This is a genomic window from Ralstonia flatus (assembly GCF_958439105.1).
Classification (GTDB): Bacteria; Pseudomonadota; Gammaproteobacteria; order Burkholderiales; family Burkholderiaceae; genus Ralstonia; species Ralstonia flatus.
The window spans coordinates 168,670-223,680 of sequence record NZ_CAUDLI010000003.1; the positions used below are offsets into that span (position 1 = coordinate 168,670).

The 55,011-nt window shown below is 64.1% G+C and carries 56 protein-coding genes and 1 tRNA gene (1 of these 57 only partly in view); 20 read left to right on the top strand and 37 right to left on the bottom strand.

The annotated features are described in order from the left end of the window. Positions 1 to 55: 55 nt before the first annotated feature. Entirely contained in the window at positions 56 to 1,453 is a 1,398-nt protein-coding gene (gene gltX, locus R2676_RS07785) for a glutamate--tRNA ligase (protein ID WP_102066983.1), read from the bottom strand. Positions 1,454 to 1,658: 205 nt separating this feature from the next. On the opposite strand from gltX, the gene R2676_RS07790 reads away from it, so the two are divergent. Continuing rightward, positions 1,659 to 2,615 carry a patatin-like phospholipase family protein gene (locus R2676_RS07790; RefSeq protein ID WP_206275390.1) on the top strand — a complete coding sequence of 319 codons (957 nt, stop codon included), beginning with the start codon at positions 1,659 to 1,661 and terminating at the stop codon, positions 2,613 to 2,615. Positions 2,616 to 2,690: 75 nt separating this feature from the next. Here the strand turns inward: R2676_RS07790 and R2676_RS07795 are convergent, their stop codons facing one another. From R2676_RS07795 to R2676_RS07815, 5 genes are all read right to left on the bottom strand, one after another. Continuing rightward, positions 2,691 to 3,338: a C40 family peptidase gene (locus R2676_RS07795; protein ID WP_027677664.1), complete on the bottom strand. Its 648-nt coding sequence runs from the start codon at positions 3,336 to 3,338 to the stop codon at positions 2,691 to 2,693. A 241-nt stretch (positions 3,339 to 3,579) separates the two neighbouring features. Then, positions 3,580 to 5,235, bottom strand: a complete 1,656-nt coding sequence (locus R2676_RS07800) for an ABC transporter ATP-binding protein (protein WP_206275391.1) — start codon at positions 5,233 to 5,235, stop codon at positions 3,580 to 3,582. After that, positions 5,232 to 6,356 carry an ABC transporter permease gene (locus R2676_RS07805; protein ID WP_206275392.1) on the bottom strand — a complete coding sequence of 375 codons (1,125 nt, stop codon included), beginning with the start codon at positions 6,354 to 6,356 and terminating at the stop codon, positions 5,232 to 5,234. The genes R2676_RS07800 and R2676_RS07805 overlap by 4 nt, the downstream gene beginning before the upstream one ends. Before the next feature lie 14 nt (positions 6,357 to 6,370). Then, positions 6,371 to 7,423: a microcin C ABC transporter permease YejB gene (locus R2676_RS07810; RefSeq protein ID WP_316856992.1), complete on the bottom strand. Its 1,053-nt coding sequence runs from the start codon at positions 7,421 to 7,423 to the stop codon at positions 6,371 to 6,373. Between the two features lie 16 nt (positions 7,424 to 7,439). Continuing rightward, positions 7,440 to 9,326 carry an extracellular solute-binding protein gene (locus R2676_RS07815; RefSeq protein ID WP_027677668.1) on the bottom strand — a complete coding sequence of 629 codons (1,887 nt, stop codon included), beginning with the start codon at positions 9,324 to 9,326 and terminating at the stop codon, positions 7,440 to 7,442. Positions 9,327 to 9,634: 308 nt separating this feature from the next. Here R2676_RS07815 and fabI point away from each other — a divergent pair, with 308 nt between their 5' ends. Beyond that, positions 9,635 to 10,429 carry an enoyl-ACP reductase FabI gene (gene fabI / locus R2676_RS07820; protein WP_027677669.1) on the top strand — a complete coding sequence of 265 codons (795 nt, stop codon included), beginning with the start codon at positions 9,635 to 9,637 and terminating at the stop codon, positions 10,427 to 10,429. A gap of 191 nt (positions 10,430 to 10,620) precedes the next feature. Here the strand turns inward: fabI and R2676_RS07825 are convergent. The 6 genes from R2676_RS07825 to cysS form a co-directional block, all read right to left on the bottom strand. Beyond that, positions 10,621 to 10,714: transfer RNA gene (locus R2676_RS07825), tRNA-Ser, on the bottom strand. A 149-nt stretch (positions 10,715 to 10,863) separates the two neighbouring features. Continuing rightward, positions 10,864 to 12,114, bottom strand: a complete 1,251-nt coding sequence (locus tag R2676_RS07830; RefSeq protein ID WP_009238446.1) for an aspartate kinase — start codon at positions 12,112 to 12,114, stop codon at positions 10,864 to 10,866. Between the two features lie 95 nt (positions 12,115 to 12,209). Continuing rightward, positions 12,210 to 13,628, bottom strand: a complete 1,419-nt coding sequence (gene tilS / locus R2676_RS07835; protein ID WP_206275393.1) for a tRNA lysidine(34) synthetase TilS — start codon at positions 13,626 to 13,628, stop codon at positions 12,210 to 12,212. Beyond that, the gene (locus R2676_RS07840) at positions 13,597 to 14,565 is read right to left on the bottom strand and encodes an acetyl-CoA carboxylase carboxyltransferase subunit alpha (protein WP_027677672.1); all 969 of its coding nucleotides are present in this window, start codon (positions 14,563 to 14,565) and stop codon (positions 13,597 to 13,599) included. The genes tilS and R2676_RS07840 overlap by 32 nt, the downstream gene beginning before the upstream one ends. Before the next feature lie 86 nt (positions 14,566 to 14,651). Beyond that, positions 14,652 to 15,533 (bottom strand): DNA-3-methyladenine glycosylase family protein, encoded by an 882-nt coding sequence (locus R2676_RS07845; RefSeq protein WP_206275394.1) that lies wholly within the window; start codon positions 15,531 to 15,533, stop codon positions 14,652 to 14,654. After that, on the bottom strand, positions 15,518 to 16,909 hold the full coding sequence (gene cysS / locus R2676_RS07850; protein ID WP_206275395.1) for a cysteine--tRNA ligase: 1,392 nt from the start codon (positions 16,907 to 16,909) through the stop codon (positions 15,518 to 15,520). The genes R2676_RS07845 and cysS overlap by 16 nt, the downstream gene beginning before the upstream one ends. 253 nt (positions 16,910 to 17,162) lie before the next feature. Here cysS and R2676_RS07855 point away from each other — a divergent pair, with 253 nt between their 5' ends. From R2676_RS07855 to R2676_RS07870, 4 genes are read left to right on the top strand one after another with little or no spacing between them, the layout of a single operon-like run. Beyond that, the gene (locus R2676_RS07855) at positions 17,163 to 17,813 is read left to right on the top strand and encodes a tetratricopeptide repeat protein (RefSeq protein WP_206275396.1); all 651 of its coding nucleotides are present in this window, start codon (positions 17,163 to 17,165) and stop codon (positions 17,811 to 17,813) included. A 51-nt stretch (positions 17,814 to 17,864) separates the two neighbouring features. After that, on the top strand, positions 17,865 to 18,446 hold the full coding sequence (locus tag R2676_RS07860; RefSeq protein WP_206275397.1) for a peptidylprolyl isomerase: 582 nt from the start codon (positions 17,865 to 17,867) through the stop codon (positions 18,444 to 18,446). Between the two features lie 29 nt (positions 18,447 to 18,475). Beyond that, on the top strand, positions 18,476 to 18,982 hold the full coding sequence (locus R2676_RS07865; protein WP_027677677.1) for a peptidylprolyl isomerase: 507 nt from the start codon (positions 18,476 to 18,478) through the stop codon (positions 18,980 to 18,982). Next, the gene (locus R2676_RS07870) at positions 18,979 to 19,797 is read left to right on the top strand and encodes a UDP-2,3-diacylglucosamine diphosphatase (protein ID WP_206275398.1); all 819 of its coding nucleotides are present in this window, start codon (positions 18,979 to 18,981) and stop codon (positions 19,795 to 19,797) included. The genes R2676_RS07865 and R2676_RS07870 overlap by 4 nt, the downstream gene beginning before the upstream one ends. 22 nt (positions 19,798 to 19,819) lie before the next feature. Here the strand turns inward: R2676_RS07870 and cysE are convergent, their stop codons facing one another. Next, a complete protein-coding gene (cysE, locus tag R2676_RS07875) occupies positions 19,820 to 20,566 on the bottom strand; it encodes a serine O-acetyltransferase (RefSeq protein WP_116574831.1) in 747 nt (248 codons plus the stop codon). Positions 20,567 to 20,713: 147 nt separating this feature from the next. Further along, complete coding sequence (locus R2676_RS07880; protein ID WP_410482483.1) at positions 20,714 to 21,598, bottom strand: RNA methyltransferase; 885 nt, start codon at positions 21,596 to 21,598, stop codon at positions 20,714 to 20,716. A gap of 134 nt (positions 21,599 to 21,732) precedes the next feature. On the opposite strand from R2676_RS07880, the gene R2676_RS07885 reads away from it, so the two are divergent. Continuing rightward, on the top strand, positions 21,733 to 22,545 hold the full coding sequence (locus R2676_RS07885) for an inositol monophosphatase family protein (protein WP_012435285.1): 813 nt from the start codon (positions 21,733 to 21,735) through the stop codon (positions 22,543 to 22,545). Positions 22,546 to 22,613: 68 nt separating this feature from the next. On the opposite strand, the gene R2676_RS07890 is transcribed toward R2676_RS07885, so the two are convergent. After that, a complete protein-coding gene (locus tag R2676_RS07890) occupies positions 22,614 to 23,072 on the bottom strand; it encodes a DUF2846 domain-containing protein (RefSeq protein ID WP_102066970.1) in 459 nt (152 codons plus the stop codon). Then, positions 23,069 to 23,452, bottom strand: coding sequence for a hypothetical protein (locus R2676_RS07895; RefSeq protein WP_316856994.1), 384 nt, complete (start codon positions 23,450 to 23,452; stop codon positions 23,069 to 23,071). Before R2676_RS07895 ends, R2676_RS07890 begins: the two co-directional genes overlap by 4 nt. A gap of 312 nt (positions 23,453 to 23,764) precedes the next feature. Here R2676_RS07895 and R2676_RS07900 point away from each other — a divergent pair, with 312 nt between their 5' ends. Continuing rightward, positions 23,765 to 24,469, top strand: coding sequence for a glutamine amidotransferase (locus R2676_RS07900; protein ID WP_206275401.1), 705 nt, complete (start codon positions 23,765 to 23,767; stop codon positions 24,467 to 24,469). Beyond that, on the top strand, positions 24,466 to 25,170 hold the full coding sequence (locus tag R2676_RS07905) for an MOSC domain-containing protein (RefSeq protein WP_206275402.1): 705 nt from the start codon (positions 24,466 to 24,468) through the stop codon (positions 25,168 to 25,170). The genes R2676_RS07900 and R2676_RS07905 overlap by 4 nt, the downstream gene beginning before the upstream one ends. A 12-nt stretch (positions 25,171 to 25,182) precedes the next feature. Here the strand turns inward: R2676_RS07905 and R2676_RS07910 are convergent, their stop codons facing one another. Continuing rightward, positions 25,183 to 27,048 (bottom strand): methyl-accepting chemotaxis protein, encoded by a 1,866-nt coding sequence (locus tag R2676_RS07910; RefSeq protein ID WP_206275403.1) that lies wholly within the window; start codon positions 27,046 to 27,048, stop codon positions 25,183 to 25,185. Between the two features lie 63 nt (positions 27,049 to 27,111). Next, on the bottom strand, positions 27,112 to 27,297 hold the full coding sequence (locus tag R2676_RS07915) for a hypothetical protein (protein WP_206275404.1): 186 nt from the start codon (positions 27,295 to 27,297) through the stop codon (positions 27,112 to 27,114). Between R2676_RS07915 and R2676_RS07920 the strand changes: the two genes are divergently transcribed. From R2676_RS07920 to R2676_RS07930, 3 genes are all read left to right on the top strand, one after another. Beyond that, entirely contained in the window at positions 27,287 to 28,183 is an 897-nt protein-coding gene (locus R2676_RS07920) for a LysR family transcriptional regulator (protein WP_102066964.1), read from the top strand. The genes R2676_RS07915 and R2676_RS07920 overlap by 11 nt on opposite strands. Positions 28,184 to 28,280: 97 nt before the next feature. Beyond that, positions 28,281 to 30,926: a DNA mismatch repair protein MutS gene (gene mutS / locus R2676_RS07925; RefSeq protein ID WP_206275405.1), complete on the top strand. Its 2,646-nt coding sequence runs from the start codon at positions 28,281 to 28,283 to the stop codon at positions 30,924 to 30,926. A gap of 5 nt (positions 30,927 to 30,931) precedes the next feature. After that, positions 30,932 to 32,008 (top strand): metallophosphoesterase, encoded by a 1,077-nt coding sequence (locus tag R2676_RS07930; RefSeq protein ID WP_206275406.1) that lies wholly within the window; start codon positions 30,932 to 30,934, stop codon positions 32,006 to 32,008. Positions 32,009 to 32,054: 46 nt separating this feature from the next. On the opposite strand, the gene R2676_RS07935 is transcribed toward R2676_RS07930, so the two are convergent. Then, entirely contained in the window at positions 32,055 to 32,582 is a 528-nt protein-coding gene (locus tag R2676_RS07935) for an FKBP-type peptidyl-prolyl cis-trans isomerase (protein ID WP_027677688.1), read from the bottom strand. Between the two features lie 11 nt (positions 32,583 to 32,593). Here R2676_RS07935 and R2676_RS07940 point away from each other — a divergent pair, with 11 nt between their 5' ends. Both R2676_RS07940 and R2676_RS07945 read left to right on the top strand, forming a co-directional pair. Continuing rightward, entirely contained in the window at positions 32,594 to 33,823 is a 1,230-nt protein-coding gene (locus tag R2676_RS07940; RefSeq protein WP_206275407.1) for a ribosomal protein uL16 3-hydroxylase, read from the top strand. A 239-nt stretch (positions 33,824 to 34,062) separates the two neighbouring features. Then, positions 34,063 to 34,296 carry a hypothetical protein gene (locus R2676_RS07945; protein WP_206275408.1) on the top strand — a complete coding sequence of 78 codons (234 nt, stop codon included), beginning with the start codon at positions 34,063 to 34,065 and terminating at the stop codon, positions 34,294 to 34,296. 151 nt (positions 34,297 to 34,447) lie between these two features. Here the strand turns inward: R2676_RS07945 and R2676_RS07950 are convergent, their stop codons facing one another. The 8 genes from R2676_RS07950 to R2676_RS07985 form a co-directional block, all read right to left on the bottom strand. After that, complete coding sequence (locus tag R2676_RS07950) at positions 34,448 to 35,233, bottom strand: MBL fold metallo-hydrolase (RefSeq protein ID WP_206275409.1); 786 nt, start codon at positions 35,231 to 35,233, stop codon at positions 34,448 to 34,450. Between the two features lie 34 nt (positions 35,234 to 35,267). Then, positions 35,268 to 36,464, bottom strand: coding sequence for an outer membrane protein assembly factor BamC (gene bamC / locus R2676_RS07955; protein WP_027677691.1), 1,197 nt, complete (start codon positions 36,462 to 36,464; stop codon positions 35,268 to 35,270). 61 nt (positions 36,465 to 36,525) lie between these two features. After that, positions 36,526 to 37,410 (bottom strand): 4-hydroxy-tetrahydrodipicolinate synthase, encoded by an 885-nt coding sequence (gene dapA / locus R2676_RS07960; protein WP_027677692.1) that lies wholly within the window; start codon positions 37,408 to 37,410, stop codon positions 36,526 to 36,528. 118 nt (positions 37,411 to 37,528) lie between these two features. After that, complete coding sequence (locus tag R2676_RS07965) at positions 37,529 to 38,095, bottom strand: class I SAM-dependent methyltransferase (RefSeq protein WP_206275410.1); 567 nt, start codon at positions 38,093 to 38,095, stop codon at positions 37,529 to 37,531. A gap of 10 nt (positions 38,096 to 38,105) precedes the next feature. Beyond that, the gene (locus R2676_RS07970) at positions 38,106 to 39,308 is read right to left on the bottom strand and encodes a tryptophan--tRNA ligase (RefSeq protein ID WP_206275411.1); all 1,203 of its coding nucleotides are present in this window, start codon (positions 39,306 to 39,308) and stop codon (positions 38,106 to 38,108) included. 21 nt (positions 39,309 to 39,329) lie between these two features. After that, a complete protein-coding gene (locus R2676_RS07975; RefSeq protein WP_206275412.1) occupies positions 39,330 to 39,995 on the bottom strand; it encodes a site-2 protease family protein in 666 nt (221 codons plus the stop codon). 66 nt (positions 39,996 to 40,061) lie between these two features. Continuing rightward, a complete protein-coding gene (locus R2676_RS07980; protein ID WP_004626152.1) occupies positions 40,062 to 40,685 on the bottom strand; it encodes an L-threonylcarbamoyladenylate synthase in 624 nt (207 codons plus the stop codon). A 13-nt stretch (positions 40,686 to 40,698) separates the two neighbouring features. Beyond that, positions 40,699 to 41,559 carry a 3',5'-nucleoside bisphosphate phosphatase gene (locus tag R2676_RS07985; protein ID WP_316856995.1) on the bottom strand — a complete coding sequence of 287 codons (861 nt, stop codon included), beginning with the start codon at positions 41,557 to 41,559 and terminating at the stop codon, positions 40,699 to 40,701. A gap of 149 nt (positions 41,560 to 41,708) precedes the next feature. On the opposite strand from R2676_RS07985, the gene R2676_RS07990 reads away from it, so the two are divergent. Genes R2676_RS07990 through R2676_RS08000 form a run of 3 tightly spaced genes read left to right on the top strand, consistent with a single transcriptional unit; the run spans position 41,709 to position 43,728 of the window. Further along, positions 41,709 to 42,788: an NAD(P)/FAD-dependent oxidoreductase gene (locus R2676_RS07990; protein ID WP_206275757.1), complete on the top strand. Its 1,080-nt coding sequence runs from the start codon at positions 41,709 to 41,711 to the stop codon at positions 42,786 to 42,788. Positions 42,789 to 42,796: 8 nt separating this feature from the next. Next, positions 42,797 to 43,342, top strand: coding sequence for a DUF4166 domain-containing protein (locus R2676_RS07995; protein ID WP_206275414.1), 546 nt, complete (start codon positions 42,797 to 42,799; stop codon positions 43,340 to 43,342). Next, a complete protein-coding gene (locus R2676_RS08000; RefSeq protein WP_206275415.1) occupies positions 43,339 to 43,728 on the top strand; it encodes a thiol-disulfide oxidoreductase DCC family protein in 390 nt (129 codons plus the stop codon). Before R2676_RS07995 ends, R2676_RS08000 begins: the two co-directional genes overlap by 4 nt. 8 nt (positions 43,729 to 43,736) lie before the next feature. Here the strand turns inward: R2676_RS08000 and R2676_RS08005 are convergent, their stop codons facing one another. Both R2676_RS08005 and R2676_RS08010 read right to left on the bottom strand, forming a co-directional pair. Next, positions 43,737 to 44,654, bottom strand: a complete 918-nt coding sequence (locus R2676_RS08005) for an alpha/beta fold hydrolase (protein WP_102065049.1) — start codon at positions 44,652 to 44,654, stop codon at positions 43,737 to 43,739. 79 nt (positions 44,655 to 44,733) lie between these two features. Continuing rightward, complete coding sequence (locus tag R2676_RS08010) at positions 44,734 to 45,603, bottom strand: ferritin-like domain-containing protein (protein WP_410482484.1); 870 nt, start codon at positions 45,601 to 45,603, stop codon at positions 44,734 to 44,736. A gap of 88 nt (positions 45,604 to 45,691) precedes the next feature. Between R2676_RS08010 and R2676_RS08015 the strand changes: the two genes are divergently transcribed. The 3 genes from R2676_RS08015 (at position 45,692) to R2676_RS08025 (ending at position 47,748) form a co-directional block, all read left to right on the top strand. Next, on the top strand, positions 45,692 to 46,219 hold the full coding sequence (locus R2676_RS08015) for a gamma carbonic anhydrase family protein (protein ID WP_004626140.1): 528 nt from the start codon (positions 45,692 to 45,694) through the stop codon (positions 46,217 to 46,219). Next, positions 46,216 to 47,229 (top strand): Hsp33 family molecular chaperone HslO, encoded by a 1,014-nt coding sequence (hslO, locus tag R2676_RS08020; RefSeq protein ID WP_206275417.1) that lies wholly within the window; start codon positions 46,216 to 46,218, stop codon positions 47,227 to 47,229. Before R2676_RS08015 ends, hslO begins: the two co-directional genes overlap by 4 nt. A 105-nt stretch (positions 47,230 to 47,334) precedes the next feature. Next, positions 47,335 to 47,748 carry a hypothetical protein gene (locus R2676_RS08025; RefSeq protein ID WP_092971531.1) on the top strand — a complete coding sequence of 138 codons (414 nt, stop codon included), beginning with the start codon at positions 47,335 to 47,337 and terminating at the stop codon, positions 47,746 to 47,748. Positions 47,749 to 47,803: 55 nt separating this feature from the next. Here R2676_RS08025 and ftsB read toward each other — a convergent pair whose 3' ends face one another. The 8 genes from ftsB to R2676_RS08065 form a co-directional block, all read right to left on the bottom strand. Further along, on the bottom strand, positions 47,804 to 48,139 hold the full coding sequence (ftsB, locus tag R2676_RS08030; RefSeq protein WP_027677705.1) for a cell division protein FtsB: 336 nt from the start codon (positions 48,137 to 48,139) through the stop codon (positions 47,804 to 47,806). A 91-nt stretch (positions 48,140 to 48,230) separates the two neighbouring features. Further along, on the bottom strand, positions 48,231 to 49,514 hold the full coding sequence (eno, locus tag R2676_RS08035; RefSeq protein WP_009238483.1) for a phosphopyruvate hydratase: 1,284 nt from the start codon (positions 49,512 to 49,514) through the stop codon (positions 48,231 to 48,233). Between the two features lie 54 nt (positions 49,515 to 49,568). Further along, the gene (locus R2676_RS08040; RefSeq protein WP_027677706.1) at positions 49,569 to 49,859 is read right to left on the bottom strand and encodes a DUF1330 domain-containing protein; all 291 of its coding nucleotides are present in this window, start codon (positions 49,857 to 49,859) and stop codon (positions 49,569 to 49,571) included. Positions 49,860 to 49,950: 91 nt separating this feature from the next. Further along, entirely contained in the window at positions 49,951 to 50,805 is an 855-nt protein-coding gene (gene kdsA / locus R2676_RS08045) for a 3-deoxy-8-phosphooctulonate synthase (RefSeq protein WP_206275418.1), read from the bottom strand. A 23-nt stretch (positions 50,806 to 50,828) separates the two neighbouring features. Further along, positions 50,829 to 52,493: a CTP synthase gene (locus R2676_RS08050; protein WP_027677707.1), complete on the bottom strand. Its 1,665-nt coding sequence runs from the start codon at positions 52,491 to 52,493 to the stop codon at positions 50,829 to 50,831. 91 nt (positions 52,494 to 52,584) lie between these two features. Beyond that, positions 52,585 to 53,406, bottom strand: coding sequence for an alpha/beta fold hydrolase (locus R2676_RS08055; protein WP_206275419.1), 822 nt, complete (start codon positions 53,404 to 53,406; stop codon positions 52,585 to 52,587). Positions 53,407 to 53,423: 17 nt separating this feature from the next. Next, positions 53,424 to 54,326, bottom strand: a complete 903-nt coding sequence (locus R2676_RS08060; protein ID WP_027677709.1) for a peptidase — start codon at positions 54,324 to 54,326, stop codon at positions 53,424 to 53,426. An 83-nt stretch (positions 54,327 to 54,409) separates the two neighbouring features. After that, a protein-coding gene (locus tag R2676_RS08065; protein WP_206275420.1) for a transglutaminase family protein crosses the window boundary here: on the bottom strand, positions 54,410 to 55,011 show its 3' portion. 244 nt of this gene lie beyond the right edge of the window; only the last 602 of its 846 coding nucleotides appear in the window; its start codon lies off the right edge, out of view — the gene reads right to left on this strand; the stop codon is at positions 54,410 to 54,412.

Sequence of the window (55,011 nt, forward strand, 5' to 3'; positions counted from 1 at the left end):
GGAAGTGTTTAGCGCTTGGCAATACCCTTTCGCAAAAATTTTTGAGCCGCATTCATCACGCAGCCAAGCGACGCAGAACAACGTCGCGACCGAACAGTTCCAGCACGGCATCAATCGACGGCGTTTGCAGTTGGCCCGCCACCAGCAGGCGCACCGGCATTGCCAGCTTTGGCATCTTCCAGCCCTGTGCGGCCAACACTTCCTTGAAGGCAGCGCCAATGGCCTCGCGTTTCCACTCAGGCAGCGCGCCAAGCTTCTCTGCCAGCGCGGCAATGCCAGGGCGTACGTCGTCGGTCAGATGCTGCGCGGCCAGTTCCGGCTCGACCGTGATATCCGTGCGATAGAAAAGCAGCGCCGTCTGGGCGACTTCACGGAGCGTGTTGGCGCGATCCTTCACCAGCGCAATCACGTCGGCCAGCACAGGGCCGCCATCGACCTTGCCACCCAGCTCTTCAATGAACGGCTTCACCAGATCGGCCAGGCGCACGTTGTCGGCCTGCTTGATGTAGTGGTTGTTCAGCCAGGCGAGCTTTTCGGGGTTGTATTGCGCCGGCGACTTGCCCAGGTGCTCCAGGTCGAACCATTCGATGAACTGTTCGCGCGAGAAGATTTCGGCATCACCGTGGGCCCAGCCCAGGCGCGCAAGGTAGTTGACGATCGCCTCGGGCAGATAGCCCGCATCACGATAGCCCGTGACGGCCATGGCGCCGTGGCGCTTGCTCATCTTCTCGCCCTGCTCGTTGAGCACGGTCGGCAAGTGAGCGTAGACCGGCGGCGTACCGCCGAGCGCGCGCAGGATGTTGATCTGGCGAGGGGTGTTGTTGACGTGGTCATCGCCGCGGATCACGTGGGTGATCTGCATATCCATGTCGTCGACGACCACGCAGAAGTTGTACGTGGGCGTGCCATCGGGGCGCGCGATCACCAGGTCGTCGAGTTCATCGTTGGAGATTTCGATGCGGCCCTTCACGGCGTCGTCCCACACGACGCTCCCGCCAATGGGGTTCTTGAAACGAATCACAGGCTGCACGCCGGCCGGCGGCGTCGGCAACACCTTGCCAGGCATAGGGCGCCAGGTGCCGTCGTAGCGGGGCTTCTCGCCGCGCTCGCGTTGCGCTTCGCGCAGGGCGTCGAGTTCTTCGGTGCTCATGTAGCACGGGTAAGCCAGTTCCTGCTGCACCATCTGCGCGACCACGGCGCGGTAACGGTCCATGCGCTGCATCTGATAGAACGGGCCTTCGTCGATATCCATGTCCAGCCACGCCATCGCCTCCAGGATCACGTCGACGGCTTCCTGGCTGGAGCGCTCCACGTCGGTGTCTTCGATGCGCAGGATGAAATCGCCTTTCATCTTGCGTGCGAAGGCCCACGGATAAAGTGCCGAGCGGATGTTGCCGAGGTGGATGAAGCCGGTGGGGCTGGGGGCGAAACGAGTGCGGACGCGCTGTGTCATAGGAATGGCTGAACGAATAAGGCCGCGTGATCGAATCCTGAGCGCGGATCCTGAGCGGCCTCTATCAAAACCGAAATTATAGCAACCGAGCTACGCCTGTCTGGCCGATCCGTCGCCGAACTTTGGCACAATGGCGGCCGGCCGCAGCACGCTCGGGTACAACCGAACCCCACTGCGCGACATACCCAACCGCCCCAACCTCCTCATGCAACGCCGCCTCTTCCTGGGCGCCGCCGGCGCCTCGATGCTCTCCGCCTGCACCGTGACGGGCTTTTCGTCCGGCAAAACCGAAACGCCCGTCACCCCCGCCACGGCCGTGCTGCCGCCCACGGCCCAGCCAGCCACGCAACCCGTGCGGATCGGATTGGCACTGGGCGGCGGCGCCGCGCGCGGTTTTGCGCACATCGGCGTCATCAAGATGCTGGAAGCCCAGGGCATTCAGATCGACTTCATCACCGGCACGAGCGCGGGTAGCGTGGTGGCGGCGATCTACGCATCGGGCATGTCGGGGCTCGAAATGAACCGCATGGCGCTCAAGATGGACGAAGCCATGATCGCTGACTGGGCACTGCCGTTCGGCACGCGCTTCGGCGGCTGGCTCAAGGGCGAGGCGCTGGAGAAATACATCAACCGGCTGGTCAAGCAAAAGAGCATCGAGCAGATGCGCATTCCGCTGGGCATCGTCGCGACGGACCTGGCGAGCGGCAAGCCGATCCTGTTCCGTCGCGGCAATACCGGTCAGGCGGTTCGCGCGTCATGCAGCATCCCAGGTGTATTCCAGCCGGTAACGATCAGCGGTCGCCAATATGTGGACGGCGGCTTGGTAGCGCCCGTGCCCGTTACCTACGTCAAGCAGATGGGCGCGACGTTCGTGATTGCAGTGAACATCTCGGCAGATCCCGCCAACCAGGCGGTGTCAGGACAGGCCAGCATGCTGCTGCAGACGACGGCCATCATGGGCCAGAGCATCAGCAAGACGGAACTGGCCCAGGCCGATGTGGTCGTCACGCCGTCGCTGCCGTTTGTGAAGGGCAGCGACTTTACCGCGCGCAACGAGGCGATCCTGGCAGGCGAGCAGGCTGCGCAGGCCGCCATGCCGCTGCTGCGCGAAAAGCTGCATCTGACGCAGACCGTCGTGGGCGCCCCGCTGCCACCGCACTGACGCGGCCGTCAGCAGGCAACAAAAAAGACCGCCGCGGCGGTCTTTTTCTATTGCGTGGTCGCAAATCGGAGCGAATCAACCGCCGTACATGGCCAGCGGCTTGCCGGCGGCGTTCGGATCGACGCGCTTGAGTTGCTCGACAAAGTTGTCGGCGCCGTCCTTGATTGCGGCACCGGAGTTGCCTTCGATTCGGCGGGCTCCGTTATAGCGCGTCACCCAGTACGAAGCGGTCATGTCATCCACGCGGATCTTGCTGCCGGTGGACGGTGCGTGCACAAACTTGTTGTCGCCGATGTAGATACCGACGTGCGAGAACGTGTGGCGCATGGTGTTGAAGAACACCAAGTCGCCCGGACGCAGTTCAGCCGTGTCCACGCTGGTGCCGACGCGGCTCATTTCCACGGCGCGGCGCGGCAGCAGGAAACCGAACGTATCGTTGAAAACGTAGCGGACGAAGCCGCTGCAGTCGAGGCCCGATTCCGGCGTGTTGCCGCCGAAACGGTAGCGCAGGCCGATCATGCCCAGGGCGTTCATGACCACGTCGCCGGTCTTGCTCATCACGTTGGAAATGAGGCCGGGCTTGGCTTCGGGCTTGACGTCGGCGCGGACTTCCGTGTCCTTGAAGACCGTATCAGCATGCACTGCATTCGACACGATCACGCCGCAGCCGATCACAACCCCTACCGCCAGGCGCGCCATGGAATGAAGTACGAAATGCTGCATTGGCTCTCCCTCGGAAACTTGTAATGATGCGGCCGACATACGCCGCCGCAAATGAGAACAGTCCGAATCTTGTTAAAACAATCTCGCAGGATGATAAAAGTGACACTTTGACTTGTCAAAGGTCGTTACAAATTCCTCGGAATCCACATGCAAATCATGTACTTAGACATGACTTTAGATGCGCATTCTTACAAAAACAGCGCATCCAAACTGCACTGCCCTGGGGCAAAAACGGTGGATTTTACGGGTTATCCCGGGCGGGGATGAGCGAAGCCGCCGCCATCAGCTTGCAGGTGTACGGGTGCGAAGGCGACGCCAACACCGCTTCTGTGTCGCCCTCTTCCACCACTTTCCCGTCCTTCATCACCACCACGCGATGTGACATCGCACGAATGACCGCAAGGTCGTGGCTGATGAATAAATACGACAGGTTGTACTTTTTCTGAAGGGCTGACAGCAGCGAAAGCACCTGCTGCTGGATCGACACATCAAGTGCCGAAGTCGGCTCATCGAGCACCAGCAACTGCGGCTTGAGGATCAGCACACGCGCAATGGCGATGCGCTGGCGCTGCCCACCCGAGAATTCATGCGGATAGCGGCCCAGCGCCGTGCGGTCGAGGCCCACTTCGCGCAGCGCCTCGATCACGCGGTGACGGCGCTCGGTGGCGGTGACGTGCGGTTGGTGCAGCGCCAGCCCTTCGCCGACGATCTCCTCAATCGTCATGCGCGGCGACAGCGAGCCGTACGGATCCTGAAACACCACCTGCATGCGCGCGCGCACCGCCCGGCGCTCGTCGCGCGAAATACGCAGCAGCGAGTTGCCCAGGAAACGCAGGTCGCCGCTCTTTGCCGTTTGCAGGCCCAGCAGCGTCTGCGCGAGCGTCGTCTTGCCGGAACCGGATTCGCCGACGATGCCGAGCGTCTCGCCTTCGCGCAGTTGCAGCGACACGGCATCGACGGCAGTAAACGGATCGGTCCGGAACCAGCCGGCAAACCCGGGGCGATGGCGTTCGTAGGTGACGGTCAGCTTGTCGGCTTCGAGCAGCACGGGCGCCAGTGGCACCAGCGGCAGCACGTCGCGCTGCGGACGGCTCTCGAGCAGGCGCACGGTGTAAGGATGCTGAGGCGCGGCAAACACGTCGGCCGTGTTGCCGGTTTCGACCAAGACGCCACGCTCCATCACGCCGACGCGCTCGGCAAAGGCACGGACCATGTTCAGGTCGTGCGTGATCAGCATGATGGCCATGCCGAATTCGGCCTGCAGCTCGCGCAGCAATTGCAGGATCTGCATGCGCACCGTCACGTCGAGCGCGGTGGTCGGCTCGTCGGCCAACAGGAGCTTGGGCGAACATGCCAACGCCATGGCAATCATCGCGCGCTGGCGCTGACCGCCTGAGAGCTGATGCGGGAAGGCGTCAAACCGGCGCGGCGCCTCCGCAATGCCGGTGCGTTCCAGCAGCGCAATCGCTCGTGCCTTGGCGGCGCGCTTGTCCAGGCCTTCGTGCAATTCCAGCGTTTCGACGATCTGGTTGCCGATGGTGTACAGCGGGTTGAGCGCCGTCATCGGCTCCTGGAACACCATGGCGACATCCGCGCCACGCAGGCCGCGCATTTCGCGCTCGCTGGCGGCCAGCAGATCGCGGCCTTCGAGCAGGATGCGGCCGCTGTATTGCGCGTCGGCCAGCAATCGCATGATCGACAGCGCGGTTACGGACTTGCCGGAGCCCGATTCGCCCACCAACGCGAAGCGCTCGCCGGCGTGGAGGTCGAGCGAGACATGCTTGACGGCTTCCGTCACCTCGCCGTGCTCGGATTCGAAATGCACGCACAGGTCATCGAGGCGCAGTAGCGGACCGTCGTACTTGGGCGTGGAGGAACGCAGATCGACGCGGGTCATTTCACCCCCGCCGGTTTCTGACGCGTGCGCAGCTGCGCGAATGACAGGCGCGTGTCGAAGGCATCGCGCAGCGCGTCGCCCATGAAGGTCAACAGCACGAGGGTCAGCACGAGCACCACGAAGGTCGACAGCGAGATCCACCACGCATCCAGGTTGGCCTTGCCTTGCGCAAGCAGCTCACCCAGGCTCGGGGTCGATGGCGGTACGCCGAGGCCAAGGAAATCCAGGCTTGTGAGCGCGAGAATGGCCGCGCTCATTCGGAACGGCAGGAAGGTAATCACGGGCGTCAGGCTGTTGGGCATGATGTGGCGCCACATGATCTGCCAGCTCGACAGGCCCATCGCCCGCGCGGCCTTTACGTAATCGAGCGAGCGGTTGCGAAAGAACTCCGCGCGCACGTAATCCGACAGGCTCATCCAGCCGAACAGCGACAACAAAATGATCAGCAGCCCGAGGCTTGGCGTGAAGATCGACGCGAAGATGATGAGCAGATACAGCTCGGGCATCGAACTCCAGATTTCAATCAGCCGCTGCGACACCATGTCGAAGCGCCCGCCGAAGAAGCCCATCAGCGCGCCCGTGAGCGTGCCGACCAGCACGCCGAGCACCGTCAGCGCCAGGCCGAACAGCACCGACACACGGAAGCCATACAGCAGCCGCGCAAACACATCGCGGCCGCGATCATCCGTGCCGAGCCAGTTTTCCGCAGAGGGCGGTGCCGGATTGGGCTCTTTCGAAAAGTAGTTCAGCGTCTCGTACGAATACGGATTGGGCGGGTAAATCGCAAAGCTGCCCGGCTCCTTGAACTTGTCTCGGATGAACGGATCGAGGTAATCCGTCGGTGTCGGAAAATCCCCGCCGAAGGTCGTTTCGGGGTACGTCTTCACGATCGGGAAATACCAGTTGCCGTGATACTTGACCACCAGCGGCCGGTCATTGGAGATGCACTCGGCACCCAGGCTGAGCACAAACAGCACCACGAAGATAAGCAGGCTCCAATAGCCCAGCCGATGCTGCTTGAAGCGACGCCACGCGCGCTTGAGCGGCGACGGCGAATGGCGCACCGGATGCGGCGCTGCCGTGTTGGATGCATGCGCGGAAGCGCGCGAATACTGGGTCATGGTTGCCGGCCCGCCTATCGCCCAACCGAGCCAAAGTGGATGCGCGGATCGACCAGCACGTAGCACACGTCGGAAATCAACCGCGCCGCCAGGCCAATCAGCGTGAACAAGTACAGCGTGCCGAGCACGACCGGATAATCGCGTCGCATCACGGCCTCGTACGACAGCAGGCCCATGCCATCGAGCGAGAACAGTTGCTCGATCAGCAGCGAACCTGTGAAGAATGCGCCAATGAACGCCGACGGGAAGCCCGTCACCAGTGGCAGCAGTGCGTTGCGGAAGATGTGCTTCCACAGCACGCGCCGCTCCGACAGGCCCTTGCTACGCGCGGTCAGCACGTACTGCTTGCGGATTTCCTCCAGGAACGCGTTCTTCGTCAGCATGGTGATGACGGCAAAGCTGCCGACCACCGATGCTATGACGGGCAGCGTGATGTGCCAAAGGTAATCGGTGATCTTGCCGAGCAGGCTGAGTTGATCCCAGTTGTCGGACGTGATGCCGCGGATCGGGAACCACTGGAAGAACGTACCGCCGCCAAAGAGCACCAGCAGCAGCACGCCAAGGACAAACCCCGGGATGGCATAGCCGACCAGCACGATGATGCTGGTCACCAGATCGAACCGGCTGCCTGCGCGCACGGCCTTTGCAATGCCGAGCGGCACCGCTATGAGATACGTGAGAAAGAATGTCCACAACCCGATCGAAATCGATACCGGCAGTTTCGACTTGATGAGGTCCCACACGCTGCGGTGCTGGAAGTAGCTCTCACCCAGATCGAAGCGGGCAAAACGGCCAAGCATCAGGAAGTAACGTTCGACGGGGCTTTTGTCGAAGCCATACAAGGCGCGGATTTCCTTGATCTTCTCGGCGTCGACGCCCCGACGCCCGCGATAGTCAAAGGCGCCGCCACCGCTGGCCTCGCCGCCCGCGCCCCGCCCCTTCATCTCCATCATCATCTGCTCGACCGGCCCGCCAGGGACGAACTGGATCACGACAAACGTGAGCGTGATCACGCCGATCAGCGTCGGGATCAGGAGCAGCAACCGTTTGATCAGGTACGCGAACATGGTGTCACCGATGCGGTCATTTGGCAGCCGATTGGGCGGATTCCGGCATCCGCCACCAAGCCGTCAGCACCCAGGCCTCGGCCGAGTAGTAATACGGCAAACGATCCGGGTACATCAGGTTCTTGTTGTAAGCCACGCGGTGCGAGGCCGAATACCAGTGCGGAATCACATAGCAGCCTTGCATCAGCACGCGGTCGAGCGCGCGCGATGCGGTAATCAGCTCGTCGCGATTGTCGGCGCGCAGCACATCGTCGATCAGCGCGTCCACGGCTGGCGATTTCAGGCCGATCACATTGTCCGAGCCGGCCTCGTCAGCCGCCGCAGAGCCGAAGCGGTCCTTCAGTTCATTGCCGGGGCTTTGCGAATCCGGAAAGCGCAGCGAGATCATGTCGAAATCGAACTCTTCCAACCGCTTCTGGTAAAGCGCGAAATCGGTCATACGCTGGTTGACCTGGATGCCGAGCTTCTCGAGGTTGCGCGCATACGCCGCCATGACACGGCTCATGGCGCCGCCGTCGTCGAGCATCTCGAAGACGAACGGCTCGCCCTTGCTGTTGCGCAGCGCGCCGTCCGTGTAAGTCCAGCCGGCCTGGGCCAGCAGGCGACGCGCCTGCCGCAGGTTGTCACGCAGTGAGCTGGGAGGATCCGTCGAAGGCGGGGCAGACAGCACGCCAAACACGTCCGGGTCGAGCTTGCTGCGCAGCGGCTCGAGCAACGTCAACTCGCCCTTGCTAGGCGTGCCCGTGAGCGAATCCGACGCGGCCAGCTCGCTATTGGCGAAATAGCTGTCCAGCCGGCGATATGCACCGTAGAAAAGCTGTCGATTGAGCCATTCGAAATCGAGCGCCAATGCCAGCGCCTTGCGCACGCGAAGATCCTGGAACAGCGGCCGCCGCAGGTTCATCACAAAGCCCTGCATGCCGGCACCGTTACGATGCGGGAATTCGCTCTTGATCAACTCGCCGCTGCGGAACTTCACGCCGACATAGCTCTTGGCCCAGTTCTTGGCGCGGTATTCCACCATGGCGTCGTACTCGCCGGCCTTGAAGGCCTCCAGGCGCGCGGTCTCGTCCTTGTAGAGCTTGTACTGGATGCGCTCGAAATTGAACGAGCCCCGGCGCACGTTCAGGTCACGCCCCCAATAGTCAGGATTGCGCCGAAAGGTGATGCCGCGCGACGGATCGAAGCGCTCGACCACATACGGCCCGCTGGCAACGGGATCCTGGAAGGTCAGCTTGTCGAACGCGACATCCTTGCCGCCATCCGGGTCGTCTGGCTTGCCGCTGCCCTTGCCCCACTTGGGCGAGAACACCGGCAGGCCGCCGACGATGAGCGGCAGCTCCTTGTTCTTGCGCTTGAAGTCGTAACGGATGGTGCTGGCGTCCACCACGGTCACCTTGGCCACATCCGCGGTCATGCTGCGATAGGCCGGGCTCGCGCCCTTGCCCATCAGCATGTCGTAGGAGTACTTGACGTCTGACGCGCGCACGCGATCGCCATTGGAGAAGCGCGCACGCGGGTTGATGTGGAACGTGACCGAAAGTTCGTCAGGTGCGACTGCCACGTCGTCCGCAAGCAGGCCATAGCCGCTGGCGGTTTCATCCCAGCTCGTGATGAGCAGGCTTTCGAAGACCAGTTGATTCAGGCCAGGCGCCGACGTCCCTTTGATCGTGAACGGATTGAACTTATCGAAGCTCGTGCGGCGGTCCGGATTGCCGAGCAGCAGCATGCCGCCGATAGGCGCCTTCGGGTTCAGATAGCCGAAGTTGGAGAAACCGGCCGGATACTTGAGGTCGCCATATTCGGCGTAGCCGTGTGCCGCCCAGGCGGGTGTCGCGCAGATCGCCGCCAGCAGGCTGAACAGCGCCATGAATCGCTTGTGTGCCACAACGCGCACGCTCATTGCGCCCCTTGCCCCCAAAGTCCTTGCATGCGTGGATCCGATTGATCGCTGTCTGAAAAACTGTTTTCGACGATTCTAACGCCCTCCCACGGCAATCCCACCAATTCCGGCCCGGGATCGTCCCGCATTGACAAGGCTGGCAGGGATTGTGCGGCACCGCGCAAATGGGCAGGCGCCCCGCGCTTTCCGGTATGATCGCGCCCACCTAATTGCCTCGTGCCCCGGATGCCGCCGCTGCGCAGCCGCAGTGACGAGTGACCACAGCAACATACGGGCGCGACGTTGCCCCACATTTGTACGGAGAAACCATGGGATTCCTCGCTGGCAAGCGCATTCTGATTACCGGCCTTCTGTCCAACCGCTCGATCGCCTACGGCATCGCCAACGCCTGCAAGCGCGAAGGCGCGGAACTGGCCTTCACCTACGTCGGCGAACGCTTCAAGGACCGCATCACTGAATTCGCCACCGAGTTCGACAGCAAGCTGGTGTTCGACTGCGATGTCGGCAGCGATGAACAGATCGCCAAGGTCTTCGAAGACCTCGGCCAGCACTGGGGCCACTTCGACGGTCTGGTGCATTCCATCGGTTTTGCACCGCGCGAAGCGATCGCCGGCAACTTCATCGATGGCCTGTCCCGCGAATCGTTCCGCATCGCGCACGACATCTCGGCGTACAGCTTCCCCGCGCTGGCGAAGGCCGCGCTGCCGATGCTGTCGCCGAATGCTTCGCTGCTCGCCCTGACGTACCTGGGTGCTGAGCGCATCGTCCCGAACTACAACACGATGGGCCTGGCCAAGGCATCGCTGGAAGCCGGCGTGCGCTACCTGGCCGGCGCGCTCGGGCCGAAGGGCATTCGCGCCAACGGCATCTCCGCCGGCCCGATCAAGACGCTCGCGGCCTCCGGCATCAAGGATTTCGGCAAGCTGCTGAAGTACATGGAAGACGTGGCCCCGCTGCGCCGTAACGTCACGATCGAGGAAGTCGGCAACGTGGCTGCGTTCCTGCTGTCGGACTTGGCCAGCGGCGTGACGGGCGAGATCACCTACGTCGATTGCGGCTTCAACGTGACCGCAGGCGTGCCCGAGAGCGTCGGCCAAGGCTGATGCATGGATGCGCGCGCCATCCTCGGATGGGCGCGCATATCAGACTGCGACGCATACAAAGCAGCAGACAAAGAAAAAGCCCGCATGGCGCAAACCATGCGGGCTTTTTGACGTGCAGTGCAATGCGAGCCGTCACGTCAGCTCGACTCGCATCCGCCTGTTATGTGCGCTTCCCGCGAGAAGCGCCAAACTGGCGGAGACGGAGGGATTCGAACCCTCGATCCAGGTTTTGGCCCGGATGCTCCCTTAGCAGGGGAGTGCCTTCGACCTCTCGGCCACGTCTCCCAAACTTGCGTCACACGAAGGAGCCCGTGCAACGAAGCGCGTATTCTAGCCACTTCACCCCACCCGGTCAACGACAACTGCATGACACGCGGTGAGAATCTGTGGCCTCCGGGGTCGCCACCCTGGCCATCCGGTGCCGGTTCAGACGATTACGCCTGATCCAGCTCGAACGCCTTGTGGAGCGCGCGCACGGCCAGCTCCATGTACTTCTCATCGATCAGCACCGAGATCTTGATTTCCGAGGTGGAGATCATCTGGATGTTGATGCCCTCTTCCGACAACGTGCGGAACATCTTGCTGGCGATGCCCACGTGCGAGCGCATGCCCACACCCACCACCGACACCTTCGACACCTTCGGGTCGCCCGACACGCTGGCTGCGCCGATGTGCGCCTTCACGCTGTCGTTCAGGATCGCCAGGGCGCGCTGGTATTCGCCGCGCGGCACGGTGAAGGTGAAGTCCGTCTTGCCTTCCACCGACTGGTTCTGGATGATCATGTCGACGTCGATGTTGGCGTCGGCGACCGGACCCAGGATCTGATAAGCGATGCCGGGCTTGTCCGGCACACCGATCACGGTGATCTTGGCTTCGTCGCGGGCAAAGGCGATGCCGGAAATGGCGGCGGCTTCCATGTTCGAATCTTCCTCAAAAGTAATCAGCGTGCCCGAGTTCATCTCAACATCGAGCGGCATCAGCGGGTCGGTCAGCGACGACAGCACGCGCGTCTTCACGCGGTACTTGCCGGCAAACTCCACCGAGCGAATCTGCAGCACCTTCGAGCCAAGGCTGGCCATTTCCAGCATCTCTTCGAAGGTGATCTTGTCCAGCCGGCGAGCGTCGTCCACCACGCGCGGATCGGTGGTGTAGACACCGTCGACGTCGGTGTAGATCAGGCATTCTTCGGCTTCGAGCGCGGCGGCAACCGCCACAGCCGAGGTATCGGAACCACCACGGCCGAGCGTGGTGATATGGCCTTCGCTGTCGATGCCCTGGAAGCCGGTGATGACGACCACCCGGCCCGCGTCGAGATCAGCCCGCACGCGCTCGTCGTCGATCGACTGGATGCGCGCCTTGGTGTAGGCCGAATCGGTCTTCACCGGCACTTGCCAACCGGTGTAGCTGCGGGCGTCGATGCCTTCGGCATGCAGCGCGATGGCCAGCAAGCCCACGCTCACCTGCTCGCCGGTCGAGGCAATCATGTCGAGTTCACGCGGGTCGGGTTGGGCCGAAATCTCTTTGGCCATACCCAGCAGGCGGTTGGTTTCGCCGGACATGGCCGACGGAACGACCACGATCTGGTGACCTGCACGGTGCCACTTGGCAACGCGCTTGGCGACATTCTTGATGCGTTCAACCGAACCCATCGAGGTGCCACCGTATTTGTGAACGATGAGAGCCATCTTGGAAAGATCAGAGGAGGCGGAGCGGTGCAAAAGCTTTTGAAAATACAGCAATTTGCATCGATCGGCAAGCAAATCACCGGTGACGAAGTGTGTCAGAGCGCACCTTGGCCGCCAGCCAACCACGTGATCTGCCAACCCGCGCCGCTATGCACGGCCGCTCGGTTCATTCCAAGCCCGGCTGCGAACACCAGCATTTCGCCCGCATAAAGTAGCGGCAAGCGCTCGCGTTCCCAAGCCGGAATGCCCGCCTCCTGGTAGGCCTGCTTGAGCGCGCGGGATGGTGCGCCGGTGCGCAGCACGATGCGCTCCCCGCCACGGCGACGAACCAGCGACAGCGGCGCTTGCAAGGTTTGGGCAGCAACCCCATCGCTTGCCACGGGTGCAAACAACAGCGTCCCGCCCCATGCATCCAACGTCACGCGCTGCTCAGCCAGGTGCGCGGGCTCGAACAGCGCCGGGCCGATGGCGATAGTGCGCAGCTCGGGGGCATCGTTGGCGCCGGCATCGATCCATGCAATGCCGCGGTAGCGCCTGACGTGCCCAGCCGGTAATTCAATGCGCAGGGCACCGTCATCTCGGGCGTCGGTCAACTGCGTACGCAGATCCTCCAGACGTCGACTTGGCAGCGCACGCATGCCTGCCTTGGCCAACCACGCGCGCAGCACCGCACGCTGACGCGGCAGGGACAGCGCGTTCAGCGCCGCCACATTCAGTTCATTCGCCGACGCGATTTGGGTTAAGTCCGCCTGCGCAATCTCGTCGATCAATGCAGCCGCATCGGCCAGATGTGCCGCGCTGCGCGACAGCGCTTCGCGATACGCGGGGAAATGATCCGCCATGCCCGCAAGCAGTGGACGCAATGCATTGCGAGCATAGCGTGCATCGGTGTTGGATGGATCTTCGACCCAGCTGAGCGCGTGAGCATGTGCGTACAGCTCGATCTCGCTGCGCGGTGCATCGACCCATGGACGCAGCAACGTGACCGCACCCGCCCGCGCCATCGGCATGGCGGCCAGGCCATCGAGACCTGCACCGCGCATCAATTGCAGCAGCACCGTTTCCGCTTGGTCATCCTGATGATGTGCCGTCAGTAGAATGGAGGCGCCCGTCTCCGTGCAGAGCGCTTCGAGCGCTGCGTACCGGGCTTCGCGCGCCGCCTCTTCAACGCCCCTCCCCGCATCGACCGCTACATGGACGCGGCGCGCATGAAACGCCACGCCAACCGCTTCGGCCATGCGCTTACACGCGCATTCCCAAACATCGGCGTCGGCATGCAGACCATGGTGAATATGGAGGGCCACGAGCTGCACGCGGGCGCCCGCATCACGCCACGCAGCACACGCATGCAGGAGCGCCGCGGAATCCCGCCCGCCTGACAGGGCAATTGCCACAGTCGGCGGCTCAGCGCCCCCAGAAACAACGAAGGCCGCACACGCGGCAACGCGTTGTGCGACCTTGTTGACGAGATCGGCCGACGAATCAGCGACCGTCGGTTTCCTTGAACTTGCCATAAGCCATCAGGCGCTCGTGACGGCGCGCCTGGAGTTCCGACGTCTTCATGCCCTGGAACTGACGCAGCGATTCGGCCAGCGCGCGCTTGAGCATTGTCGCCATGCCCTTCGGATCACGGTGTGCGCCGCCCAGCGGCTCGTTGACGATCTTGTCGATCAGGCCGAGCGCCTTCAGACGATGCGCCGTCAGGCCCAGTGCCTCTGCGGCTTCGGGCGCCTTTTCTGCGGTCTTCCACAGGATCGATGCGCAGCCTTCCGGCGAGATCACGGCGTAGGTGGCGAACTGCAGCATGATCACGGAGTCACCCATGGCGATGGCCAGTGCACCGCCCGAACCGCCTTCACCGATGATGGTGGCGATCAGGGGCACCTTCAGGCCGGCCATCACAAACAGGTTGTGCCCGATGGCTTCGGATTGGCCGCGCTCTTCCGCATCAATGCCCGGGAATGCGCCCGGCGTATCGACAAACGTGAAGATCGGCAGGCCGAACTTGTCCGCCAGCTCCATCAGGCGCTTGGCCTTGCGGTAGCCCTCGGGCTTGGACATACCGAAGTTGCGCAGCGCGCGCTCCTTCGTATCGCGGCCCTTCTGGTGACCGATCACCATGCAAGCCTGGCCGTTGAAGCGCGCCAGACCGCCCACGATCGACAGGTCGTCCGCAAACGTGCGGTCGCCGTGCAGTTCGTGGAAGTCGGTGAAGATCTCGCGGACGTAATCGAGCGTGTACGGACGCTGCGGGTGCCGGGCGATCTGCGCGACCTGCCATGGCGTCAGGTTGGCGTACAGATCTTTGGTGAGCTGCTGGCTCTTGGAAGCCAGGCGGGAAATTTCTTCAGAAATGTCGACAGCGGAATCGTCTTGTACGAAGCGAAGTTCTTCGATCTTCGCCTCAAGTTCTGCGATCGGCTGCTCGAACTCCAGGAAGGTTGTTTTCATGGATCTTCTGAAAGGCTCTTGAAGGCGCGCATTCTACCGGATTTTGACCGCCCGGCGACGCGCTCCGTTTCATCGAAATGAACAGATCAATAGGTGGTTGCCGTGTCTAGGCTGCGCCACATATACCAAGTGGCCACGGTGCGCCACGGTTCCCAGTTGGCGGCCACTTCGCGCGCTTCGCTGCGAGTGACGGGTTCGCCACTGAAATAATTTTGTGAAATCGCGTTGATGAGCCCGATGTCGTCCAGCGGCAGCACATTCGGGCGCATCAGGTTGAACATGAGGAACATCTCCGCGGTCCATCGGCCGATGCCGCGGATCTGCGTCAGTTCGGCAATCACATCCTCGTCTTCCATCTCGGCCCACTTGGCGACGTGTACGGTGCCGTTGCGAAAGTGATCGGCCAGATCAAGGATGTATTCGGCCTTGCGCTTCGAGAGACCGCAGCCGGCCAGCTTCTCTTGACCGGCGCGCAGGAATTGGGCGGGCACCAACTTGGGGCACACGGCCACCACGCGCTCCCACACCGATTGCGCGGCCTTGACCGAAATCTGCTGACCGACAATCGAGCGTGCCAGGGTGACGAACGGGTCGCCACGCGAAGCCAAGTGCGCCGGCCCGTAGGTCGGGATGATCTTGCGCAGGATGCGGTCGCGCTTCATCAAGTCGGCGCAAGCTTCTTGCCAATACTCCGGTGGGCCGGACAGCACCACTTCTGCCGGCACCGGCAACGTCTCGCTGGCGGCGAGCGTTTCGGGCAGCGGCACCTTGCTCGCAGGCGCGCGCTTGGCGGGAGCCTTGGCCACCTTGACGGCGCTCTTGGCGGCGACCGTCTTGCTTGCTACGCCGTCGACTTTCTTGGCGGCCGTTTTCTTCGCAGCCGGCACCTTTACCGCCGGAGTTTTCTTGGCGGCGGTGCTGCGCGTTACGCTGGCTTTCTTGGCCACCGCGTTCATGCGCGTCTCCATTCGGTCACGCCACCCGGTTTGTCTTCGAGGACGATGCCCGCGGCCAGCAGATCGGCGCGGATGGCATCGGCACGTGCGAAATCGCGAGCGGCCTTGGCGGCGCGGCGCTCTTCGATACGCGCCTCGACTTCTGTCGCGTCGACACCATCGGCCGACACACCGCCCTGCAGGAAAACGTGCGGATCGCGGCCCAGCAGACCCATCACGCCGGCCAGCGCAGCCAGCTGGCTGGCCAGCTCCGGCGAGCGCGTCTTGTTCACTTCGCTCGCCAGCTCAAACAGCACCGACACAGCGACCGGCGTGTTGAAGTCGTCGTTCATCGCTTCCAGGAAGCGCTTGCCGTGCGACTCGTTCCAATCGGGCTTGGCGCCCGCCGCGGCCGGCACATCCTTGAGCGCCGTGTACAAACGCGTGAGCGCATGGCGCGCATCATCGAGATGGGTGTCGCTGTAATTCAGATCACTGCGGTAGTGCGAGCGCAGGATGAAGAAACGCACGACCTCTGCGTCGTACACCTTCAGCACATCGCGGATGGTGAAGAAGTTGCCGAGCGATTTCGACATCTTCTCGTCATTCACACGGACGAAGCCGTTGTGCATCCACGTGTTGACGAAGGTCTTGCCGGTCGCGCCTTCGGACTGGGCAATTTCGTTCTCGTGATGCGGGAACTGCAGATCGGCGCCACCGCCGTGCAGGTCGAAATGCTCGCCCAGCAACTCGCAGCTCATCGCCGAGCACTCGATATGCCAGCCCGGGCGGCCCTCGCCCCACGGCGACGCCCAGCGCGACTCGGCCGGCTCATCGGCCTTGGCGGATTTCCACAACACGAAGTCGAGGGGATCCTGCTTGGCATCGTTGGCAGCCACGCGCTCGCCCGCACGCAGGTCTTCGAGCGACTTGCCCGACAGCTTGCCGTAACCGGGGAACTTGCGGACCGCGTAGTTCACGTCGCCGTCGGTGGCCTGATAGGCGAGACCGTTTGTCTGCAGCCTGCCGATCATGTTCAGCATCTGCGGCACGAATTCAGTGGCGCGGGGCTCGTGGTCGGGGCGCTGCACGCCAAGCGCATCGGCGTCTTCGTGCATGGCGGCGATGAAGCGGCCCGTCAGCGCACTCATCGTCTCGCCGTTCTCGACTGCACGCTTAATGATCTTGTCATCGATGTCGGTGATGTTGCGCACGTAGGTCACCTCGTAACCTGACGCGCGCAGCCAACGCTGCACCATGTCGAACACCACCATGACCCGCGCATGCCCCACGTGACAGTAGTCGTACACCGTCATCCCGCACACGTACATGCGCACGCGGCCGGGCTCGATGGGGACGAACGTCTGTTTCTCACGCGCGAGCGTGTTGTAGATCTTGAGTGATTCCATGAAGCGGTGTCGGGAGACTCAGCGCGCCGCGCATGCGAGGTACAACGTTGCGGGCGGACTAAATTGGAGGCAATCGGCGCCGGCGAGGCGCCTGCAAAACTAGCGGCATATCTTACCGGAACTGCGCTGGCGGGGCCGCCTGCCGGTGCGCCTGGCATGCTCCCCGTCAAGAACCTTTCCCGGCGCGCACGGCCGCTGCTGCGCACAAAGACGGTTTGTTAGAATGCGGCGGAGTATAACGGAACCGATTCTCATGAACAGACCGCTGCGTCAGACCGCTGCAACCCTGGCTAGCCTGCTTGCGATGTCCGCGGCACCGGCCTTCGCCCAGACCGCCGGCTTTGCCTTGCCGGCCGATTTGATGCCCAGCACGCAGCAAGCGCCCGAGGTGGCACGCCAGAAGCGCATCGACGACGCGTTGGCCAAGAAGCAATACGCCGAGGCGCTGACCGAGCTGGACAAGGATGTCGCTTCTCAGCCGCGCAACGCGCAGGCACGCTTCCAACGCGGTGTCGCACTTGCCGGCCTGGGCCGCGCAGACGACGCGATCGTCGCCTTCAGCCAGATGACGCAGGACTTCCCGGAACTGCCCGAGCCTTACATCAACCTGGCCGCACTGTATGCCGAGCGCGGTGAGCTGCTCCGCGCCCGCGACAGCCTGATCATGGCGAACCGCGTGGCGCCGGAAAATGCGCTGGCGCAATCCAATCTGGGCGATGTCTACGTTCGCCTGGCCGCGCAGTCGTACCAAAGCGCGATCAAGCTGAACCCCAAGAACACCACCGCGCGTGCACGCCTGGATGCCCTGCCCGATCTGCCGGGCGTACGCCCTGCGTCGAAACCCGCGACGACCACGCTGCCCGCAGCCAGCGGCGTGAGCGCCAAGCCGGCCAAGCGTCAGTAAAAAGACGCGGCCGATCCTGCTTTTCCCACCCCAAGTTCTCTCTTCCCGACCATGCTCCGTATTCGCTCTCTCTTTGCCGGACTCGTGTGTGCACTGGCCGTAACGGCCACCGCCGCCACGGCAGCCACCGCGTCTGCGCCGCGCGTGCAGTTCAAGACGTCGATGGGCAACTTCACCGTTGAGGTGTATCCGGACAAGGCACCGAAGACGGTCGCCAACTTCCTCCAGTATGTGAAGGACGGTTTCTACAAGGCCACGATCTTTCACCGCGTGATGGACGGCTTCATGATCCAAGGCGGCGGCTTCACGCCCGACATGAAACAGAAAGACACGCGCCCGCCGGTCGAAATCGAATCGAAGAACGGCCTGAAGAACGACAAGTACACGATCGCCATGGCGCGCACCATGGACCCGAACTCCGCCACCGCGCAGTTCTATGTGAACGTGGTCGACAACAACATGCTGAACTACCCTGGTCAGGACGGTTACGGCTATACCGTCTTCGGCAAGGTCGTCGAGGGCACCGACACCATCGACAAGATCAAGGCGGTGGAAACCACCACCAAGTTCCCGCACCAGAACGTGCCCGTGAAGCCGATCTTGATTGAATCGGCCACCGTCGTCTCCAAGTAACGCTTTTTGCCCTACCCAAGGAATTCACCATGACCCAAGTCAAGCTGCACACCAACCACGGCGACATCACCCTGGCCCTGGACGCCGAGAAGGCACCGAAGTCGGTTGCGAACTTCGTCTCCTATGTGAAGGATGGCCACTACAACGGCACGGTGTTCCACCGCGTCATCAAGGGCTTCATGATCCAGGGCGGCGGCTTCGAGCCGGGCGAGAAGATGAACCAGAAGCCCACGAAGGCTCCGATCGACAACGAAGCCAACAACGGCCTGAAGAACGAACGCGGCGCCATTGCCATGGCACGTACCAACGATCCGCACTCGGCCACGGCCCAGTTCTTCATCAACACGGTCGACAACGACTTCCTGAACCACACGTCGCCGACGCCGCAAGGCTGGGGTTACGCCGTGTTCGGCAAGGTGACCGAAGGCATGGACGTGGTCGACAAGATCCGCTCGGTGCGCACGGGCAACCGTGGCTTCCACCAAGACGTGCCGATGGAAGACGTCATCATCGAAAGCGCTGAAGTGATCGAATGATCGACGCAGCGCACGCCGCACAGGCCTCCGCGCTGAAGACACCGGTCCGGGTTTCCGGGCCGGTGTTTTTTATTTCGGATCTGCACCTCACGGCCAGCATGCCAGCCACTGCCGCCGCGTTCGAGCGCTTTCTGCGCACGCGCGCCCGCGAGGCACGCACGCTCGTCATCCTGGGTGACTTTTTCGAATACTGGGTCGGCGATGAAGAACTCGCTGATCCGTTCCACCAGCACATCGCCAACCTGCTTGCCGAACTCGCAGCGGCCGGCACGCGCGTGCTGCTCATGCACGGCAATCGGGACTTCCTGCTCGGCAAGCGTTTTCTGAAGGCTGCGCACGCCACGCTGCTGCCCGACCCCTCCGTGCTCGAAACGGACGAAGGCCAGCGCATCGTCCTTGCGCACGGCGACGCCCTCTGCACGCGCGACACGGCGTACATGCGCTTTCGCCACTGGACGCGCAAGCGCTGGGTGCAGTCGATATTCCTGGCGATGCCGCTGCGCTGGCGGCTGAAGATCGCGCAGAAGATGCGCGCGGAAAGCGAAGCCGGCCGCGCCATGTCCGCCAATGTCGCCGGTGAGCCCCGTGCTGCCGCGATGATGGGCGACGTCGCACCCGAAGCGGTGGATGCGCTGCTCAAGGCATCGGGCACGTCTACGCTGATTCACGGCCACACGCACCGCCCGCAACTGCATCACGAGCCGAGCGGTGACCGCTGGGTTCTTTCCGACTGGGATTTCGATCAGGCACAGCCGCGCGGCAGCTTCCTCAAACTGCGGGACGGCGCGCTGACGGTCGAGCCCGTGACGGCTTGACCTGCCGTCACGCGCCCGCCACTTACTTGAGCATCCGCTTCAGTTGGCTTGCGTCGAAGGGATCGTTCGGCGAGTTCTCCAGGTGCGCGCCCAGGCGATCCAACGCAGAAAGAATCGACTCGATGCGCTCCTGCTGAAGCTCGCTGTGGTCGATCAACCGCTTGAGCGCCAGCGATACTGGATCGTCCGCATCCGGCGTGATGCCATACGCTGAAAACTCCTGCTTCAGCGCAGACTGGGCCTCGGTCGCCACATCGCGTTCGATGATGCGCGCCGGAATGCCAACCGCTGTTGCCCCCGGCGGCACCGGTTTGAGCACGACCGCGTTGGAGCCAACGCGCGCGCCATCCCCAATGACAAAGCCGCCGAGCACCTTGGCACCCGCACTGACCACCACGCCCTTGCCGAGCGTCGGATGCCGCTTGGCGCCCTTGTAGAGCGACGTGCCACCGAGCGTGACACCCTGGTAGATCGTGCAGTCGTCACCGATCTCAGCCGTCTCGCCAATCACGACACCCATGCCGTGGTCGATGAACACGCGCCGGCCGACCGTCGCGCCGGGATGAATCTCGATGCCGGTGAGAAAGCGCCCGAGGTGCGAGAACCACCGCCCCAGCCACCGGAAGCCGCCATGCCAACACGCATGCGCGACCCGATGGACGATGATGGCGTGCAGACCTGGGTAGCAGGTCAGCACTTCCCAGCGGCTGCGCGCGGCCGGGTCTCGCTCCATGATGGCGCCGATATCTTCGCGAATGCGTGTGAACATCTTGAGGTGTGTGGATTGTTATATCTATATGCGCGATGCGCTGAGGGCAGTGTAAGGCATTGCCTTACCGCGCTGCGGCAAGGGTTTTAACCAGACATGCAGGAAATGCCGCACTGCTGGATCAGCCAGGAGGCGGCTTCAGGGCGATCAGCGACAGTCGTCGGCAGCGCCGGTGGGCGGCGTGGTGGCTGTGGCGCGGCGGCCCAGCATGCGCTTGGCGATCCCGCGCAGGATGTTGACCTCTTCGGTCTCCAGCTGCGTGCGGGCGAACAGGCGCCGCAGGCGCGGCATCAGCTTTTTCGGCTGGGCCGGGTCGAGAAAGCCGATCTCGACCAAGCCCTGCTCCAGATGTTCGAACATACCGTCGATCTGCTCGGCGGTGGCTGGCTCGCCGACAAAGCCGACGCCTTCCATGCGCGTATCGCCCGTGCCGGTGTCGGCCAGCAGCGCCATGCGCACCTCGTACGCAATCAACTGCACGGCCTGCGACAGGTTCAGCGAGGCATACGCCGGGTTGGCCGGAATGTGCGTGACGACGTGGCAGCGCTCCACCACCTCGTTGGGCAAGCCGAATCGCTCGTTGCCGAAGACGAAGGCCACGGTGGCGTCCGGCGTGGCCAGCAATGCGGCCACTTCTTCTGCCGCAGCACGCGGGCCGATGCGGCGCGGACCGAATTCGCGCGGGCGGGCCGTCAGCGCAATGGTGAGCGAGGCGCCGGCCAGCGCGTCGCCAATGTCGTCAACCACGCGGGCGGCGGCCAGCACGTCATCGGCGCCGCTTGCCATGGCAACGGCATCGGCGAGGCGTTGGGCCTCCGCCTCACGCGGGCGGACGAGCACGAAGCTGCCGGGCTCGCCAAATCCCATCGTCTTGAGCGCACGTGCCGTGGAGCCGACATTGCCCGGGTGGCTGGTCTCGACCAGCACAAAACGGCACCGCGCGGCGCGCTGGCGCAGCGTTTCCGGGTCGGCGGGGGTGGTGTTCGGGGTGCTCATTGGCGCAATTCGCGGGGCGCCGGAGGCGGGGTTCATATACAATACGGCCACTCTTTTGACGGCGGGCAGGATCGCGAGATTGGCCCGCCGCTCGTTCTTCTACAATTCGTTGTGTTGTTTCGCCTGCAGCCGCTTCCGAAAAATCGGCGCGCCAGGCGCGGAGATCCCACATGCATCCGATGCTCAATATCGCCGTCCGGGCTGCTCGCAAGGCCGGCACCGTCATCAACCGCGCGTCCTTCGACGTCGATAGCCTGCGCACCGAGCGCAAACAACACAACGATTTCGTCACCGAAGTCGATCGCGCAGCTGAAGCGGCGATCATCGAAGTCATCAAGACTGCCTACCCCGATCACGCGATTCTAGCGGAAGAGTCCGGCCAATCCTGGGCCGACGGCGAAACCGCCAGCGAAAACGTATGGGTGATCGACCCGCTGGACGGCACGACCAACTTCATCCACGGCTTCCCGCAATATGGCGTGTCGATCGCGCTGATGCAGCGTGGCGTCGTCACGCAGGCCGTGGTGTACGACCCGACGCGCGACGAACTCTTCACCGCCTCCAAGGGCGCCGGCGCGTTTTTGAACAACCGCCGCATCCGCGTCACGCGCCGCGACAAGCTGGCTGACTGCCTGATCGGCACGGGCTTTCCCTACCGCGATCTGGAAGGCCTGTACGACTACACCCGCCTGTTTGCGACCATGACGGAAAACTGTGCCGGCCTGCGTCGCCCGGGCGCTGCCGCGCTTGACCTCGCCTACGTCGCCTGCGGCCGGCTCGACGGCTTCTTCGAGCAAGGCCTGAGCAAGTGGGACATGGCCGCCGGCTCGCTGCTCGTGACGGAATCGGGTGGCCTGGTGGGCAACTACACCGGCGAATCGGGCTATCTGGACCAAGGCGAAATCCTGGCCGGCAACCCCAAGGCTTTCGTGCAGATGATCAAGATCACCTCGCCGTTCTCGCGGTCGAAGGCTGAAGCTTGATTGCGGCGCTGCGCCAGTAGCCGCCAACAAAAAGCCCGCTTTATGCGGGCTTTTTCACGTCTCGGAGCTTACTTCTTGGCAACCGGCGGCTCGTTGGGCGCGAAGCTCAACGAGGGCAGTTCGGCCTGCGCCTTTTCCGGCGTTTCAAGCTCGGGCACCACGCGGCCGACAATCAGACCCAGCGACGGCGACGTGCGCACGTACTTTGTCTCGCCGGCGTCCAGCGCGAAGCTCAGCGTCTTCTCGGTCTCGGTGGCCGTTGACACGACATACTTGCCGGCCGGACGGTCAACGTAGAAGAAGCCGCCCGGTTTGGATTGGCCAACCACTTCGCTGTTCAGCTTGATGTCCGGCTGCAGTGCCGCGCCAATCAGCGACGACGAGCGGAAGAAGTACACGCGCCCCTGATCCTGCTTGACCGTCGGAATCGACGAAGCCATTTCGGAATACTTCACGCCCGACGCGCAACCCGCCATCAGAACCGTGACACCGATGGCCGAAGCCAATGCGCGCAAAACTCCCTTCATTGTGATTCTCCTGTTGTGATGGATACAGCGGTGGAAAGCGGGGAGTACGCCTGCTCGCCGGGCAGGTAGAACCCGACCAGGCGTTGACCGGCGATCACGAGATAGGCCTCGTGGACCTGGCGGCCTTCAATCGTGAAGATCGTGCCGACCGGGCGATAGACAGCGCCTTGCGACAGCGTTCCCACGCGCTGCCAGCTGGAGCCGGCCGCAAGCGTGCGCGTATAGCCGGTCTCCAGGCGTACCTCGGTTGACGATTTCAATTGGATGCGCGACGGGCCTGTCGCGTTGTCGATGGCCAGCGTGGCCGGTGCGGTGGACACCATCGGCGCGCATGCGCCCAGGCAAGCCGCGGCAATGCACGCCACAGCCCAATGCAGCATTGGCTTCTGCACAACTCCCTCCAGAATCTCTTTATCGGTACCGAGACGGCACTCTGTGGGGAGCGATCTTAATGAGATGACGCGAAACTGACATCCCCTCGAACCGGGTTTTTCGTGGGGAGCGCAATGCACGTTGCTAACAACCGATATAAGCAACGTTTAGCTGGCGTGTTCGGTAGCACGTTCGCCAGCTGCGGTGCGCGCCCCGCTCTCAGCGAGCGCCTCCCGCAGCAATCCCCCGCAAACCGCACGGGTTTTGCGTGCCGCGTCCCTCATTCACAATGAGCCCCGCCCTCAACGCCATCGCCTGCCATGAAGACCGCCCTCGCCCTGCGCCACGTTCCATTCGAGCACCTTGGCATCCTGCAGCCGCTGCTGGAAGCGCGCGGCTACACGGTGCGCACCGTCGACGTGGGCGTGCAGCCGGTGCCGACCGACGACATGGTGGATGCCGATCTGTTGATCGTGCTGGGCGGGCCCATCGGCGCCTATGACGATGCGACGTATCCGTTCGTACGCGATGAAGCCGCCGCCATTGCGCAGCGGCTGACCGCCCGCAAGCCGCTGCTGGGCATCTGCCTCGGCGCCCAGCTGATGGCACGGGCGCTGGGTGCGGCAGTCAAGCCGATGGGCGTGAAGGAGATCGGCTTTGCGCCGGTGACGCTCACAGCCGACGGCGCAGACTCGCCGCTCGCGCCGCTGGCCGACGGCACGCCGGTGCTGCACTGGCATGGCGACCGATACGACTTGCCGCCCGGCGCGCGACGGCTGGCGTTCACGGAAGTCTGTGCCGAGCAGGCTTTCGCCATCGGCAACCACGCACTCGCGCTGCAATTCCACCTGGAGGCAAATCTGGAGGAGCTGGAAGCCTGGCTGATCGGGCATGCTGCGGAACTCGGCACAGCGGGTATCGACCCGCGCGCGTTGCGAGCACAGGTGCCCGCGGTGGCGCAACGCCTGTCGCAACGTGCGCGCGAGGTCTTCGCTGCCTGGCTGGACCGCGTGGAGGCCGCATGACGCTGCCCGGCCCCATCCGCATCGAGACCCTCCTCGCCGGACGCGCGGTCGACTACACGCGCCCAGGCTCACGCAGCGCCATCGACAAGCGCCCCGTGCGCGACGCAGTGGAAGTCGGCATCAACGGCATCGTGGGCGACGAGCAAGGCGACTTGCGTGTGCACGGCGGCCCTGACAAGGCGATTCACCACTACCCGTTCGACCACTACGCGGCCTGGCAAGCGGATATCGGCGCGCAACCCGTGCTCGCACAGCCCGGCGCGTTTGGCGAGAACGTGAGCACCACCGGCATCACCGAAGCGGACATCTGCGTGGGCGATCGTCTGCGCGCGGGCAGTGTGATGCTGGAAGTGTCGCAACTGCGCCAGCCGTGCTGGAAGCTCAACGACCGCTTCAACACGCGCGACATGGCGCGCCGCGTGCAACACACGGGCCGCACGGGCTGGTATTACCGGGTTCTGGAAGGCGGCACGCTGCGCGCGGGCGATACGCTGGAATGGCTCGAGCGCCCGTGGCCGCAATGGCCGCTGTCGCGCGTGCTGGATGTGCTTTACCGCAACATGCTCGACCGTGCAGCGCTGGCCGACATGCTGACGCTGCCGCTCACGCCGTCGTGGCGCAAGCTGGTGGAAGGCCGCCTCGCGCGTGGCGAGGTGGAAAGCTGGGCCAAACGCATCGATGGCCCAGCGCTCGAAGCTTGAGTTCGCAACCGATCAGAACGTTTCCCAATCGGCGTCGTCTCCAGCCGCGACCAGAGGCTTCGCCTTGGCAAGGCTCGCGGGAATCGCTGCCGGTGCAGCCGGGCTCTTTTCGGTTCGCTCGACCGGCTTGGCAGCCGCCTTTCGCAACACCGGCGGCTTGCGCGACGTCAGCTTGGGCTTGGCCGCTTCGGTGCTCGGCTTGGCGGCCCCGCGCCGCGGCGCTTCGTCCTTGGGTGCTGCCGGTGCCGTCGGCGTTGCGACTGCCACGGGCTTGACCGGCGCAACAGCCGGTTCAACCCGCGCCACCATGGCCGGCGCGCGCAGCGCATGCGCGTCAAGGCGGAACTGCGCCACCACCTGCGTCAGGCTCACGGCCTGCTCTTCCAGCGATTGCGCAGCGGCGGCCGCCTGCTCCACCAGCGCAGCGTTCTGCTGCGTGGCGTCGTCAAGCTGCGTGACCGCGTGGCTCACTTCTTCAATGCCCGAGCGCTGTTCCTGGCTGGCCGATGAAATCTCGCCGACGATGTCGGTCACGCGCTTCACGCTCGCGACGATCTCCCGCATGGTCGTGCCGGCTTCTTCCACCAGAGCGCTGCCTGCATCCACGTTGACGACGGAATCGTCGATGAGCGCCTTGATCTCCTTGGCGGCAGCAGCGCTGCGTTGCGCAAGGCTGCGCACCTCACCGGCCACCACGGCAAAACCACGGCCCTGTTCGCCCGCACGGGCGGCTTCCACCGCTGCATTCAGCGCAAGGATGTTCGTCTGGAACGCAATGCCGTCAATCACGCCGATGATGTCGACGATCTTGCGGGACGAGGCGTTGATCGAGCCCATGGTTTCCACCACGCGCGTCACCACATCGCCGCCGCGCACGGCCACATCCGAGGCAGACGCAGCCAGTTGGTTGGCCTGCTGGGCGTTGTCGGCGTTCTGCTGCACGGTCGACATCAGCTGCTCCATGGCCGAAGCCGTTTCTTCGAGCGAGCTGGCCTGCTGTTCGGTGCGCGACGACAGGTCGAGGTTGCCGCTGGCGATCTCGCGCGTGGCCGTTCCGATGGTTTCCGACGCGCCCTTGATGCGGCCGATGGTGTCCACCAGCGCGCCGCGCATGCGGCTCATGGCGTAGAGCAGGCTGTGGTTGTCGTCGGCGCGGGTGGCAATCTCCACCGTCAGGTCGCCGCCGGCGATGCGGTTGGCCACGTCAGCCGCGTAGGCCGGGTCACCGCCCAGCGTGCGTTGCAGGCTGCGATTGGCGACGCCGCCAAGCAGGACGAGCAAGCCGCCCACGAGGACAAGCAGGCCGCCGGTCTGGTAAAGCGAAGTCATGAACGCGGCGTTGATGTCGTCCATGTAGACGCCGGTCGAGAAGACCCAATCCCACGGCTCATAGCGCATCGCAAACGCCGTCTTGGGCACCGGATCCGTGCCGCCGACCTTCGGCCACACATAGCTGGTGAATCCGCCCTTTGGATCTTTGGCGGCGGTCGTCAGGCCCGCGTAGACCGCATTGCCTTGCGCATCCTTGAAGCCGGATTGGTCCTTGCCGATGAACTCCGGCTTGATCGGATGCATCACCACCACGTTGTTGGAACTCGTGATGGTGAAGTAGCCATCCTTGTCGTAGCGCAGCGCCTTGAAACGATCGATCGCCTGCTTCTGCGCGGCCTCTTTGCTTAACGTGCCGTTCTTGGTCAGGTCGTCGTACTGCTTGACCAGGTTCATCGCCATGGTCGTCACGCTGACGAGGTTGTTCTTGCGCTCCTCCACGCGGATCTCGCGCGCCTGATACGCGTTGAATACCGAGATCAACGTCAGCGCGACAAGGCTGATGACCAACGGCAGCCAAAGCTTTTGGCGAAAGCTGAGCTTGCTCATTCCAGAGTCTCCGGATGCGGAACCGCGAGGCGCCATTTGCGCAAACGCGTTCCCACTATGGTTTTAGGGGTCCGAATGGTCTATCGGCAGGCCGGCGGCCAACCTTGAGGGGACGACCCCGAGCAATGGCAGGCCGGGCCCCATTTCCGCCGATCCACCGCGAGCCACGCCGCAGGCGATCTTTGCAAATTGCGCCACATTGGGCAGAATTCTTTTGATCTGAAATCGATAATCGACGATGAAAACCACGCTCGAAGAACTGCTCGCCTTCCGCACGGTGGTCGACACAGGCTCTGTCACGGCGGCGGCTGAGCAGCTCGGTCAGACGGTATCGGGCGTGAGCCGCGCACTGCGCCGCCTGGAAGAGAAGCTGGACACCACCCTGCTCTCGCGCACCACGCGGCGGCTGTCGCTCACCGACGAGGGCGCGACGTTTCTGGCGCAGGCGCGCAGCATCCTCGCCGCCGTCGACGAGGCCGAAGAGCAGATGGCCCTGCGCCGCCAGCAGCCCGCCGGCCGCCTGCGCATCAACGCTGCCATGCCGTTCATGCTGCATGTGGTGGCGCCGCTCGTGCCGGATTTCCGCGCGCAGTATCCGCAGATCGAGCTGGAGCTGAACACCGACGACCTGATCATCGATCTGCTGGAAGAAGACACCGACGTGGCGATCCGCATCGGCCCGCTGCGGGACTCCACCCTGCGGGCGCGGCTGCTCGGCACGCGCCGGCTGCGCGTGCTGGCAAGCCCTGCCTATCTGAAAGCGCACGGCCGGCCACGCAACGTCGACGACTTGCAGAAGCACGTCCTGCTCGGTTTCGGGCAGCCGGAATCGCTGAACCAATGGCCCCTGCGCGGCCCGCATGGCGACCGGTTGCGCATCGAGCCCACCCTCAAGGCCTCCAGTGGTGAAACGCTGCGGCAGCTTGCTCTGCAGGGCGTCGGCATCGTCTGCCTGGCTGACTTCATGAGCGCTGAAGACCGACGCACGGGCGATCTCGTGCAGGTGCTGCCGGATGCCACGGTCGAGGTGCTGCAGCCGATTCACGCGGTGTACTACCGCAACACGCAGCTGGCCTCGCGGATCGCGTGCTTTCTCGACTTTCTCGAAGCCCGGCTTACCGACGATGGACGGTGAAGCCGCATCACGGGTGTGCAACAATTGCGCGATTCAACACCTTTCGCGCGCGGCCTGATCGGATCACATCGGGCGGCGCGCTGCGCTTTGAGCACTCATGGCTGAACACTCCGCTCCGGTTCTGGAGATCGACCCGAAATACGGCCCTTTCGACAAGCACACTCCAATGATGCAACAGTACCTTCGCTTGAAGGCTGGGCATCCGGACACGCTCGTCTTCTACCGCATGGGCGACTTTTACGAACTCTTCTTTGAAGACGCCGAAAAAGCCTCCCGCCTGCTCGACATCACCCTCACCGCACGCGGCAGTTCCAACGGACATCCGATCCGCATGGCGGGCATCCCGTTCCACGCCGCGGAGCAATACCTCGCCAAGCTGGTCAAGCTGGGCGAATCCGTCGCCATCTGCGAGCAAATCGGAGACCCTGCGACGACCAAGGGACCGGTCGAGCGCAAGGTCGTGCGCGTCGTCACACCCGGCACGTTGACGGACGCCGCGCTGCTCTCCGACAAGGTCAACAACCATCTGCTGGCCATCGCGCACCTGCCCGGCAAGCGCGGCACGGCGCCGCTGATGGGCCTGGCGTGGCTCAACCTCGTCGGCGGCGAATTGCGCGTGATGGAATGCAGCCCCGACCAGCTCGACCGCGAACTCGAACGCATCCGCCCCGCCGAAGTGCTGGCCGACGATGCGACGCTCAGTACCCTGCTGGTGGATGTCGCCCGCACCCGCCTGCCCGATTGGCATTTCGACGTGGAAGCCGGCACGCGCCGCCTGCGTGAGCAACTCGGCGTAGCGAGCCTCGTCGCCTTTGGCGCGGAAACGTTGACGGCCGCACTGGCGGCTGCCGGCGCGCTGCTGAACTACGCAGCGGCCACGCAAGGCCAATCGCTGCGCCACGTGATCGGCCTGACCGTCGAGCACGAAAGCGAATTCATCGGCCTGGACACCGCCACGCGCCGCAACCTGGAGCTGACCGAGACGCTGCGCGGGCAGGAATCGCCGACGCTGTTCTCGCTGCTCGACACCTGCGCGACCAGCATGGGCAGCCGCCTCCTGCGCCACTGGCTGCATCATCCGCTGCGGGATCGCGCCGTGCCTCAAGCGCGTCAGCAGGCGATTGAAGTGCTGCTCGGCAGCGATTGGCAAACGTTGCGTGCGACGCTGCGCACGCTGTCGGACGTGGAGCGCATTACAGGGCGGCTGGCGCTGCTGTCGGCGCGGCCGCGCGATCTGTCGTCCTTGCGTGACACGCTGGCGCGCCTGCCCGAGATTCGCGAAGAACTGCCGCAGAGCGACGCGGCTCCGCTGCTGACCGAGCTATACGCTGCGCTCAGCTTGCCCGAAGACGCCCACGCCCTGCTGCAACGCGCCGTAATGGCCGAGCCGGCGGCCATGGTGCGCGACGGCGGCGTCATCGCGCGCGGCTACGATGCCGACCTCGACGAGCTGCGCGACATCTCAGAAAACTGCGGCCAGTTCCTCGTCGATCTGGAGGCCCGCGAACGCGAGCGCACCGGCATCGCCAATCTGCGCGTCGAATACAACCGCGTGCACGGCTTCTACATCGAAGTCACCAACGGCCAGGCCGCCAAGGTGCCGGACGATTACCGCCGCCGCCAGACGCTGAAGAACGCCGAGCGCTACATCACGCCCGAGCTGAAGGCGTTCGAAGACAAAGCGTTGTCCGCGCAGGACCGTGCCCTGTCGCGCGAGAAAGTCCTCTACGAAGAGTTGCTGCAGAAACTGCTGCCGCATCTGGCCGAGTTCAAGCGCATCGCTGCCGCGCTGGCGCAGGCCGATGTGCTGGCAACGCTCGCCGAGCGCGCGCATGCGCTGTCGTGGTCGCGCCCCACGCTGACCGATGCCCCGGGCATTGAACTGACGCGCGCACGCCATCCCGTGGTCGAACAGCAAGTCGAACAGTTCGTCGCCAACGACTGCATGCTGCAGGAGGCGCGCAAGCTGTTGCTGATCACCGGCCCGAACATGGGCGGTAAATCGACCTTCATGCGGCAAACCGCGCTGGTCGTACTGCTCGCCTACGTGGGCGCATTTGTGCCGGCGGAAGCGGCCGTCATCGGCCCGATCGACCGCATCTTCACGCGCATCGGCGCCGCCGACGATCTGGCGGGCGGTCGTTCGACCTTCATGGTCGAAATGACGGAAGCCGCCGCCATCCTGCACCGTGCAACGCCCAACAGCCTCGTGCTGATGGACGAGATCGGCCGCGGCACGAGCACGTTCGACGGCCTTGCGCTCGCCTGGGCGATTGCGCGTCACTTGCTGTCGCACAACCGCAGCCACACGCTGTTCGCCACGCACTATTTCGAGCTGACGCAACTGCCGCAGGAGTTTGCCCAGGCCGCCAACGTCCACCTCTCCGCCGTCGAACATGGTGACGGCATCGTCTTCCTGCATGCCGTGCAGGAGGGCCCGGCCAGCCAGAGTTACGGCCTGCAGGTCGCGCAGCTGGCGGGCGTGCCGCAGCCGGTCATTCGCGCCGCGCGCAAGCGGCTCGCGTGGCTGGAGCAGCATTCCGCCGACACCGGCGCCACCCCTCAGTTGGACCTCTTCGCCCTCACCGCCGATACGCCCATCGACGACGAAGACGACGACGCCGAAGCACCCGACAGCGCCCTGACGGAGGCACTCGCCGGCATCGATCCCGATGACATGACGCCGCGTGAAGCGCTCGATGTGCTGTACCGGCTCAAGGCGCTGGCGAGCCCGTCCGCCTGATTCCGATGACACGGCGCGGCGCAATTTCCCGCAGGCTTCCATGCATCGCCTTGGCGTTGGCGATGCTGCTGCCGGTGGCTGCGCCCGCGGCGTCCAAGAGCGCGAAGCCTGCAAATGACGCGCCGTCCGCCTTCACCTTCACGGTCATCGGCAACGTTCCCGAACGCCCCGAGGATGTCGCGCCTGTACGCACCCTGCTGGACGCCATCGACGCCGAACATCCGGCCTTCGTTGTTCACCTGGGCAACCTCAAGGGCCGCGATGAATCGTGCGCCGACACGCTGCTCGAAGCCCGCCACGACCTGCTCGACAGCTTGATCGCGCCCGTCATCTATATCCCGGGCGACCACGACTGGAGCGACTGCCAGCGCCCCGCGGCGGGCAGCTTCGACCCGGTGGAACGCCTGTTGCGCCTGCGCGAGCTGTTCTACCCCGACGACAGCACGCTCGGCCAGCGCACCATGACGGTCATGCGCCAGTCGGATCAGGCCAAGTTCCGCAGCTACCGCGAAAACACTCGCTGGACGATGAACGACGTGTTGTTCGTCACCCTCAACGTGCCCGGCGACAACAACAACTACAAAACCGCGGGCGGGCGCAACGGCGAATACGAAGACCGCCTCGAAGCCAATCGTCAATGGCTCGCCCGCGCCTTTGCCGTCGCGCGCCAGCGCAAGATGGCCGGCGTGGTCGTCATGATGCAAGCCGATCCGCTCTTCGAAGATGGCTGGGAGCGGCGCCGCGCACCGACCTTGCTCGACGGTTTATTGCGTCGCCGTTCGCATGACGGGTATCTGTCGCTCAAGCGCCAGTTGCGCACGCTCACGCGCGACTACGACGGTGCCGTCCTCCTGATCCACGGTGCCAGCCAGACGTTCATGCTCGACCGCCCGCTCAAGGACGAAGACGGCCGGCCGGATCCGCACGTCATGCGCGCACGCACCTATGGTTCGCCGGTGCTCGACCGCTGGCTGGAGGTGTCTGTCACGCCGGGCCGCACGCCGCTCTTCCATATCCGCAGCCGCCGCCTCGACAACACGCCCGCGCCGGCCCCGGAGATTGCACCGGCGCCCGCGCAATAAAAACGGGAGCCGAAGCTCCCGTTTTCGTAACTCGATGAACCGCCGATCAGTGCAGCGTGTGCGGCTTGTCGTCGTCTTCGTCCTCGTCCACCACTTCGAGGCCGGTTTCACCATGCACGTGGCCGTGCTCGATTTCTTCCGCGGTGGCTTCACGCACTTCCGTCACCTTCAGCTCGAAGCGCAGCGCCATGCCGGCCAGCGGGTGGTTGCCATCCAGCACAACCTTGTCTTCCGCCACATCCGTGACGGTGTAGACGATGGCATCTTCTTCATCGCCATCTTCGGGCACGCCCTCGAACTGCATGCCGACTTCGAGCGGCTCGGGGAAGCGATCGCGCGGCTCGATCTTGATCAGCTCTTGATCGTAGTCACCGAAAGCGTCGTCCGGCTCGAGCTGCAGTTTGGTCTCGTAGCCTTGCTCGTGGCCGTCCAGCGCTTCCTCGATCTTGGGGAACGTGCCATCATAGCCGCCGTGCAAATACACCATCGGCTCATCGGATTCCTCGATGACGTTGCCCTGCGCGTCGGACAGTTTGTAAGCCACCGACACCACCGTATTCTTCGCGATTTTCAATTGCGCACTCCATGAACGAAGTCCCATTATACGCTGCCGATGGCGGCGTCCAACCTGCTCTTCCAGCGGGGCATCCGGCGCAACTTCTCGGCGGTCTGTCACCGCGCGATTTCATGCGCACGCACTGGCAGAAAAAGCCTCTGCTGATCCGTCAGGCACTTTCTCCCGACGAGATGCGTGCGCTGCACTTTCCGCTCTCGCCCGAACGCGTACTTGCCCTGGCTGCGCGCCCCGATGTCGAGTCCCGCCTGATCGCGCAATCGCGCGGGCGCTGGTCGTTCAATCACGGCCCCTTCGACGAACGCCCGCTACCGTCGCGCAAGACCCGCAACTGGTCGGTGCTTGTGCAAGGCGCGAACCTCGTCGAGCCGGCGGTCGAAGCGCTGATGCAACGTTTCCGGTTCATCCCCGACGCGCGGCTCGATGATGTGATGATCAGCTTCGCAACCGACGGCGGCGGCGTCGGCCCGCACTTCGATTCGTACGATGTGTTCCTGCTGCAAGCGCACGGCAAACGCCGCTGGCGCATCTCCGCACAGGATGACCTCACGCTCATCCCAGATCTGCCGCTGAAAATCCTCGCCAATTTCCAGCCCGAAGAGGAATTCGTGCTCGAACCCGGCGACATGCTCTATCTGCCCCCGCACTACGCGCACGACGGCGTAGCCGAGGGCGATTGCATGACGTACTCGATCGGTTTCCGCTCGCCGTCGTACCGAGAATTGGCGGGCCACTTTCTGGGCTTCCTGTCACAAACGCTGGAAGACGATCCCAACTTTGAAGGCCGCTACGCAGACCCCGACCAAAAGCCGACCGAACACCCCGGCGAACTGCCCGCCGCCATGGTCAAGGCGCTTGCGCAGAAGCTCAACGCATTGCGCTGGACGCCTGATCTCGTTGGTGAATTCCTCGGCGCGTACCTGTCCGAGCCGAAGGATCACGTCGACTTCGTCACGCAGCCTCGCTTGCCGCTCGCACGCTTTACGGCCCGGGCGCGCAAGGAAGGCATCGTCCTGGACGCGCGAACGCAGGCGCTGTATGACGCGCAACGCTTCTGGATCAACGGCGACACGTTCGAGCCGTCGGGAACGCTGCTTGCGTGGCTATCCGCGTTGGCCGACGCACGTCGTGCGAGCGCCGCGTCGGTGGATGCGGCGGCCGGCCTGCCGGATCTGATGGACACGCTGCACGCATGGTACGAAGAAGGCTGGCTGAGGTTGGCTGGCCCTGCGCAGCGATGATTCCGCGTTGAAACAGATCGTTACAAAAGCGTTTGAATCGTACGTGCGTCAGGCCCGACTCAACTACACAGGGTAGGTAAAGGTCGCTATAATCCGACGCTAGCTTGCAAGCCGAGCAGCCCTCGTGCGGCTTGGCTGCCAGCATAGAAGAAGGTGTAGTACCTGAGCGATAATTACCGGTAATTATTCATCGCCCTTTCTGTTGTTCGCTTTCCATATTCAGTTTAAGGATCGAAAAAATGAAAAAGTCTCTCCTGATCGCCTCGCTGATGGCTGCTGTTGCTCTGGCTGCTTGCGGTAAGAAAGAAGAAGCTGCTGCTCCGGCCGCTGCTCCGGAAGCTTCGGCTCCCGCCGCTGCTGCTCCGGCTCCGGCTGCTTCGGACGCTGCTGCCGCTCCGGCTGCCCCGGCTGCTTCCGACGCTGCCGCCTCGGCTCCGGCTGCTGACGCTTCGGCTCCGGCTGCTAAGCAATAATCGCGTTTCTCGCGAGACAAAAAGCCGACCCTCGGGTCGGCTTTTTTCATGGGCGCGATCTAAGTTTCAGTTCGTGGCAGCAATGACGCGCCCATCCGCCATTCAAAGTTGTTTCTGAATCTTACAAGCCGCTCAAGACAGGCCTCCGCCCTCAAACGGTGCGCCAAAGCAGGCCCTCTTCCTGATCGGCGATCGGCACGTCTTCAACGCAAGCGCCCAACGGCGCGGCAATCGCTTCGGCAGCCAACAACGGCGTGTTGTTCTGCTTGGACAGATGTGCAGCCACCACCGTGTGCAACGAATCGTGGCGCACACGCGTGAGGATCGCGGCGGCAATGTCATTGGCCAAGTGGCCGAAATCCCCGCCGATGCGACGCTTCAACGACCACGGATACGCTGAATTGGCCAGCATGTCGCGGTCGTGATTGCATTCCAGCACAAGGGCGTGCATCCCTGCCAGATGCGTGCACAGATATTCCGTGGACATGCCGGCATCGGTCAGCACCCCCAGGCGCCGCGCCCCGTCGTTGAAGACGAACTGCAGCGGCTCGCGCGCGTCGTGCGGCACGGTGTAAGGCAAGATTTGCAGATCGCCGACAGAGAACACATCGTCGGCGCGGCAGAAACGCACGGCAGCGCGGTCGGCGCCGCGCAGGCTTTCGGTCGCGCGATAGGTGCCGTGGCTGGTCCAGACCGGGATATTGAATTTGGCGGCAACCGCATAGGCGCTGCCAACGTGATCGCTATGCTCGTGCGTGACAAGGATAGCGTTGAGAGATTCCGGCGTGCAGCCCAGGCGTTCGAGCCGCCGCACAGTCTCGCGGATGCCGAATCCGCAATCCAGCAGAATGCGCGTGCATGTCGCACCGCTCGCCGATTCGACGAGCAGCGCATTCCCTTCACTGCCGCTGCCAAGGCTGGCGAATCTCAGTGTCATCGCCCACCCAGGCAGCCGTACTGCATAACGTCGATTACCGCAGTTGCTCGTCGAGCAGCGACAGGATGCGCTTGCCGATGTCACCGGTTTGCGCGGAGCCGTCGTCGTTCTGCACCAGCACCGTCGACGACGTGCCGGCATCCTTGACCACCACGCGGTAACGCTTGGCACGCTTGAGGTCTTCGATCTTCGTGCCCGAGAACAGGCGCGAGAAGAAGCCCGGTGCATTCGCTTCGGCACGCGTATCAGCGTAGCGGACGAAGTACACGCCTTGCGAACGGTCGCGATCATCCACGGTGAAGTTGACGCGATCTAGCGCCAGACCCACGGTACGCCAGGCGCGGTCGAAGGGTTCCGGCACTTGCAGAGCCGGCTGACCATTCGATTGCGTCAGCAGCGACGGGCCCGTGCGCGGAGCGGGCTCGGCCTTCGCGCCGTCCTGCACCGGGTGCACAGCCTGCGTTTGTGCGAGCTTCTGCTGCGCGGCTTCTTTGCTGGCGCCCAGACGCTGCATCAGGCGCGAGAGGAATTCAGCCTCGAGTTCCGGATCGGCCGGGCGCGGCGTCCACACGGTCTGGTCCTTGGACGAACCCACCAATTGCTCCTGCGCGCCGCGGTGCGAGATATAGACCTCGACCGAGCCATTCGGCCCCTTCTCGATGCGGGTGCGGAACTTGTCGCGCTCCGACGTCGAGTACAGACCATCGAACACCTTGCCGACGGTGCGGCGGATGATGTCCTGCGGAATCTTCGCGCGGTTCTCGGCCCAGTCGGTTTCCATGATGCCGGTCTCGGGCGAGTCGATCACCAACAGGAAGCCCAGCTCTTGCCAGAAGGTGCGCAATTGCGGCCACAGGGCATCCGGCGTGGTCTTCACGACCAGCCAGCGCTGATTGCCATCACGCTCGATGCGCATGTCGGACACGGCGGGCAGCACGTTGTCAGTGCCCGAGCCCGGCGTCGTGACCTTCGGCGCCGTCGACGTGTAGGCCGACAGCGTGGTCGTGCCCGTGTCCGGTGCAGCATAGCGGCGATCCGCCTGGATGCCGGTCAGGTCGGGCGGGACCTCAAGGGTCGGACCCTTCTTGGCCTGCGATTTGTAATCGATGCGGTCCGGCTGCATCACCTCATTGACGGTATCGCAACCGGAAATCAGGGCAACCGACAGCGCGGCCAGCAACAGTTGAGCGGACGTCGCCACAGCCCCGCGACGGGTTTGGTGCAGTTTCATTGACTTGCGATCCTTCAGATGAGAACGATGGCTTAAGGGCCTGAGAAGCGCCTTGAAACAATCAGGAGAGCAGCCCGGCATCCTTCAGGGATGCGCGCACAACCTCGTGATACTGGGGTGCCAGCGGCGTCAACGGCAGGCGGATGCCGCCTTCCATCTTGCCCATGGCCTGGAGAGCCCACTTGACGGGAATCGGGTTCGACTCGACGAACAGATTCTTGTGCACCGACAGCAGTTGCATATGGATGCGGCGAGCCGTTTCCACGTCGCCGCGCATGGCCGCCGCACACAGTTCGTGCATGGCGCGCGGCGCAACGTTGGCCGTCACGGAAATATTGCCGTGCCCACCCAGCAGCATCAGCGCGATGGCGGTCGGATCATCCCCGCTGTAAATCTTGAACGAGGCCGGCGCGCCCTTGATGAGTTGCGCGGCGCGGTCGATGTTGCCGGTCGCTTCCTTCACGCCGATGATGCCCGGCACTTCAGCCAGGCGCAGCATCGTCTCGACCGTCATATCGGCCACGGTGCGGCCCGGCACGTTGTACAGAATGACCGGGAGATCCACCGACTCAGCCACCTTGCGGAAGTGCAGATACATGCCTTCCTGCGTCGGCTTGTTGTAGTACGGCACGACCTGCAGCGAGGCATCGGCGCCCACCTGCTTGGCGTAGGCCGTCAGCTCCACCGCTTCGGTGGTGGAGTTGCCGCCGGTGCCGGCAATGATGGGGATGCGCTTGTTGGCCTGCTCGACCGCCACACGGATCAGCTCACGGTGCTCTTCCACCGACACGGTCGGCGATTCACCGCTGGTGCCGACGATCACGATGCCGTCGGTGCCTTCGGCGATGTGCCAGTCGATGAGCTTGCGCAGGGACGGGAAATCAAGGCTGCCGTCCTCGTGCATGGGCGTGACGATGGCGACGAGACTGCCGGAAATCTGGATCATGGTTTCGAAAGCAGACAAAAGCGTGAACGTAAACAGTCGGATTGTACCGGATCGTCAGAACGGATTCGCCACATCTGAGACCCGCCAAGAGACGGGTAAGCCGCCGTCCTCAGCAACTTCAAAGTGCGTAGCGCGGCGCAACCGCTCCAGCAGGCTCGCGAACCGCGCAAACCCGCTGCACGTAAGCTTCCCGCGGCGATGCGAGAAAACCGTCTTCGTAGCCGATCACCCGCAACTGGCCTCGCACCGCGTCAAGCAATTCACCCGGCGCCAGCAGGAATGCCGCGTTCGACGGTTTCCCGACGGTTTCGTTTCCCACGGCAAAGGTTTCGTAGATCAGCCGGCCGCCCGGCGCGACGGCCGCCAGCAAGCGCGGCCAAAGCGGCCGGTGCAGGTAATTCGTGACAACGACGGCGTCGAACGTGGCCCCTGCGGGCAACGGCCACGGGTTCCCTTCGATGTCGGCGACGATGGTTTGTGCGACGCTGGCGAGGCCCGAAAGCGCCGCCGCGTCACGGTCGATGCCCGTTACCCGCAGGCCGCGCGCCGCGAGACGGCGCGCATGGCGGCCGCTGCCGCAGGCCACGTCCAGTACGGAGGCGCCCGTCGGCAACTCAGCCGCCCAGCGCACCACCCAGGGCGACGGCGCAGCAAGCGTGTGCGGATCCGATGCGGCAGCAGACATCGACGGCCTATCAGCTGTAGGTCAGCCCCATCGCCTCGCGCACCTCCCGCATGGTCTCTTGCGTGACCTTCCGGGCGTTGTCGCAACCGTCGGCGATGATGGCGCGCAGCAGGGACGGATCGTCCATGTATTTCTGAGCGCGCTCGAGCATCGGCTGCTGTTCACGCAGGATGCCTTCGATCACCGGCTGCTTGCATTCCAGGCAGCCAATGCCTGCGCTGCGGCAGCCCTTCTGCACCCATACCTTCGTGTCGGCATCGGAGTAGACCTGGTGCAGCTGCCAGACCGGGCACTTGTCCGGATCGCCCGGATCGGTGCGGCGCACGCGGGCCGGGTCGGTCGGCATGGTGCGAACCTTTTTCTCGACGGTTTCCTTGTCCTCGCGCATGCGGATCGTGTTGCCGTACGACTTGGACATCTTCTGGCCATCAAGACCGGGCATGCGCGATGCCTCGGTCAGCAGCACCTGCGGCTCGGGCAGGATGATCTTGCGGGCACCTTCCAGGTAGCCGAACAGGCGTTCGCGGTCACCCATCGAGAGGCTCTGCGACTCGGCCAGCAGTGCGCGCGCCTGCTCAAGGGCTTCGTCTTCGCCGCGCTCCTGGTAGGCCGTGCGCAGTTCCAGATACAGCTTGGCGCGCTTGCCACCGAGCTTCTTGGCCGCTTCAAGCGCCTTCTCCTCGAAGCCGGGTTCGCGGCCGTACAGATAGTTGAAGCGGCGGGCCACTTCACGGGTCATCTCGACGTGCGGCACCTGGTCTTCGCCCACCGGCACGAAGCCAGCGCGGTAGATGAGGATGTCAGCGGCCTGCAGCAGCGGGTAGCCGAGGAAGCCGTAGGTGGAGAGATCCTTTTCCTTCAGCTTCTCGATCTGATCCTTGTACGTCGGCACGCGTTCGAGCCAGCCCAGCGGCGTACCCATCGAGAGCAGCAGGAACAGTTCGGCGTGTTCGGGCACGCGGCTTTGAATGAACAGGGTGGACTGGGTCGGATCGACACCGGCGGCCAGCCAGTCGATCAGCATCTCCCACACCGATTCCTCGATCACCTCGGGCGACTCGTAGTGCGTGGTCAGCGCATGCCAGTCGGCGACGAAGAAGAAGCACGGGTATTCGGCTTGCAGCCGGACCCAGTTTTTCAGGACGCCGTGGTAATGCCCCAGGTGCAGTGCACCGGTCGGACGCATGCCAGAGAGAACGCGGTCAGGAAACATGTGGGAAATGGAGTTGAAGACTCAGGAAAACAGCATCTGCAGCGGACTCAGAATCCACTGCAGCAGTTGAAACAGCAGCGCCATGATCGGGCGCATCCAGACATTGGTAATGACGTTGGAAATGATCAACGCCATCACGATGAAGAAGCCGAACGGTTCCATGCGTGACAGCCCCAGCGCCATCCTGGGCGGCAGCAGTGCAGCCAGCACGCGCCCGCCATCGAGCGGCGGCAGCGGAAACATGTTGAACGCCGCCATCACCATATTGACCAGAATGCCGGCGCGCGCCATGCCGATCAGGAACGGCTCGTTCACGCCCTCCATCGCGAACACAACTGCCAGCACGCCCCAGAAAATCGCTTGGACAAAGTTCGTGGCGGGGCCAGCGAGGGCCACCCACATGCCGTGCCAGCGCGGATCACGCAGATGGCCAAAGCGCACCGGCACCGGTTTGGCATAACCGAACACGAACGCGCCCTTGGTGGCGAAATACAGCAACAGCGGCATCGCGATCGTGCCGATGGGATCGATGTGCCGCAGCGGATTGATGCTGATGCGGCCCATGACATAGGCGGTATCGTCGCCGAAATGCTTCGCGACATAGCCATGCGCCGCCTCGTGCAGCGTGATGGCAAACAGGACGGGAATCGCGTAAACCGCGATGTTCTGGATCAGTGTGGGGTCCATAGGCGGGCTATTGTAGCAAGCGCGCGCCGCACCACGGCGCCACCGAAGCACGCGCCAAGGCGTCGCCTACAACCCCACGCGGGCAGGATCGCCCCGGCCCTGGCGCACGAGTTCGGGCTCGCCGCTCGTCAGGTCGATGACGGTGGTGGGTTCGGCCGGGGCCGGGCCGCCGTCGATGACGAGTTCGAGCTGCTTTTCGAGCCGATCGCGAATGGTCTCGGCCTCGTTGAGCGGCTCGTCGTCGCCGGGCAGCTGCAGCGTGGCGGAAAGCAGCGGCTCACCCAGTTCGGCCATCAGCGCCAGGGGGATCGCGTGTTCCGGCACGCGCAGGCCGATCGTCTTGCGCGACGGATGCGACAGCCGGCGCGGCACCTCCTTGGTCGCTTCCAGCAGGAAGACGAACGGCCCGGGCGTCGCCGCCTTCAGCACGCGATATTGCTTGTTGTCGACGCGCGCAAACGTGGCCAGCTCGGAAAGGTCACGGCACATCAGCGTGAGGTGATGCTTCTCATCGATGCCGCGCACGCGGCGCAGGCGCTCGACGGCGGATTTGTCGTCCAGATGGCAGGCGAGCGCGTAGCAGGAATCGGTAGGCAGCGCGACAAGGCCGCCGGCGCGGATGATCTCCGCCGCCTGACGGATCAAGCGCCCTTGCGGCGTGGTCGGATGAATCTGGAAGAACTGGGACATGGCAGGCGCGCGCTCAGGACATCCACCGGCTCCAGACCGGCGTCAGGTTGTCGGGCAGCGGCGGCAGCGTGCCAAGTTCGACGCGGCCCTCACCCGGGCCGTGGAAATCTGAACCGCGCGACGCCAGCAGTCCGTAGCGGCGCGCGACGTCGGCATACAACGCGTATTGGTCGGGCGTATGGCTGCCGGTGATGACCTCGACGCCCTCCCCGCCCAGCGCCTTGAATTCATCGAACAGCGCGCCGTGCTCGACCAGCGATAGCGTGTATCGCCCCGGATGCGCCATCACCGCGACGCCCCCGGCGCCCTTGATCCAGTTGATGGCATCGGCCAGGCGCGACCAGCGATGCGGCACGTAGCCCGGCTTGCCGTCGCCCAGATAGCGGTCAAAGACCTCGTGGATATCCCGGCAGTGGCCGTGCTCGACGAGGAAGCGCGCGAAGTGGGTGCGGGAGACCATGTCCGGATTACCGGCGTAGCGCAACGCACCTTCGTAGGCGCCTTCGATACCGAGTTTGGCAAGCGCCGCGCTGATGTCTTCCGCGCGCGCGCAGCGGCCGGAGCGCGTGCGTTCCAGCCCCTGCACCAGATCGGCATTTTCAGGATCGATGCCGAGGCCAACGATGTGCAGCGTGCGCCCGGCCCACGTCACCGAAATCTCGACGCCCGCGAGGTATTCCATGCCCAGCGCCGTCGCGGCTTCGCGTGCAGCGGCCTGTCCGCCCACTTCGTCGTGGTCGGTCAACGCCCAAAGCGTCACGCCGTGGGCGGCAGCGCGCGCGGCCACTTCGTGCGGCGCAAGCATGCCGTCCGACACGGTCGAATGGCAGTGCAGATCGGCATTTCGGGCGGAGGCGGCAGAGATGTTTGGCATTTCGCCATTTTACTGCTGCGGCGCGCAACGCGGGGCCCTGCGCGCCACCGCTCGGCATCCGGAAGACCCGACTGCCCGTGGCGGTGTTCGCGGCGCGCCGCTTGCTGCAGGCTATAGTGGCCGCATTGTTTCGTTCCCTGCGCTCTGCCATGACTTCCGCCGCCACTCTGAATGCCGATTCCTCCCAGCCCGTGGAACAACGAATCGACGTGCTTGTCGTGGGCGCTGGGCCGGTCGGCCTGTTTGCGGCGTTCCAGGCGGGCGTGCTCGGCATGTCCTGTGTGCTGGTGGATGCATTGGACCGCCCGGGTGGTCAATGCACCGAGCTGTACCCGGAAAAGCCCATCTACGACATCCCGGCGCTGGTGTCGTGCACCGCACAGGAACTCGTCGATCGGCTGATGGCCCAGTGCGCGCCGTTCAATTACCCCATTCTTTGCAACCGCCGCGCTGAGACCGTCGAAACGCTCGAAACCGAACACGGCCAGCGCTTTCGCGTCACGACAAGCGCCGGCGACGTGTTCGACTGCGCCGCCGTCCTGATCACCGCAGGCAACGGCGCCTTCACGCCACAACGCGTGGCCTTGCCTGAAGCCGCCGCGCTGGAAGGTCGCCATCTCCATTACGCTGTGCGCGACACCGCGCGCTTTGCAGGCAAGCGCGTCGTCATTGCCGGCGGCGGGGATTCCGCCCTGGACTGGGCACTCGCGTTGCGCAAGGTGGCCGCACGCGTGACGCTGGTCCATCGACGAGAGGGCTTCCGCGCGGCCGACGCGAGCGTTGCTGAAATGCGTGCCGCCGTGGCCGCCGGCGAAATGGACTTTGTGCTCGGCATGCTTTCGCGCCTGGACAGCACGCCCGACGGCACACTCACCGGCGCAGCCATCCGCGGGCGCGACGGCGAAACCGTGCTGCCCTGCGACGAACTGATCGCGCTATATGGGCTGGTTTCCGAGCCGGGCCCCATTGCCAACTGGGGCATGGAAATGCGCGCGGGCCGCATCACGGTGGAAACAACGGCGTACGAGACCTCGCGCCCCGGCGTGTTTGCGGCCGGCGATATCGCGCTGTATCCGAACAAACAGAAGCTGATTCTGTCTGGCTTCCATGAAGTGGCGATGGCGCTGCGGCGTGCTTATCGCTACGCGAACCCCGACAAAACGCTCGTGCATACACATTCGAGCAACGATGCGGGGCTGCAGACGAAGCTGCATGTCACGGCGGAATAAGTTCTCGCATGCGCGCAGCGTCGCTCTACGAAACCGTGCTCGGCGCGCGATATGCGGAGCTGGCGCCGGCCGTGCAGACATTCCACCGAATGACCGGCGCGGTGACCCTGCACGGCGAGGTCGAAACGGAACCGCCCGCATCGCGCCTCGCACGCGTGCTTGCATGGTGCATTCGCACGCCGCGAACACCGATGCGTGGCCCGATCCGCATCTCGCTCAACGCTGCCGCCACGAAAGAAACCTGGACACGCCATTTCCCCCGCCACACGATGCGCTCGACCTTGTCGCTGCGCCGGGGGCATCTCACAGAGCGGCTCGGCGCGGTGCGTCTGTTCTTTGCGCTGGAGGCGCATCAAGGCGTGTTACAGATGCGCCTGCAAGGCTTGCGCTTTCTCGGCATCCCGTGCCCTGCCTGGCTGCGGCCCACCGTATTGGCCGAGGAGTCAGGCGACGGTGACCGCTTCCACTTCAACGTCCGCGCCAGCGTGCCCTTGCTCGGCGTGGTAGCGGCGTATCGAGGTTATCTCGATCTGGCGACGGTGGAGCGCGCATGATCGTCGTCTACGATGCGCACTGCCTGCTGTGCAGCGGCTCCATCCAGTTTCTGCTGCGACATGATCGACAAGGCGTGCTGCGTTTTGCCTCCATGCAAGGCGAGACCGGCCGACGCTTGCTCGCGCAGGCCGGCGTGAATCCGGATGACGTCGATACCGTCCTGTTCGTGCGTGACGGCCAGGCGTGGCGGGAAAGCGCTGCCGTCCTGCGCATCCTGCATGTGCTCGGCTGGCCGTGGCGGTTGGCATGGATCGGTTGGTTGATCCCCGCGACATTGCGCGACGCCGTTTACCGCCGCGTCGCGCGCAACCGCTATCGATGGTTTGGCCGGTCAGACACCTGCATCCTGCCGCCGCCCGGCACGGCACGGCGGTTTCTCGATTGAGCTTCCGCTCAACGCTGCATGCAGAACTCTTCAATCAGCGCGGCCACCTGCTCCGGCTGGTCGTGATGCAGCATGTGGCCCGCATCCGCAATCAGCACCTCACGGAAATCAGGGAACGCCGCAAAGCGCGTCTTGAATTCGGCCAGCGGCACATCGCCTGCAATGGCTTTTAGCGTGGGCGAATCGACGGCCTCGACGTGCAGCACGGGCGCGGTGACCCGGCGCCAGATTTCCATCACCTCATCCAGCCGATACAGCTGCGGATTGATGATCTTGTGCGCCGGGTCGCCAAGGATCTCCCAGCGGCCTTCGGCATTCCGGCTCGACCAGTGCTGCGCCAGGAATGCCGCCTTGTCGGCCGGCAAACGCGGATTCGTTTTCTGGAGGCGCGCGGCGACGTCTTCAACGGTGGCGTAGGTGTTCAGGCGCGGCTTGTCCTTGAGTTCATCGAGCCAGCGCGCATAGCGGCGCGGCGCCTGCGACGCCTTCGACGCCGACATACCGAAGCCTTCCAGATCCACCACGCGCCGAACGCGCTCGGGCCGGATGCCCGCGTACAGGCACACCACGTTGGCGCCAAGGCTGTGCCCGACCAGCGTCACCTGCCCTTCCGGCTGATAGTGATCGATGATGGCTTCAAGGTCGGCCACGTAGTCGGCGAACCAGTAGCTCTCGACGCCGGGGGCATCGGTGGGCCGGGCAGACTGGCCATAGCCCCGCCAATCCGGTGCCACGATATGCCAGCGCTCGCGCAGCGCATCGACCAGAAACTGGAACGATGCCGATACATCCATCCACCCATGAAACAGGAAGAGGATGGGCGCCCCCGGCTCGCCCCATTCGCGGATGTGGTAGCGCAGGCCGCGCACGGGCAGATAGGTCGAGCGGGAGGCCTGACGTGCGGCAGGCTGTGTGGTGGAGTCCATGGTTTCCGTCACCGAATATAAATCGAACGATCGTTCTTTTTCCGGCGATTATAGCGGCGGATGGACAAGCCCGTGGCGCTTAGAACGAGGCTTCCAGCGCGGCAATCTCGTCGTCGTCGAAACCGGCCTGACGCCGGGCTTCAAGGTTGAACGGCCCGCGCAGACGCGGCGCGCCGTATTGCTCGGCCAGCTTGCGATACGTCGGCACGGGGTCCAGCCCCGCGCGCTCGCAGAGCCAGCGGTACCACCGGTTGCCGACCGCGACGTGGCCAATCTCGTCCCGCAGGATGATGTCGAGGATGCCTGCAGCCGCCATGTCGCCAGCCTGCGCGAGCTTGGCCCGGATCGGCGGTGAAGCATCGAGCCCCCGCGCCTCCAGCGTGCGCGGCACGAGCGCCATGCGCGCGAGTGGATCGGCGGCGGTTTTCTCCGTCATTTGCCAGAGGCCGTCGTGGGCGGGGTGATCGCCGTAGCGGCAACCGAGCGTGGCCAGATGGGCCGAAAGCAGCGAAAAGTGCGTCGCCTCTTCCGCCGCCACGCGCGTCCAGTCTTCGTAGAAAGCCACCGGCATGCCAGCAAAACGCCACACGGCGTCGAGCGCAAGATTGATGGCGTTGAATTCGATGTGCGCGAGCGCGTGCAGCAGCGCGCCGCGACCGCGTGGCGTATCGATCGCACGGCGACGCGGAACCTCGGCAGGCGGCACGAGCACCGGAGCGTCGGGCCGCCCCGGCACACCGCCTTCCGGTGCCGCAATGGCTTCGTCAATGCCCCAGCGCGCGGCGTCGACGCTCTTGGCCCACTCGCCCAGACGCAGCGTGGCGTCTACCTTGCTGGCCGGATCGGTGAGACACAGCGCGGCAAGGGCAGCATGACGGAGCGTGTCAGCGGGCGTTGGGTGGCGAGGTTGCGGAGCGGTCATCAGCGTACAATTTGGACTTTCCGCCATTTTAATTCGACGCATCTGCCTGCCTTGCCCGGCAGGCTTGAAGACGCGCCCTTTTCCCCCACCTACGCAGATTCTGGAGACCGATCGCATGGCCCTCTACCAACTCGGCGATGTTGCACCGACCATCGACGCCAACGCCTATGTGGCCCCCGAAGCGACCGTCATCGGGCGCGTGGAGCTGAAAGCGCGCGCGAGCGTATGGCCCGGCGCCGTCATCCGCGGCGACAACGAGCCGATTACCGTGGGCGAGGCCAGCAACGTGCAGGAAGGCTCGGTGCTGCACACCGATCCGGGCTGCCCGCTGAACATCGGCGACCGCGTAACGATCGGCCACCAGGCCATGCTGCATGGCTGCACGATCGGCGAAGGCTCGCTGATCGGCATCCAGGCGGTGGTGCTCAATCGCGCGGTGATCGGCAAGAACTGCCTGGTGGGCGCGGGCGCCATCGTCACCGAAGGCAAGGTCTTCGAAGACGGCACGCTCATTCTGGGCGCGCCCGCGAAGGCCGTGCGCAAACTGACGGAAGACGACATCGCCAAGATGCACTTGAACACCGAAACGTATGCGGTGCGACAGGCGATGTACAAGCAGCAACTGAAACGGATCGATGGATGACTGACGAGCTGAAGAAATTTGTATTCGACGCCGCGCCCGTGCGCGGTGAACTGGTGCGCCTGGAAGGGACGTGGCAGGAGGTGCTGGGCCGCCGCCGCTACCCTGCCCCGGTCAGTACACTGCTGGGCGAGATGATGGCCGCCGCCGCGCTGCTGTCGGCCAACCTCAAGTTCAATGGCGCGCTCGTCATGCAGCTGCACGGCGACGGCCCGGTGCACATGCTGGTCGTCGAGTGCAACTCCGACCTGTCGATGCGCGCCACCGCCAAGATTGCCGAAGGCGCTGAGATCGCCGACGACGCCACGCTGGCCGCCATGGTCAACGTGCACGGCAATGGACGCTTCGCCATCACACTGGATCCGCAAGACAAGCTGCCGGGCCAGCAGCCGTATCAGGGCATCGTGCCGCTGTCGGACGAGAACGGACCGCTCGCGAGCATCACCGAAGTGCTTGAGCACTACATGCAAAGCTCCGAGCAGCTCGACACGCGCCTGTGGCTCGCTGCTGACGACAAGGTCGCCTCGGGCATGCTGCTGCAGCGCTTGCCTTCGTATGGCGGGGCCATGGAAGGTCGCACTGGCCATGCGCCCGCGCAGGTCGGTGAGACGGGTCAGCCGCTGCATAAAGACGTGCAGGAGCAAGACCTCGACACGTGGGAACGCGTCTGCCAGCTCGGTAAGACGCTGCGCCGCGACGAACTGCTCGAGCAGCCGATCGACACGCTGATCAAGCGCCTGTACTGGGAAGAAATGGAAGCGGCCGGCATCCGCATGTTCGAGCCGCAGAGCCCGCGTTTCCGCTGCTCGTGCTCTCGGCTGCGCGTGGGCTCCATGCTTCGTACGCTTGGCCAACCCGAAGTCGACAGCATTCTGGAAGAACGCGGCAAGGTGGAAATCGACTGCGAATTCTGCGGCCAGCACTACAGCTTTGACGCTGTGGATTGTGCGCAGCTCTTCGCACAGGAAACTGTCGCGCAGGGTATTCAGGAAGCATCCGACCAGCGCCACTGAACACGGCGACATAGTATGAAGTACGCGTGGCTCGCGGCACTTATCAGGGCCGCCCACGCTCTAAGTCGCCAGTTACCTCATCTGCCGCCTGCTGCGGAACGCACCATGTCCGAACCCACGACTTCGTCCCTACGATCGTTGATTCTTTCACGCGCTGCCGCGCTGGCGTTGCCGCTCGGGGCGGCGCTACTGGCCTCAGCCTGCGTTGCGGTACCGCGTGGCCCGGGCGGCACACCCTACACCGCCCGGCTGCCGGACGATACGCAGGCTGCGGCACCGGCACCGCTGTCGCCAGAAGAGCGCAAGAAGCTGGACGCGCTGAATGCCAAGGCGCTGCGCGAATCCGATCAGGCCATCCAGCGTGACGCCCAAGCGCGCGCCTATGCGGCCGCGCCCTACTACGCGCCGTATCCGTACTACGGAGGCTATTCGGTGTATTACGGCAGCGGATGGCGCCACCGTGGGGGCTGGGGCGTCAGCTACGGTGCACCCGTCTGGGGCTATCCGTACTACTGGTAAATCCGGGAGTTGCCTTCAACACGAGCGCGCCTGCGGGCGCGTTGGCATGGCAGCGTCAGTGATGCGCCTGCTGGCCCGCCGGAGGAGGCGGTGGTGGCGGGGTTTCGCTGGTTCTCGGGGCCGGCGCGACAAACTGCACGAAGCCTTCGTCGTCCTTGACCATCCCAAGCTCGTAGCGCGCGCGCTCTTCAATGGCGCCCGTGCCTTCCTTCAGATCCTTCACTTCGCCTTCAAGCTTGGTGTTGCGCAGCTTCAGTTCAGCATTGCGCTGATTCTGGGCCGTCACCTGCTTCTGCATGTCCCACACGCGCAGCCAGCCACCCTTGCCCAGCCAAAGCGGGTACTGGATGGCAAGCAGCAACAGCAGCAGGAACAGCGTAATCAGGCGCATAGGGACAAGCGTTGGCGGTACTCGGGCTCCAAATACCATGCGACCGCCAGAGCGGCGGTCGCACAGTCATGCGGAGCAAAACTGCGAGGGATTATCGCAGGTTATAGAACGCCGACTTGCCCGGATAGCTGGCGATATCACCGAGGTCTTCTTCGATGCGCAGCAGCTGGTTGTACTTGGCCATGCGGTCCGAACGCGACAGCGAGCCCGTCTTGATCTGGCCAGCGTTCGTGCCAACAGCGATGTCGGCAATCGTGCTGTCTTCGGTTTCGCCCGAGCGGTGCGAGATCACGGCGGTGTAGCCAGCGCGCTTGGCCATCTCGATGGCGGCAAACGTCTCGGTCAGCGTGCCGATCTGGTTGATCTTGATGAGGATCGAGTTGGCGATGCCCTTCTCGATACCTTCCTTCAGGATCTTGGTGTTGGTGACGAACAGGTCGTCGCCCACCAGCTGCACCTTCTTGCCGAGCTTCTCGGTCAGGGCCTTCCAGCCCGCCCAGTCGCTCTCGTGCATGCCGTCTTCGATCGACACGATCGGGAACTTGTCAGCCAGGTTCGCCAGATAGTTGGCGAAGTCTTCCGACGACAGCTGCAGGCCCTCGCCTTCGAGGTGGTATTTGCCATCCTTGTAGAACTCGGACGCGGCGCAGTCCAGCGCCAGCAGCACGTCTTCGCCGGCCTTGTAGCCAGCCTGCTCGATGGCCGACAGGATGGTGTTCAGGCACTCTTCGTTGCTGGCGAAGTTCGGTGCGAAGCCGCCTTCGTCGCCCACGGCCGTGCTCATGCCCTTGTCAGCCAGGATCTTCTTCAGCGCGTGGAAGATCTCGGCGCCGCAGCGCAGGGCTTCACGGAAGCTCGACTGGCCGACCGGCATCACCATGAATTCCTGGATGTCGAGGCTGTTGTTGGCGTGCGCGCCACCGTTGACGATGTTCATCATCGGCACCGGCATCTGCATCGCGCCCGAACCGCCGAAGTAGCGATACAGCGGCAGGCCGGCTTCTTCAGCAGCGGCCTTGGCGACGGCCATCGACACAGCCAGCATGGCGTTTGCGCCCAGGCGGCTCTTGTTCTCGGTGCCGTCCAGGTCGATCAGGGTGCGGTCCAGGAACGCCTGTTCCGACGCGTCCAGGCCCATGATGGCCTCGGAGATTTCGGTGTTGATGTGCTCGACGGCCTTGAGCACGCCCTTGCCCAGGTAGCGCGACTTGTCGCCGTCACGCAGTTCGATGGCTTCGCGCGAGCCGGTGGATGCACCCGACGGCACCGCTGCACGGCCCATCACGCCCGATTCCAGCAGCACGTCGCATTCGACGGTGGGGTTGCCGCGCGAGTCCAGCACTTCGCGACCGATGATATCTACGATGGCACTCATGAAAATCCCTCTTGGTGTCTTAAAGCAGGTAATGCTACGAGATCGACGGGCGGCTTAAACGCCTTCGACCACGATCATGTTCATGTGGGCAGCCTTGGCGCGCGCATTGCGGGCAGCGAGATATTCCTCGCTGTCGTAGAACGCCTTGGCAGCGTCGTAACTCGGGAACTTGAGCACGACGATGCGGGTGGGGTTCCACTCGCCTTCCAGTTGCTCGGTCTTGCCGCCGCGCACCAGCGGCTCGGCGCCATGCGCTTGCATGGCCTTGGTCGACAGCGTCTTGTATTGCTCGTATTGCACGGGGTCTGTCACGTCCACGTACGCGAGGATGTAGCCAGCGGCCATGTGTCTCTCTCCGGAAGCCAAAACGAAAGCTGAACTGAGCGGAACCGAAAACGACAGCGGCGGCTGGTGGAGCCGCCGATGGTCGGAAGAATCAGTCGAACTGATTTTCCAGGAAACCGCTGCGCTTGGTGAGCGCGTCCAGTTCTTTCAGTACTGACAGCAAGTCTTTCATGCGGCGCAGCGGCACGGCATTCGGGCCATCTGATTTCGCACATGCGGGATCAGGGTGCGTTTCCATGAAGACACCCGCAACGCCCGTGGCAATAGCTGCCCGGGCCAGCACCGGCACGAACTCGCGCTGACCGCCGGAGCTGGTGCCCTGGCCGCCCGGCAATTGCACGGAATGCGTCGCGTCGAACACGACCGGTGCGCCCGTCTCGCGCATGATCGCCAGCGAGCGCATGTCCGACACGAGATTGTTGTAGCCAAACGAAGCGCCACGCTCGCAGGCCATGAAGTTGTCTTCCGGCAGGCCGGCATCGCGAGCCGCGTGACGCGCCTTGTCGATGACATTCTTCATGTCGTGCGGCGCGAGGAACTGGCCCTTCTTGATGTTGACGGGCTTGCCGCTCTGCGCGCAGGCGCGGATGAAATCGGTCTGGCGGCACAGGAACGCCGGCGTCTGCAGGACGTCGACGACCTCCGCTACCGGCTTGATCTCATCGATCGCGTGGATGTCGGTCAGCACCGGCACGCCCACCTGGCGACGCACTTCCGCCAGGATGCGCAGGCCCTCTTCCATGCCCAAGCCGCGGAACGAAGCATCCGACGAGCGGTTCGCCTTATCGAACGACGACTTGTAGATGAACGGAATGCCCAGCGCGCCGGTGATTTCCTTGAGCGTGCCGGCGGTGTCGATCGCCATCTGCTCGGATTCGATCACGCAGGTGCCGGCAATCAGGAAGAACGGTTTGTCGAGGCCGACTTCGAAATCGCAGAGTTTCATCGTATTTCCCGTGCGCCAGCGCGTTAGGCGACAGCGCGTTGCGCGGTCTGGTTGTGATGCGCCAGCGCGGCTTCCACGTAGGCCTTGAACAGCGGGTGGCCGTCACGCGGTGTCGAGGTGAATTCCGGGTGGAACTGCACGCCGACGAACCACGGGTGCATCGACGCCGGCAGCTCCATCATTTCCGGCAGGTTTTCCGACGGCGTACGCGCGGAGATGATCATCCCGGCCTTTTCCAGCTGCGGCACGTAGTGGTTGTTCACCTCGTAGCGATGGCGATGGCGCTCGTTGACTTCCGCACCGTAGATCGCCGCCGCCTTGGTGCCCGGCTGAACCGGCACGCGCTGCGAGCCCAGGCGCATGGTGCCGCCCATGTCGGAGTCGGCCGAGCGCTTTTCGACGCGGCCATCGCGATCCAGCCACTCGGTAATGAGCGCGACCACCGGGTGTTCGGTCTCGTCGTTGAATTCGGTGCTGTTGGCGTCCTTCATGCCAGCCAGATGGCGGGCAAATTCAATCACGGCCAGCTGCATACCCAGGCAGATGCCCAGGTAAGGCACACCCTTTTCGCGGGCGTATTGAATTGCGCGGATCTTGCCTTCCGTACCGCGCTTGCCGAAGCCGCCCGGCACCAGCACCGCGTCGAGCGTGTCCAGCACCTGCGTGTGACCCGATTCGAGTTCTTCAGAATCGATGTACTCGATATTGACGCGCGTGGAGGTGTGCAGGCCGGCGTGGCGCAGTGCCTCGATCAGCGACTTGTACGACTCGGTCAGGTCAACATACTTGCCGACCATGCCGATGGTGATCTCGTGCTGCGGGTTTTCCAGCGTATGCACCATGCGTGCCCACACGGACAGATCCGCCGGCGGCGCTTCGATACGCAGCTCTTCGCAGATGATGCGATCCAGCCCCTGCTCGTTGAGCATCTGCGGGATCTTGTAGATGGTGTCGACATCCCACACCGAGATGACCGCGTCCTGCGGCATGTTGGCGAAGAGCGAAATCTTCGCGCGTTCATCGTCGGGAATCGGACGGTCGGCGCGGCAGAGCAACGCGGTCGGCTGCACGCCAATTTCGCGCAGCTTCTGCACCGAGTGCTGGGTCGGCTTGGTCTTCAGCTCGCCGGCGCTGGCAATGAACGGCACCAGCGTCAGGTGCGCAAACGCCACCTGGTTGCGGCCCAGGCGCAGGCTCATCTGGCGGGCGGCCTCCAGGAACGGCAGCGATTCGATATCGCCGACCGTACCGCCGATTTCCACGATCGCCACATCGGCCTTGCCGTCGTGCGATGCCGCGGCGCCGCGCTCGATGAACGCCTGGATTTCGTTGGTGATATGCGGAATGACTTGCACCGTCTTGCCGAGATACTCGCCGCGACGCTCCTTGCGGATCACGGATTCGTAAATCTGGCCGGTGGTGAAGTTGTTCGCCTTGCGCATCTTGGCCGAGACGAAACGCTCGTAGTGGCCAAGGTCGAGGTCGGTTTCTGCGCCGTCCTCGGTCACAAACACTTCGCCGTGCTGGAACGGGCTCATGGTGCCCGGGTCGACGTTGATGTAAGGATCGAGTTTGAGGAGGGTGACTTTGAGGCCGCGCGACTCAAGAATGGCCGCGAGCGAGGCGGCGGCGATGCCCTTGCCGAGTGAGGACACTACGCCACCGGTAACGAATACGAACTTGGTCATGACCTAGCTTGCCGGGGAAAGCCGGATTATAGCAAAGGTCCCCCCTCCGCTCCGTGACAGAACGGTGGAATTTGCCCGAGAACAGTCTCGCCTACGCGGCGTGCCGCATGGCGCCTGCGTTGGCGCGCATTTCGCCGATCAGTTCGCGGATCAACTCGGCCGTTTCCAGCGGTTTTTCCATCGGATAGAGGTGGCTGCCCTCGATCCAGCGCAGCCTGCTGCCGACGATGCGCCGCGTCGCACCCAGTCCGACCTGACGAATCTCGCGCGAACGGGTGCCGGCCACAAAGCTGACCGGGAATGCCGTGCCGCCCGCGACCTTTCGCCCCATGTTGGTCGGCAAGGTGCGGTAAATCTGGTATTCGATTTCGCGGGAGAAGCGCAGTGTGCGCTCGCGATCACGGCCGGTGGGCTCGGTGCCATGTTCGACATAGTCGCGCAGCACGTCTTCGTCCCAACGATCGAACTTGCGTTTGGCCTTGAAGTGGCTCCAGACGGCGTCGAGGTCGGGCCACAGATGGCGCCGGTTCTTAGTCGCTGCGGCGGGCGACTGGCTCTCGTCGATGTCGAGCCATTGCGCCACGCGCAGCAGCTTGGCGCGCCATCCCGCGATGATCGGCGAATCGAGCATCACAACGCCGCGCACACGCTCAGGCCGGCGCAGCGCCGCCATCAGGCTCAGGAAGCCGCCCAAGGAATGGCCGACCAGCCATACAGGCTCGGCCTGCGCGTCGATTTCTGTCAGCAGCTCTTTCACCAGGCCGGGCCAGGAGCGCGTGACCGGAAAACGCGGATCGTGCCCAAAGCGCTCCACCGCACGGATGTCGAATTCATCACCGAGCACACCGAGCATCTTGCGATAGGTGCCGACCGGAAAGCCGTTGGCATGCGAAAACAGCATCACGTCGCGCATTGCAGATCCCGTGCCGTTCAGCGTGACTTCTGGGATCCGCCGGCCACGCGCTGGATCGTCGACACCTGCTCCAACGCGGGGCCGGGCGCGCGGTCCGGCGTGGCGGGCGCCTCGGCTGCGGGCGGCGCAATGCGCACGGGCCCAACCTCCGCGGAGGGATGCCCTTCCCGGCGCAACGGGTGCGACGGCGAAGTGCCGGTTTCCCAATCCGGATCCTCGATTTCAGCGAACACTTGGCGCAGGCGCTTGCCCCACGTGCCGCGGATCATCGCGAAATACGGATTCTCTTCGTCGATGGCCACAAAGCGCGTCACCCGCAGCGAGTCGGTTTCGTAGACCAGCAGATCCAGTGGCAACCCCACCGAAATATTCGACTTCAGCGTCGAATCCATCGAGATGAGCGCGCACTTCGCGGCTTCGTCCAGCGGCAGCCCCGGGCTGACCACGCGGTCGATGATCGGCTTGCCGTACTTGGCCTCGCCGATCTGGAAGTAGCAGTTCTCGGGCGTGGCCTCAATGAAGTTGCCCGCCGCGTAGACGTTGAACAGGCGCGGCCGCTCTGCGCCGATCTGCCCGCCAAAGATGATGCTGACATTGAAGTCGATCTTGGCCTTGGCCAGCGCCGCGGCGTCGCGGTCATAGACATCGCGCACGGCTTCGCCGACGATCGTGGCGGCCTCGAACATGTCCCGCGCCGTCCACAGCGAGCGCGGCTTGCCGCGTGCTTCGGTCAACACTTGGCGCACGGCCTGGCTGATCGCCAGATTCCCAGCCGTCAGCAGCACCATGACGCGATCGCCTTCGCGCTCGAAGACGGTCATCTTGCGGAATGTGGAAATGGCATCCACACCCGCATTCGTGCGGGAGTCGGACAGGAACACAAGGCCTGCGTCCAGGCGCATGGCGACGCAATAGGTCATGGGCGAAACGACAAACGGAAACGGTGGGTTGGGGGCATTCTAGCGCGCCGGTCGGAACCCATCCGCGCGCTTGGAAGAGGTGCTCAATTCACGCCGACAGCCTCGACGGGCAGCGGCTCGATGGAAATACGGACGTCGAGCGTCTCCGCACCGCCGCCCTGCCGCACGCCGCGCACCGGCGCAGCCGATTGATAATCGCGCCCGACCGCCAGGCGGATGTGCCGCGTATCGGTAAAGCACTGGTGAGTGACGTCGATGCTGCACCAGGTGTGCGATTCGGCGTCGAGGCACACGTCGGCCCAGGCGTGGCTGGCCAGGTCTTCTTCCCCGACGGCATGGAAATAGCCGCTCACGTAGCGCGCCGGCACGCCCAGCGCGCGGCAGCAGGCGACCATGACCTGGGCTTGGTCCTGGCACACGCCGGCGCCCAGACCAAATGCCTCCGCAGCGGCCGTACCGACATGCGTGGTGTTCGGCTTGTAGCGCACGCGCTTGGCGATGGCCTGCGCCAGCCGCATCGCCGATTCAGCATCGCCCGGCACCAGCGCGTGCTCGCGCGCAAAGTTGACCATCTCCGGCGGCGCGGAAGTCAGCGGCGTGGCGGTCAGAAAATACAGCGGCGAAACGCGATAGCGCCCTTGGCCCGGCGCATCGACAAAGCGTTGACTGCCGGGGGCGCCCGTAG

What these genes read in the sequence shown, in the direction of transcription:
- gltX (WP_102066983.1), bottom strand. Translation starts at nt 1,453, where the DNA reads ATGACACAGCGCGTCCGCACTCGTTTCGCCCCCAGCCCCACCGGCTTC.
- R2676_RS07790 (WP_206275390.1), top strand. Translation starts at nt 1,659, where the DNA reads ATGCAACGCCGCCTCTTCCTGGGCGCCGCCGGCGCCTCGATGCTCTCC.
- R2676_RS07795 (WP_027677664.1), bottom strand. Translation starts at nt 3,338, where the DNA reads ATGCAGCATTTCGTACTTCATTCCATGGCGCGCCTGGCGGTAGGGGTT.
- R2676_RS07800 (WP_206275391.1), bottom strand. Translation starts at nt 5,235, where the DNA reads ATGACCCGCGTCGATCTGCGTTCCTCCACGCCCAAGTACGACGGTCCG.
- R2676_RS07805 (WP_206275392.1), bottom strand. Translation starts at nt 6,356, where the DNA reads ATGACCCAGTATTCGCGCGCTTCCGCGCATGCATCCAACACGGCAGCG.
- R2676_RS07810 (WP_316856992.1), bottom strand. Translation starts at nt 7,423, where the DNA reads ATGTTCGCGTACCTGATCAAACGGTTGCTGCTCCTGATCCCGACGCTG.
- R2676_RS07815 (WP_027677668.1), bottom strand. Translation starts at nt 9,326, where the DNA reads ATGAGCGTGCGCGTTGTGGCACACAAGCGATTCATGGCGCTGTTCAGC.
- fabI (WP_027677669.1), top strand. Translation starts at nt 9,635, where the DNA reads ATGGGATTCCTCGCTGGCAAGCGCATTCTGATTACCGGCCTTCTGTCC.
- R2676_RS07830 (WP_009238446.1), bottom strand. Translation starts at nt 12,114, where the DNA reads ATGGCTCTCATCGTTCACAAATACGGTGGCACCTCGATGGGTTCGGTT.
- tilS (WP_206275393.1), bottom strand. Translation starts at nt 13,628, where the DNA reads ATGGCAAGTTCAAGGAAACCGACGGTCGCTGATTCGTCGGCCGATCTC.
- R2676_RS07840 (WP_027677672.1), bottom strand. Translation starts at nt 14,565, where the DNA reads ATGAAAACAACCTTCCTGGAGTTCGAGCAGCCGATCGCAGAACTTGAG.
- R2676_RS07845 (WP_206275394.1), bottom strand. Translation starts at nt 15,533, where the DNA reads ATGGAGACGCGCATGAACGCGGTGGCCAAGAAAGCCAGCGTAACGCGC.
- cysS (WP_206275395.1), bottom strand. Translation starts at nt 16,909, where the DNA reads ATGGAATCACTCAAGATCTACAACACGCTCGCGCGTGAGAAACAGACG.
- R2676_RS07855 (WP_206275396.1), top strand. Translation starts at nt 17,163, where the DNA reads ATGAACAGACCGCTGCGTCAGACCGCTGCAACCCTGGCTAGCCTGCTT.
- R2676_RS07860 (WP_206275397.1), top strand. Translation starts at nt 17,865, where the DNA reads ATGCTCCGTATTCGCTCTCTCTTTGCCGGACTCGTGTGTGCACTGGCC.
- R2676_RS07865 (WP_027677677.1), top strand. Translation starts at nt 18,476, where the DNA reads ATGACCCAAGTCAAGCTGCACACCAACCACGGCGACATCACCCTGGCC.
- R2676_RS07870 (WP_206275398.1), top strand. Translation starts at nt 18,979, where the DNA reads ATGATCGACGCAGCGCACGCCGCACAGGCCTCCGCGCTGAAGACACCG.
- cysE (WP_116574831.1), bottom strand. Translation starts at nt 20,566, where the DNA reads ATGTTCACACGCATTCGCGAAGATATCGGCGCCATCATGGAGCGAGAC.
- R2676_RS07880 (WP_410482483.1), bottom strand. Translation starts at nt 21,598, where the DNA reads ATGAACCCCGCCTCCGGCGCCCCGCGAATTGCGCCAATGAGCACCCCG.
- R2676_RS07885 (WP_012435285.1), top strand. Translation starts at nt 21,733, where the DNA reads ATGCATCCGATGCTCAATATCGCCGTCCGGGCTGCTCGCAAGGCCGGC.
- R2676_RS07890 (WP_102066970.1), bottom strand. Translation starts at nt 23,072, where the DNA reads ATGAAGGGAGTTTTGCGCGCATTGGCTTCGGCCATCGGTGTCACGGTT.
- R2676_RS07895 (WP_316856994.1), bottom strand. Translation starts at nt 23,452, where the DNA reads ATGCTGCATTGGGCTGTGGCGTGCATTGCCGCGGCTTGCCTGGGCGCA.
- R2676_RS07900 (WP_206275401.1), top strand. Translation starts at nt 23,765, where the DNA reads ATGAAGACCGCCCTCGCCCTGCGCCACGTTCCATTCGAGCACCTTGGC.
- R2676_RS07905 (WP_206275402.1), top strand. Translation starts at nt 24,466, where the DNA reads ATGACGCTGCCCGGCCCCATCCGCATCGAGACCCTCCTCGCCGGACGC.
- R2676_RS07910 (WP_206275403.1), bottom strand. Translation starts at nt 27,048, where the DNA reads ATGAGCAAGCTCAGCTTTCGCCAAAAGCTTTGGCTGCCGTTGGTCATC.
- R2676_RS07920 (WP_102066964.1), top strand. Translation starts at nt 27,287, where the DNA reads ATGAAAACCACGCTCGAAGAACTGCTCGCCTTCCGCACGGTGGTCGAC.
- mutS (WP_206275405.1), top strand. Translation starts at nt 28,281, where the DNA reads ATGGCTGAACACTCCGCTCCGGTTCTGGAGATCGACCCGAAATACGGC.
- R2676_RS07930 (WP_206275406.1), top strand. Translation starts at nt 30,932, where the DNA reads ATGACACGGCGCGGCGCAATTTCCCGCAGGCTTCCATGCATCGCCTTG.
- R2676_RS07940 (WP_206275407.1), top strand. Translation starts at nt 32,594, where the DNA reads ATGAACGAAGTCCCATTATACGCTGCCGATGGCGGCGTCCAACCTGCT.
- R2676_RS07945 (WP_206275408.1), top strand. Translation starts at nt 34,063, where the DNA reads ATGAAAAAGTCTCTCCTGATCGCCTCGCTGATGGCTGCTGTTGCTCTG.
- R2676_RS07950 (WP_206275409.1), bottom strand. Translation starts at nt 35,233, where the DNA reads ATGACACTGAGATTCGCCAGCCTTGGCAGCGGCAGTGAAGGGAATGCG.
- bamC (WP_027677691.1), bottom strand. Translation starts at nt 36,464, where the DNA reads ATGAAACTGCACCAAACCCGTCGCGGGGCTGTGGCGACGTCCGCTCAA.
- dapA (WP_027677692.1), bottom strand. Translation starts at nt 37,410, where the DNA reads ATGATCCAGATTTCCGGCAGTCTCGTCGCCATCGTCACGCCCATGCAC.
- R2676_RS07965 (WP_206275410.1), bottom strand. Translation starts at nt 38,095, where the DNA reads ATGTCTGCTGCCGCATCGGATCCGCACACGCTTGCTGCGCCGTCGCCC.
- R2676_RS07970 (WP_206275411.1), bottom strand. Translation starts at nt 39,308, where the DNA reads ATGTTTCCTGACCGCGTTCTCTCTGGCATGCGTCCGACCGGTGCACTG.
- R2676_RS07975 (WP_206275412.1), bottom strand. Translation starts at nt 39,995, where the DNA reads ATGGACCCCACACTGATCCAGAACATCGCGGTTTACGCGATTCCCGTC.
- R2676_RS07980 (WP_004626152.1), bottom strand. Translation starts at nt 40,685, where the DNA reads ATGTCCCAGTTCTTCCAGATTCATCCGACCACGCCGCAAGGGCGCTTG.
- R2676_RS07985 (WP_316856995.1), bottom strand. Translation starts at nt 41,559, where the DNA reads ATGCCAAACATCTCTGCCGCCTCCGCCCGAAATGCCGATCTGCACTGC.
- R2676_RS07990 (WP_206275757.1), top strand. Translation starts at nt 41,709, where the DNA reads ATGACTTCCGCCGCCACTCTGAATGCCGATTCCTCCCAGCCCGTGGAA.
- R2676_RS07995 (WP_206275414.1), top strand. Translation starts at nt 42,797, where the DNA reads ATGCGCGCAGCGTCGCTCTACGAAACCGTGCTCGGCGCGCGATATGCG.
- R2676_RS08000 (WP_206275415.1), top strand. Translation starts at nt 43,339, where the DNA reads ATGATCGTCGTCTACGATGCGCACTGCCTGCTGTGCAGCGGCTCCATC.
- R2676_RS08005 (WP_102065049.1), bottom strand. Translation starts at nt 44,654, where the DNA reads ATGGACTCCACCACACAGCCTGCCGCACGTCAGGCCTCCCGCTCGACC.
- R2676_RS08010 (WP_410482484.1), bottom strand. Translation starts at nt 45,603, where the DNA reads ATGGCGGAAAGTCCAAATTGTACGCTGATGACCGCTCCGCAACCTCGC.
- R2676_RS08015 (WP_004626140.1), top strand. Translation starts at nt 45,692, where the DNA reads ATGGCCCTCTACCAACTCGGCGATGTTGCACCGACCATCGACGCCAAC.
- hslO (WP_206275417.1), top strand. Translation starts at nt 46,216, where the DNA reads ATGACTGACGAGCTGAAGAAATTTGTATTCGACGCCGCGCCCGTGCGC.
- R2676_RS08025 (WP_092971531.1), top strand. Translation starts at nt 47,335, where the DNA reads ATGTCCGAACCCACGACTTCGTCCCTACGATCGTTGATTCTTTCACGC.
- ftsB (WP_027677705.1), bottom strand. Translation starts at nt 48,139, where the DNA reads ATGCGCCTGATTACGCTGTTCCTGCTGCTGTTGCTGCTTGCCATCCAG.
- eno (WP_009238483.1), bottom strand. Translation starts at nt 49,514, where the DNA reads ATGAGTGCCATCGTAGATATCATCGGTCGCGAAGTGCTGGACTCGCGC.
- R2676_RS08040 (WP_027677706.1), bottom strand. Translation starts at nt 49,859, where the DNA reads ATGGCCGCTGGCTACATCCTCGCGTACGTGGACGTGACAGACCCCGTG.
- kdsA (WP_206275418.1), bottom strand. Translation starts at nt 50,805, where the DNA reads ATGAAACTCTGCGATTTCGAAGTCGGCCTCGACAAACCGTTCTTCCTG.
- R2676_RS08050 (WP_027677707.1), bottom strand. Translation starts at nt 52,493, where the DNA reads ATGACCAAGTTCGTATTCGTTACCGGTGGCGTAGTGTCCTCACTCGGC.
- R2676_RS08055 (WP_206275419.1), bottom strand. Translation starts at nt 53,406, where the DNA reads ATGCGCGACGTGATGCTGTTTTCGCATGCCAACGGCTTTCCGGTCGGC.
- R2676_RS08060 (WP_027677709.1), bottom strand. Translation starts at nt 54,326, where the DNA reads ATGACCTATTGCGTCGCCATGCGCCTGGACGCAGGCCTTGTGTTCCTG.